Origin of the sequence: Desemzia sp. FAM 23988, assembly GCF_045528365.1 — a bacterium.
Lineage (GTDB): Bacteria > Bacillota > Bacilli > Lactobacillales > Carnobacteriaceae > Desemzia.
On sequence record NZ_JBGQQS010000001.1, the window covers coordinates 230,687 to 275,883 of the forward strand.

Below are 45,197 nucleotides of genomic sequence, written 5' to 3' on the forward strand. Positions count from 1 at the left end.
AGACGAAAAGGATAAGTTATTTTACCCCCGTTAAAAGGCTCGCTTATGGCGAGTCTTTTTTCTTCAATAAATAGGCAAAAAAATAAAGGAACAGGAAAATTGTCCTGTTCCTTTTCTATTTGTTAGATCAATTATAATTTAACAACGTTAGCTGCTTGAGGTCCACGGTTACCTTCAACAATTTCAAATTCAACCGGTTGGCCTTCTTCTAAAGACTTGAAGCCTTCTCCAGTGATTGCGCTGAAATGTACGAATACATCGTCTCCGCCTTCAACTTCGATAAAGCCAAAACCTTTCTCAGCGTTAAACCATTTTACTGTTCCTTTTTCCATACTATCTACCTCCATATATCGTATTGCAATAGATCTTTTTTCGTTAGAGGTTTATTTATGTAACTCAACTATCAAAAAGCATTTATAGTCATATAAACGACGTTGTTAATTAATGATTGATGTGACATAAATTCAACTTTCTCATTTATTAAAAATAAATCCATTACACAACATATTATAACGCAGTCTCTTTTAGTTTGCAAGGGCTGCCAATTGCCTTTTAAAAGTATTTTTTTATTTACAGCTTTTTATCTCTTCATCCATCCCCTTCTCATCTTCCTCTTACCTCTATAGGTTTTCCAGCCTCAAATTTAAGCTGAAATGTTGTTCTACAATATTCGACTTTAGTAAGCGCCGATTGTAAAATTAAGCTAGACAAATAAATAAGCCATTCGTGGTACACTCAAAATGTAATTCCGACTAAAGAAAACATAGGAGTGATCACGAATGACCTACACCCATCTTACCACGGATGAACTGGTGATGATAGAATCTTACTACCACCAAAACATCAAAATAACGAAAATCGCTGAGTACCTGAAACGATCTCGAACACCGATCTATAACGTCATTAATTTCTTGAAAGAAGGCCATACGGCCCTCGAGTACTACCAACAGTACAAAGAAAATAAGAAACGGTGCGGCAGACGAAACATCGTCTTGCCAAAGAAACAACAGTCCTACATCAAAGAAAAAATTGCCCAAGGCTGGACGCCAGACGTTATCATTGGGCGTAAAGAGAAACCAATCAGCTGTTCCGTGCGAACCCTTTACCGCCAGTTCAAGGAAAAGGTGTTCGATGAATCGACTTTGCCCATGAAGGGTAAGCGGAAACCAAATGGACATCAAGAACGCCGAGGAAAACAGGCTTTCAAGCGGAATATCGTTGAAAGAGAAACCGATTATCCGACATTCAAAGAAGAGTTTGGCCATATCGAAGGCGATACCATTGTGGGCGTCCATCACAAGAGTGCTGTCATCACTTTGGTAGAACGTCTATCGAAAATTATTATCACCTTGAAGCCCGATGGGCGGAAGGCAAACGATATTGAGAACACTCTGAACCACTGGTTTGGAACAATTCCCAGACATTTATTTAAATCCATTACCTTTGATTGTGGGAAAGAATTCTCTAATTGGAAAGCTTTAAGTAACCAGCATGACATCGCTATTTATTTCGCTGATCCAGGAACTCCTTCGCAACGAGCACTGAATGAAAATTCCAATGGATTGCTGCGAAAAGATGGTCTGCCAAAAAACATGGATTTTAATCAAGTCGACCAAGCATTTATCTCTTCAGTGGCGAATAAGAGAAACAATATCCCACGAAAGTCCTTGGATTATCAAACACCCGTGGAAGTATTTATGAGTTACATGAATGAAGATATTTTGTCTAGCTTAATTTGACAAATCAATAAGTAAAAAAATATACTTCTTTTTAATGCTGAAACTATTAGAAACACATTTCTAGAAATTTCCAGAGGAATATGTGGCTGCTTATAGCTATGAAAAAGGATGCAAAATAGGAAATACTATGGGCTTAGTTTGTTCTATCCTACACATACCCATATCCCATATCCCCTCTAACGGCTACGAAAATCACTTGTTAGTCTTGACACATGTTTTGGTTCAAGGCGTTTCCATAAGCAACACCATAGGTTTCTTTATCAACGTTAGAAGATAAAGAGCTGACGTGTTAAGAGAATCTGCTCAATAATAAATAGAAAAAAACTCTTATGAGACAGAAGATTCTGTCTCATAAGAGTTTTTGTTTTTATTCTTGATTTTACAACAGTTGACGTTGGTAAATAAAAATAGTTTCCTTTTAAATACTAAACCTTTTAAAAACACATTCTTAGAAATTTTTGGAAGTATATGAGGTTGCTTATAGCCATGAAAAGGATGTAAAAAAAGGAAACACTGTGGGCGTACGCCCAAGTGTACGCTTGTAAGCCTTGAGACGCGCTTTTCGACTCAAGGGCGGTCCCATGGCGTTCCATAAGCAACCCCCCAGGCCGGAAAAAATTTTCTTACCAACGCTAGAAGATGACGATTCTGTATGAAAGGATTTGCTTATTAGTCTTCTTCCTCAGCTGCTAAAGCTTCAGGATAATGTTCTTTTACAATATGGTAACAACGAGCACAAAGTGTTGGAGCATCTTCAAATGATCCTACTTCTTCGCTGATGATACGACATCTTTCACACGTTTCACCATGTGCATGTTCGATCGTAACAGCTACATCTGCAAATTTACGAGCTGACTCAGGTGCAGCTTCATAACTATCTGCTATTTCTAATTCAGAAATAATCAATAACTGACCGATGTTCGCAGATAAGTTGGTCAACAATTCTTTTACTTCTTTTGTTGGGTAAAGCGTAACTTTTGCTTCAAATGATTTCCCAATCACTTTTTCATTACGCGCTTCTTCTAAAGCTTTCAATACATCATCACGAACAGCCATAAATGCTTTCCAGTCACTTAAAACAGCGTCTTGATTCTCGAATGTTTCTACTTCAGGCAACTCTGCCAATTGAACAAACTCTTCTTCTTCTTTCAAGTACTTCCAGATTTCTTCACTTGTGTGTGGAAGAATAGGTGTCAATAAAGCTGTTAATTTAGCAGCAATGTCATAAAATACTGTTTGCATAGCACGACGGTCATGGCCATTTTCTAAATCAATGTACACGACATCTTTAGCAATGTCTAAATAGAATTGTGACAAATCCACTGTACAGAAATTCATCACTGTTTGATAAATTCCTTTGAAATCATATTCTGCATAAGATTTTCTGATTTTTCCTACCACTTGGTTGAAACGAATCAACATATATTGATCTAATGCATTTAAGTCTTCATAAGCTACTGCATCTTCGGTTGGATTAAAGTCAGATGTGTTGGCCAATAAGAAACGCATAGTGTTACGGATTTTACGGTACCCTTCTGATACTTGTTTTAAGATATCGTCCGATACCCTTACATCATATTCATAGTCTACACTAGATACCCATAGACGAATAATATCTGCACCCATTTGTTTGATCACTTTATTTGGAACAATAACATTTCCAAGTGATTTGCTCATTTTACGGCCTACTCCATCCATTACAAATCCTTGAGAAAGAACATTCTTGTATGGAGCTTCTTCGTTAACCGCTATAGACGTTGTTAAACTTGAGTTAAACCAACCGCGGTATTGGTCTGATCCTTCTAAATACATATCAGCTGGGAAGGATAATTCTGGACGAGCTTTTAATACAGCTGCATGCGATGATCCGGAATCAAACCAAACATCCATGATGTCTTTTTCTTTTGTAAATTCATTGTTTGGACTGCTAGGATGTGTAAATCCTTCAGGCAATAAGTCTTTTGCCTCACGCTCAAACCAAACATTAGATCCAAATTCGCCAACTAAACCAGCTACATGATCGATAGTTTCAGGAGTGATAATCGGTTCTCCATTTTCACCGTAGAAAATCGGCAATGGTACTCCCCACACCCGTTGACGTGAGATAACCCAATCTCCACGATCGCGAACCATATTGTAGATGCGTGTTTTTCCAGATGGATGCAACCAAGTGACATCATTCTCAATGGCCTCTAAAATTTGAGCACGGAATTTGTCAATTGACGCGAACCATTGTGGAGTTGCTCTGAAAATAACCGGTTTTTTCGTTCTCCAGTCATGTGGGTAGCTGTGAGTAAAGAAGTCTAATTTCAACAAACTTTCCTTTTCATCTAACCATTCCGCAATTTTTTTATTGGCATCATCGTAGAAAATGCCTTCCAAACCAGGAGCTTCATCAGTGAAACATCCTTTATCATCGATTGGAGAAAGAACACCTAATTTGTATTTTTGACCCACGATGTAGTCATCTTCCCCGTGTCCTGGAGCAGTATGAACTAATCCTGTACCCGCTTCTAAAGTAACGTGATCGCCTAAAATGAGTAAAGAAGTACGGTCATACAGTGGGTGTTGAGCGGTCATGTATTCTAAATCTTTACCTTTGATTTCAGATAAGATTTCTACATTTTCCCAGCCGATTGCAGCAGAAACATCTTTTAACAAGTCTTTTGCTACAACGTATCTTTTACCATCCGCCTTTACCACTGCGTAAACGTAGTCCGCATTCACGGTAATAGCTAAGTTAGATGGAATCGTCCACGGTGTAGTCGTCCAAATAACAAAAGAAGTATCTTCATCTAATAGACCTTTTCCGTCTACCACTTTAAAAGCAACATAAATACTTGGTGATTTTACATCTTGGTACTCGATTTCAGCTTCAGCCAATGAGGATTCACTGGAAGGTGACCAATAGATTGGTTTTAATCCTTTATAAATATAACCTTTTTCAGCCATTTTACCGAATACACGAATTTGTTCTTCTTCGTATTCAGGAAGTAACGTAACATATGGATTTTCCCAATCTCCAGCCACTCCTAGACGTTTAAAGTCTTCTCTTTGTTGGTTGATTTGTTTCCACGCATATTCTTCACAAATTTTACGGAATGCGGCTTCTGACATTTCTTTACGTTTTACACCACTATTGGTAACAGCTTGTTCAATTGGTAATCCGTGAGTATCCCAACCAGGAACATAGGGTGAACGAAAGCCACTCATGCTTTTAGACCGGATGATGATATCTTTGGTAATTTTGTTTAATGCATGTCCCATGTGGATATTTCCGTTTGCATATGGAGGCCCATCATGTAAAATAAACGTTGGTTTTCCAGCGTTTTTTTCTTGTAGTTTTTCATAAACCTCTGCATCTTTCCATTCTTGTTGCCATTCTACTTCACGAACCGGTAAATTTCCGCGCATTTTGAACTTAGTTTGACCTAAATTCAATGTCTCTTTCATTTTCATTATCATGAAATCCTCTCTATTATTGTATTCTTATTGGTTTTGAATGATTCTTCCATAGAACCTAAAAAAGCACAAAAAAAGACCTCTTCCCAAAAGGGACGAAATCTTCGTGGTACCACCCATAGTTCAAGAAAAGAGTGTTCTTTTCTCCTCTAATAATTGTTAACGCCAATCAAACGATTAATTTTACTTAAAGTTCAAATTAATACTCATGGAGGATCTTACAACAATAGGGACTTGTTAGACTCACACTGTTCTCTAACTCGCTGTAAAGTATATTGCTGCTTTCTGTTCCAATCATTGTTCTAAACTATTTTAATAACGCCTTGTTTTATAAAGGTAATTCTACTGCTGGCATATTGCCCTCTTCATACTCTTTTTTCTCTGCTTCATCTGATGCAGCCTGAGAAACATTTTCTGAATCTGCTGATTCAACGTCTGCTGTTTCTTCTTCTGAAGAATCATCATCTGTTATTATAGCTTTTTCAACATCTACTGGCAACTGTTTTTCTTCAGTTTCAGTTTTTTGCAAAAATTCTTTTACAGTAGGAATTTCAATGACTTCTTCTAAATCACTTTTCAGTAATTCATCCCACTCGTTATTTTTCACCATTTCCAATTGTGACTCAATCATCAACTGCAAACGTTGTTTAAAGACACGACTTTGTTTTTTTAATTCTTCCGTTTCAGCCGTAATTTTTCTTGCTTTTTCAACTGAATCATTCAATAAACGATCTGCATTATTTTCAGCTTCTTGTAGAATAATAGCAGCTTCTTTATCCGAATTTACTTTTAATCGGTCTGCGGCTTCTTGCGCCACAAGAATTGATTTGTTTAATGAATCTTGAATATTGTTGTAATGCTCCACTTTTTCTTCAGAAAATTTTAATTTCTTTTCCAATTCTTTTTTGTCTTTTAAAACTGTTTCATAATCTCTGATGATTTGATCCAAAAAGTCGTTTACTTCGTCTTGATCGTAGCCGCGCATTTTTGTCGGAAATTCTTTATTATGTATATCTAATGGTGTTAGTCCCATTATTGACACCTCCAAAAGTAAAATTAGTTGATAAGTAATCATTGCCTATTTGAATAAAACACCTAACACAAGCTTCCACTTGTCTTTCTTGCTTTTTCCTTCGATCTCTTGTATCTGAAAGCGTCCAAATCCGCGTATAGAAACAATATCCAATAGATCCAATACGAAATCTGGTCGTTTCATCTCAGTCCAATTTACTTTAATATGCCCTGATTCTATCATTTGTTTTGCTCGTTGTCTAGAAATCTTGAAGACACTCGAAATCAGTGTGTCGATCCGCATAGACGAGACTGTATCGTGTACAATAGTCCAACTGTCTTTAGGAACAATCAGTTCTGTGTAATTGCGTTCTTCTAATCGAACAGAGACGCGCCCTATTTTATCGATTTGAGAGATAACGTAATTTTTGATGGAGTCATCAATAAAAAATTGCCATCTTTCTCCATCAGAAATAATATCTCCGAAAAATTCTCTTTTGATTCCACTGGAAAGTAAAGTTCCTAAAATTTTCCCATGAGACATGGTAGCGAATTTAGTAGGGTAATTTACTTCATACAGTTTAACGTTAAAGTCTTCTTGTCTTGGTTCAAAATAAGCAGGGCAAATAAAAGCACGGTTTCTTTCAGAGGCTTCATATCCTCCGAAAGAATACAGTTTGATATCCATATTTTTACCGATGATCGATTCTAAAATGTAATATTGTCTAGGATCTAAAAAGTTTGTCAATACGGGTGTGTATTGATCCTCTACTTCTCTGACCCATTCTGCTACAGAATCAATAAACGGTATTTCTTCTTTTCTAAAATGCTGATAGACATTTTCAATCACTGCGACCTACTCCTTGCTTAAAAAAGAATTAATCGATAAATGAATATAAAAATACTGTCCAAGCCCCTACTTACCAAGTTCAGCGCAAGTAAAGCTACAATACCTGATATACTGATCATTCCGATTGGTGGAATGAATCGTCTAAATATATCAAGATACGGTTCACAGACCTGAGCCAATATTTGGCCCAACTTTGATTGATAGGCATTTGGAAACCATGACAATAGTATATAAATGATCAATAACACAGAATAAATTTCTAATGCTGCTGATAAAACTTGATGTAGCGTACCTAATAAATTTAACACTGCTTAAAATTCCTCTCTATTAATAGATCTCAAGATCATCGAAGCTGTTTGATTGGTCTAAGACACCATCAATTTCTACATTTTTAGGTGTGCAAAGAAAAATTTCATTTCCTACTCGCTGCATGTCTCCTTCAATGGCATAAATAGTTCCCATTAAAAAGTCTACAATTTTTTTAGCTTCATTTTTTTCAATTCGATTGAAATTTAAAATCACAGCTTGATTAGCTAGTAACAGATCAGCAATTTCTTTTACTTCCGAATAAACTCTTGGCTCAACAACAATAATTTTCCCTTGCTGTTGAGGTTGATTGATAGAAACTACATTGCTTGGTTTTTTCGTATCTTTGCGTACATTCATGGCAACTGAACTTCCTTGTCTATTGGATACTTGAGGTTGTTGTTTCGTATTTTTTACTTTGGTTTCTTGTTCCATTTCTTCCATGTAAAAGGATTCCTCTTCATCATCTAAACCAAAAAAACTATTCAATCGGTTTATCATTCCCATTTCAAACCCTCCTCAGTTAAAAAAAATTAGGTTTTATCAGCTTCTATTTCGTTAAAAAAAGCCGATCCAATACGAACAAAAGTGGCTCCTTCTTCTATAGCAATGGGATAATCTTGACTCATTCCCATACTTAATTCTGCACATGGAGCATACTCTAAATCAAGTGATACGATTTTTTCTCGCAATTTTTTTAAATCACTAAAGGTTTTTCGAATCACTTGTTCTTCAGCCAATTTGGGTGCCATGGTCATTAAGCCGACGATCCGTATTTTTTCAAACTTGGATAGTGCCTCAATCGTCTCTATTACTTCATCAGATGAAAAACCACTTTTAGATTCTTCACCTGAAACATTTACTTGTAAAAAGCAAGAGACAGGCTTTTCAGCTCTTTTCTCAATCTCTTCAGCTAAAGACATTCGATCCAGCGAATGCAAATAGTCAATCCGATTAATGATCTGTTTTACTTTTCTTGTTTGAAGAGATCCAATGTAATGCCAGACAATTTCCTTTTGCTGTAGAACTTCTTGCTTTTGAATCAATCCTTCTGGTCTGTTTTCTCCCAGATGTGTGTAACCGAGCGATACAACTTTTTCTGCCTCCTCAATAGACACATATTTTGTCACAACTACAACACGAAGATCAACTCTATCACGGTTTGAAATATCCAGTGATTTTTTCAGTTGATCTTCTATATCGTGAACATTTTGTTCTATATGGTTCATTTACTTCCGTCTTCTTCTAAAGAATGGAGGAGTATCTAAACTATCTTGAGGCGTTTCTTTTTTCTCTTCTGTTGCATGGTCTCGGTTTGAAGGTTCAAATTCAGTTTTTTCTTGATCATCAAAAATAGTCGTATCCGAACTTTGTACATTACGGTTGCGTGTATTAGGCTCGCGACGAATATCCCAATCAGCAAATGGATCATTTTGTTGATTGTCCGAAGTACTTTCTGGAGCTTGCTGGCCGCGGTTTGAAGCAGGCTTAGTACGAACTCGGCTGTTTTGAGCTACTCGTTTATCAGCTTCTGTAGTATCGATCCCAGTAGCAATAACCGTTACGATAACTTCATCCCCTAATTCTTCATTGATAGAAGTACCAAAGATGATGTTTACTTCAGTTGTTGAAGCAGAGGATACAATATCAGAAGCATCTTGTGCTTCAAATAATGTTAAGTCTGAACCGCCAGTAATGTTTAACAAGACAGATTCTGCTCCGTCAATAGACACTTCTAGTAAAGGAGAAGAGATCGCTTTTTTAGTGGCTTCAACAGTACGGTTTTCTCCACTTGCTGTACCAATTCCCATTAATGCAGAACCTTGATTTTCCATAACTGTTTTAACGTCGGCAAAATCCAAGTTTACGTAACCAGGTGAAGTAATCAAATCAGAAATACCTTGTACACCTTGGCGTAAAACGTTGTCCGCTTCACGGAATGCTTCCAGCATAGGCGTTTTTTTGTCTACAATTTCCAGCAGACGATTATTTGAGATTGTCACTAATGTATCTACGTATTCTTTCATTTGAGCTAAACCTTCAGCAGCAAAACGGCCACGTTTTGGTCCTTCAAATGAAAATGGGCGAGTGATCACACCAACCGTCAAAGCGCCTTGTTCTTTAGCTATACGAGCCACAATAGGAGCTGCACCAGTTCCGGTACCTCCACCCATTCCCGCAGTAACAAAAATCATGTCTGCTCCTTTTAAGGATTCAGCAATTTGTTCTTCACTTTCTTCAGCAGCTTTATGTCCAATATCAGGATTTGCTCCTGCACCTAGTCCACGAGTCAATTTTGGTCCAAGTTGAATTTTAGTTTCAGCATTTGAATTTGCTAAGGCTTGCAAGTCTGTATTGGCTACAATAAACTCTACACCTTTTACGTTATCGCTAATCATGCGGTTTACTGCGTTGTTTCCCGCTCCACCTACACCAATTACTTTAATAACAGCTCCACTAACTGGTGCTGTGTCGAATTCTAAGTCCATCTTATTTCCCCCTACTATCTAGTTGATTTCTTTTTAGTCTCTTTACCGTTTAATCGAAAAAGTTATTGAACATTTTTTTCATTTTGAATACAAAACTATCTTCTTCATTCTTAGGTTTTTTAACGGGTTTTTGCTTGATTGAGTATTCATTCGCTGCATCCTCACGCTGTATTTCAACAACCGATTGGCGAGGTGCAGAATCCGTCTCAATATTGAATCCTGTTGCTGTTTGATTCGCAATTCTTTGAATATCGTTTAACTTAGCTTGATACTCTATTAAACCAATACTTGTTGTAAAGGATGGATAACGCATCCCCATATGATCAGGGATGTACAGCTTAACATTTACTTCAAATATCTCTTTAGCTAATTCTACCATACCTGGTATAGATGCTGCACCACCAGTTAACACAATTCCGCCCGGTAGTTCTCTGGCTCTTACAGAATCCAATTCTGTTTTGATGGTCTCAAAAATTTGTACTACACGAGCTTCAATGATTTCAGATAAATACAATTCAGTTATTTTCACTGGATCTGTTTTTCCAACAACTTCTACTGGGAAGGATTCTTCTGCTGAAGCTTCAAGAGAAGTTGCATATCCAAAATCACGCTTTATTTTTTCTGCATTCTCTAATGTAGTATTTAGTACAATCGAAATATCTTTTGTAACATATTCTCCACCCTCAGGATCTACAAATGCAAATTTCAATTGATTATCATGGATAACAGAAGCAGCAGTTTGGCCGCCCCCCATATCAATCAAAATAGTCCCAAAGTCTCTTTCACCACTAGACATACTAACTGTACTAGCAGCTAAAGGCTGTAATACAATATTTTCAATTTGCAATCCCGCTTTTTCAACACAACGTTTAATGTTATGTACAATGGTTTTTGGTCCTGTGATCATTGTGGCATGCATTTCCAAGCGAACCCCTATCATTCCACGAGGATCTTTAATACCGTCAAAACCGTCCACAATAAACTCTTCAGGGATAATAGCTAAAATTTCACGTTCTGGAGGAACGGATTTTACCATAGCAGCCCCAATAGTATTGCGTACATCTTCATCCGTAATTTCACGATTTTCACCTGAAACTGCAATCATTCCATGGCATGTCTCAATTTCTGTAGATGTACTTTGAGTTCCAACGATAACGTTATAAATATCAACATTTGCTTTTTTTTCGGCTTGTTTAATCGCTTTCTTGATCGATTCTACCGTTTTATCGATATCAACTATGATACCTCTGCTTAATCCTTCAGATTTTTCATTTCCTACTCCAATAATATTCATTTGTCCATTAACATATTCAGCTACAACAACTTTTATTGAAGTGGTTCCAATATCTAAACTAACATACATCTCAGAATTTCTCATAGATTGAAACCTCCTAGCTTTTAATTTCAATTTAATTATTTGTTCTTGACTTATATAAATACAATTCTACCATACTTGTGACCATTTTTTGAAGATTTTCCTGTAGATTACAGATTATTTTTATTAAATACATCAGTTTGGTTTGCTTGGAAATACTGAATTTCATTATTCCACTATTTCGTCATTATTTTCTGATTCTGTCACAGGCTCTTCTTGAGTATTTCCAGCTTCTCCAGACTCCTCTGAAGAGTCATCAACCTCTTTTTCAAATGGTACAAAATATCCCCCGACTTCTAAATTGATGACTCCTTTTTGGTTGCCGATTTTTTGAACCATATCAGGATAGTAATTCATCTTTTCAGCAAAAGTAGGCAAAGTTGCCACTACTTGATTTCCATCATTCATGTAAACTGTCACCAGATACTGATCAGTGTCGCTTGGAGTATGTTCAATTTCAGAAATGCCGTTTTGTACGGAAGTATTCAAGGAGTTGTATTGTTCAATCAAATGGTTTAAAGGTTTCCCTTCAGAAAAATTTTTAAAAATTGGATTGTTGCCCATTGAAACTTTTCTGCTTTCATCTACAATTTTTCCATTTTCTAAAATGGGAAAATACTCGTTATCCTTATGCGAATAAGCAATAATTTTGTACTCATCAATTTCGATTAAAACATCATTCCAACCTTCTAGATTTAATGCGACTGTTTTTACTTGTGGAAGCTCATCCAAAATAGCTTTTTCAAAGACCTCATCATTCCATAAAGAATCCCACAAGGGTAATCCAGAAGTCAATTGACTGGAATTAATCACTTTTTGATCTGTGACATCATTATTTCCATCAACTGATAAAGTTCCTATTTTACTTAGCGGAGAAACGAAGTAAATAACGATCAAAATTGCACATAAAAACAGTAAAAGAAGCGGAATCAAACGACTATACATCTTTTTTTGCCGCTGCTTTTTTAACTTAGGCAAATGTTGTTCCAATGTCTGAGTTTCTTTTATCGTTTTTAGTCCCTTGCTTGAAGAGGACTCACGTGCATGGTTGTTTTGATCTTTATTTTTTTGATTCATGTGGAATTTACCCATGACATATCATCCTCCTTAACAAGGTTAATGCGAAGTGATTTCGTTGATCACTTCAATCAGTCGATCCGCTGCATCTGGGACACCGATTTTTTTAGCTTGTGACGCCATTTCTTTTCTTTTTTCCGGATGGTCCATCATTTCATCAATGGTTTCAAGTAAGAATGCTGCAGTCAATTCTTTTTCTGTAATCATTTTAGCTGCATCATGTTTGACTAAACTTTTCGCATTACTTGTTTGATGATCATTGGTCACAATAGGACTTGGAATCAAAATACTAGGCAATCCTAGTGCTGTCAGTTCTGCTAATGTGGTTGCCCCGCTTCTGGAGACAACTACAGAAACATTCGCGAATATTTCCGGCATATTGTGGATATAAGGCACTACCGAAACGTTTTCGCTTGTTCGGCCAATGAGTTTAGTGAAAGCCTCATAGTGAACCTCTCCTGTAGCAAATAGAACTTGATAGTCTCTTTTAGCTAGTTCAGGTAAGGATTCTACAAACGCTGTATTGATCGCTTTTGCGCCACGACTTCCTCCAAAAATCAGTACAGTAGGTACAGCAGGTTTTAAATGATATTCGCCTAGCGCATCTGAGGGCAAGATTCCAGCGACTTCTTGAGCTCTTGGGTTGCCAGTATAAACTACTTTGGAAGGGTATTTGCTGAATTCAGCTTCGGCTTCCTCAAAACATGTAGCGATTTTATCCACATAACGAGCCAGAAACTTATTCGTTACCCCAGCAATACTGTTTTGTTCATGTACAATAGTTGGAATGCCTAATTTGGCTGCAGCATACACTACTGGACCGCAGACATATCCCCCTGTACCAATAACCACATCAGGAGCAAACTCTTTCACGATTTTTCGAGCTTTAAAAATACCTTGTAAAAATAATTGAATCGTTTTTAAATTTTTTAACGACAATGATCGTTTGAAACCTTCTACTTTTACCGCCTTAAAAGGAATCCCTGTTTTTGGAACGATTTTACTTTCTAATCCTCTTTCAGTTCCTACATAGAGGAATTCGGTTGTCGGATCAATCGCTTTTAAACGTCTCATTAAAGCTAAGGCAGGATAAATATGCCCACCTGTACCTCCACCTGATAACAATACTTTCATTATAAATGTAAGACCACTAAAAAGGTCTATTCCTCCTCTTCTTCTACGTTTGCAATTAATTGTTCTATAGAGTGAATAAAGGCATCTCCTCGTACTTCAAAGCTGCGGTATTGATCCCAACTTGCACAAGCAGGTGACAATAGAATAACATCTCCAGCTTCACTAATATCGTAGGCAGCAGGAACTGCTGCTTCGACATTTTGTACAGACAAAATCGTTGGTACCCCAGCTGCCTCACCAGCTTCAGTTATTTTGCCAGCCGTTTCTCCGAAGACGATCAATCCTTTTATACCCTTCAGTTGAGGAATCAAGTCATCAAAATCATTCCCTCTATCTAATCCGCCAGCCAACAGAATAACCGGTAGTTTAAAACCGTTCAATGCATTGATCGTAGCTAAAGAATTGGTAGCTTTAGAGTCATTATAAAATTTTCTTTCTTTAAATTCCGTTACAAACTGAGTACGGTGCTTCACTCCAGCAAAATTGGCCAACACTTGTTGGATAACTTCATTGTCCTGTCCCATTAATTTAGCAACTGCAATAGCTGCCATGGCATTTTCCAAATTATGCTCACCTGGAACTAAAATACCTTTTTTATCCATGATGACTTCGTTTAAGTAATAAATGGAATCTCCATCAATATAGACACCCTTTTCAACCTTGCCTAGTCTAGAAAATGGAATGATTGTAGCTTTACTCACTTTTGCCAATTCCCGTAGTTCAGGTTGATCCCAGTTGACGATTAAATAATCTTCAGCCGTTTGATTTTCTGTGATTCGCATTTTAGCTGCTACATATTCATCTCTTGTTCCATGATAGTCAATATGAGCAGAATGGATATTAGTGATTACTGCTATATGAGGTCTAAAAGTAGTGATACCCATCAGTTGGAAACTAGACAATTCCATTACAACAGTATCTTTATCTGTTACATTTTGCGCAACTTGACTTGCTGGAGTTCCAATATTTCCTGCTGCAAAAGCTTTTCCATGTGTACGTTTGCCATTCAGCAAATCTGTGATCATTGTTGTTGTAGTGGTTTTACCATTTGTTCCTGTGATCCCAATAATAGGACTTTCTGCAACTTCATAAGCCAATTGGACTTCCGTTAAGACAGGAATGCCTTTTTCGATTGCTTTAGCCACAATTGGGTTATTGTACATAATCCCTGGATTTTTCACAACAAATTCAAAGTCTTCGTCCAACAATTCAACAGGATGTCCGCCAGTAACGACACGAATTCCATCCTCCAACAATTCTTGTGCTTCTGGATTTTCTTCAAAACTTTTATAATCGTTCACAGTCACTAATGCTCCAAGTTTATGCAGCAGCTTAGCTGCATTTACTCCACTCAAAGCCAGTCCTAAAACCAATACTTTTTTATTTTGATACGTCGTTACATCTTTCACGCGAAATCCCCCAGTTCTCTTTCAATGTTAAAGTACAATCCATAGAGTAAGCAGTGCCATCACTAATCCAACTGACCAAAAAGTCAGCACAATTTTCCATTCACTCCACCCACTCATTTCAAAGTGATGATGGATAGGTGCCATTTTAAAGATTCGTTTGTTTCTAATTTTTACAGATCCCACTTGCAGAATTACCGAAGTAGTTTCCATAATAAAAATCAATCCTACTAAAAGAAGTGTCCATTCTTGCTTCAACAAAATAGAGACAGCGGCAAGCCCACCTCCTAAAGCTAATGAACCAACATCTCCCATAAATATTTTGGCCGGTTTTTTATTAAACAGTAAAAATCCGATTAATCCACCAATAACGGCTAAACAAAAAATCAAGACATCTGTTTGTTGTTGATGGAAGGCAGTAATAGCGTAAGTTCCATAAGCTACAATACTGGTTCCTGTTGCCAATCCATCCAAACCATCTGTTAAATTAACGGCATTTGAAAAACCGACTAGCCAAAAGATAATAAGTAAGCCATAGAACCAGCCTAAATTAACACCGCCTAAACCAGGAAGGGTTAAGTCACTCGGAAATCCCTGTATACGGTAAACAATATAAAATAACAGCCCTCCTGCTACTTGACCAATCAATTTTTGTAATGATGTTAAACCAAGGTTTCTCTTTTTGATCAATTTAATGTAATCATCCAAGAAACCTAGAACTCCATATAAGACAAGAATAAACATCAATAAACCTAAACTAACTGTAAAAACATTTTGCCAAAGACCACTCCAGATCATAGTTACGATTCCTGAGATGATAAAAACGACTCCGCCCATTGTCGGTGTTCCCGTTTTTACTTCATGCCAAGTCGGTCCTTCTTCTCTAGTAGTTTGTCCTAGTTGTTTGACTCTGAAATACCCGATAACAAACGGCATCAAGATAAGTGTGATTGCAAAACTACTAACTGTTGCAAGTAGCATTTCTTCCCATTGCATAATGATTCGCTCCTAATTTTGCTTTTCATCAGATTGCCTGTCCATCTCTTTGGACAAAGCCCAAGATCATTCTCTTGTTCTCCTTCTGACTTAAAAAACGTGTTTTTTTATGGAGATTCTAGTACAATTTCAATTTGACTTTCCTCAGTCAACAAGGTATTCGGTTCTAAACTTTGCTGAGTGACATAACCATCTCCACTAAAAGTAAACTCTATCCCTGTGATTTCAGAAACTTTTAATACGTCATTTTTTGACCATCCTGTCATATCTGGCATAGTCATCGCTCCATTGGTTAACAGAATAATGCGCTGGTCTTCAATAACGGTCTCATCCGCCAAAGGCAATTGCTGTACTATTGTATCACCATTTCCCACTACGGTCACGTTTAATTGCATTTCTTCTAATTTTGTTAACACGTCGCTTTTGGCTTCACTAGTGACTTTTGGCATGACAATTTGATTCTCTAATCCATTTTGAGCTTCGTCGTCTAAATGCAGGTATTCCAAACCTCTTTTCATTACAGGTTTAAATATCGAAGCCATAATATCTGTAGTTGTTACAGTTGGGTCATTAACAGTCGGGCGTTCCATAGTAATGTACATGACTAATTCCGGATCATCTGCCGGAGCCATTCCCACTACTGAATAAAGAAAATTTTTGCCTCCACTATAGTATTTTCCTGTTTCTGCATTGTAAATTTGTGCAGTTCCGGTTTTAGCTGCAATCTCATATCCATCAATCGCATACTTTTGACCTGTTCCATTTTCGTTGTATACAACTTCTTTTAAATATTCCAACGTTTGATCAGCCGTTTCTTTTGAAACAGGAGTGCCTACTACTTCCGGCTCTACAATAGTTTCTGCTCCTGTGTTTGGGTCCACGTATTTATCAATGAATTGTGGTTTCATCATTTGCCCATCATTCGCGATGGCACTAAATGCTTGCAACATTTGTAAAACCGTTACTGTGAGTCCTTGTCCAAATGCCGTATTAGCTTGATCAATGGCTCGTTTGTATTTGTTTGAACCTGCATTTTCATTGTATAGTCCGGATTCAGTCGATTTGCCTATTCCAAATGCATCCATGTATTCTTTCCATGTTTCAGCACCCATTTGTTGAGCAAGTTTTACAAATGCTACGTTACTAGAACGTGCTAAGCCTTCCAAATAAGTGATTGTTCCCCATCCATTGCGGTTAACATCTCGTATAGGTATTCCAGACACTTCAATGGAACCCGATTCAAAATAAGCATTTGGGTTAAAGACTCCTTCGTTTATTGCTGCTGCAAGAGTCAATGTCTTTAAGGTAGATCCTGGCTCATAAGTATACTCAGCCAGCAAATTCATCCATAGTTCATCGATTCCTTCTTTAGTCGTTCCATTAAAAGAGGGACGCTGAGAAGTTGCAATGATTTTACCTGTTTTCGGATTCATCAAAGTAGCCGTCATTGCCACTGGATTGTATTTATCATCTACCTCTGTCATCACACTTTCCAGTAAAACTTGCATTCGTTTATCCAATGTCAAATAAATGTCTACCCCATCTACAGGATCGATCACTTCTGCTTCTTCATTCGGCAAAGCATATCCAAAACTGTCTTTTTGATACTTCAACTTGCCATCTGTTCCGGTCAATAAATCATTGTAGGTCTGCTCGACTCCCATAAGACCGACCATTTCTTTTCCAGTTTCCGCTTCTCCATCCTCTGCAGTAGGCAATTGTGCCACACCAACTAAATGTGAGGAGAATACTCCATTAGGGTATAGACGAGTAGGCGTTTCTGTAAAAAAGATCCCTGGAAGGTCAGCGGCTTCAATATCACTTTTAATATCATAAGTGAGGTTTTTACCTGCTGTTCCAAATTCAACCTGACTTAGGTCCTGATTCAATTTTTGCAAAATTTCTTCTTCACTCATTGATATGTATTGCGACAATGTTTCTGCAGTTTTTTCTTTGTCGACTACATATTGAGGATTTTTTTTGTTGTTTGACCATTCATCGGTTAACACTGCATACAATGAATAAGAAGTAGCATCCATTGCAACCGGATTCCCTCCTACGTCATAGATGGTACCACGGTTAGCTTCAAGGACACTACTTCTTGTATATAAATTATTCACATTCGTCTCTAAGTTTTCCCCGTTGACTTCCCCTTTAACCATAATATAAGAAAAACGGCCAGCAAATATAGCGTAGATCACTATACAGGCAAAAAATAAGAGAATAGAGATCAGCTTTCTATTTTTTAAAGGATTTCTTTTTTTCATTTCGAGACATTCCTTACATTTTCTTCATTCATTTCTAATCCATGTGCTCTAGCAATTTCATATACCCGATCGTAACGAGACAATTCTTGAACTTCTTGTTCTAGATTAGTATTCACAATAGCGATTTCTTCGATTTCTCGATTAGTATCTTGAACTTCTCGGTTCGAGGTTGCCACCATAATTTCTAGTGAAACACAGGCCACACCCAAAGAAAAAATGATTATACTCGCTACTGTAATAAGAAGTTTTTCAACTTTTGAAAGTTTTTGTTTCTTAGGTTCAGGTGTATAAGCAGGTCGTTGCTGCGGTCTTTGAGGGTATACTTGTGGTGCTTGTTCAGGCATCACACTATGTAAGTCTCTAGCTAAATTATTCTCTAATGCCATTAAGATACTTCCTTTCTTCTGAATTCTACAGGGTTATTTTTTGCTTTTCACTTGTTTTTCAGCGATTCTCAATTTTGCGCTTCTCGCTCGATTATTTTGTTCCAGTTCTTCTTCACTAGGCAAAATAGGTTTGCGGGTAATGATTTTTAGTTCAGGTATGTACTCAGTGGGTAATACTGGCAGTCCTGGAGGCAATTCAGGGCCTCTGGCACGATCTTTGTATATTGATTGGACGATTCGGTCCTCTAAAGAATGAAACGTGATCACGCTGATTCTCCCTTTGACAGTTAACAAATCGATAGCTTTTTCCAACGATTCCTCTACCGCTGACAATTCATCATTTACAGCAATCCGTATAGCTTGGAAAGTCCTTTTAGCTGGGTGTCCGCCTTTTCTTCTGGCTGGAGCAGGAATTCCCTCTTTAATCAACTCTACTAATTCTCCAGTTGTTTCAATAGGAGCAATCTCTCGCGCTTTTTCAATTTTTCTGGCGATTTGTTTAGAAAATTTTTCTTCTCCGTAACGATAAAAGATTTTGCCTAATTTTTCATAAGGCCATTCATTGACAACAATACGAGCTGTCAGTAGTGAATCAGTATCCATTCTCATATCTAAGGGTGCATCTTGATGGTAACTAAATCCACGCTCAGCTTGATCTAATTGTGGAGAAGAAACTCCTAGGTCGTATAAAATACCATCTACAGCATCAACATTTCGTTCATTCAACTCTTCTGTGATATTTCGGAAATTCGATTTGATAAAAGTGACCATTCCCTTTTCAATATATCCAGCAAGCTTTTCTTTTGCATTTGCGATAGCTGTTTCATCTTGATCAAATGCATATAAGTGACCATTTTCATTTAATTGGGACAACAAATATTCACTATGTCCCGCTCCTCCAAGTGTGCAATCTACATAAATTCCATCAGGAGAAATAGATAATCCATCTACTGTCTCATGCAGTAAGACTGTTTCGTGTTTAAATTCAGGCATCAATATCTCCCTTTCATCTTCTCGAGTAGTTAAAACCCAAAATCGATCATTTTTTCAGCGATGTCTTCATAAGATTCTTCTGCTTCCAAAGCATATTCAGACCATCTTTCATTGCTCCAAATTTCAATGCGCTCAGAAACTCCAATGACATGACATTCTTTGTCTAATTTTGCATATTGTCGTAAATTTTGAGGAATGTTGATTCTTCCTTGCTTGTCTAGTTCACATTCCGTTGCTGCTGAATAAAAGAAACGTGTAAACTGCCGAGCATCTTTTTTAGCCAACGGCAATTGCTTCAGTTTTTCTTCTAAATCAGACCATTCTTCTTGCGGGTATCCAAATAAACAGCCATCTAAACCACGAGTAATAATAAATTTCTCGCCTAAATCTTCTCTAAATTTAGCGGGCATAATCAAACGGCCTTTTGCGTCGATATTATGCTGGTATTCACCGATAAGCATGTTTACTGTCACCCCTATCATTTTTATTTAAATTCAGTCTACCACAATCCCCCACTTTCCACCACCACAATCCAAAAAAAATATCAACTTTTTCCGAACCTTATATAACGCTTCCATTACTGACATTACATTAAGATCAGAAATATATCACGAGATTTCTTTTGTCTCATTTTAGTTACTTCCGTTGAAATTTTTTATACATTTAAGAAAAAGAGGCTTTTTTTGCAATTAATGGTACGAAGTGGAGATTCTTTATAGATAGTAGTTAAACTATTTCTTCCATACTGTAATAGCTTTATAATAGGCTCTTCAGATAAAAAACGGTTCTACATCATTTGACGTTGGTAAGTGAAAAAAAATTAATTCCAAACCTTTAAAAAACTCATTCCTAGAAATTTTTAGAGGAATATGGGGTTGCTTATAGTCATGAAAGAGGATGCAATGGGAATTCCTTAACGTTAGCCTTTAGCCGTTACGCTAAGTTTGTTCTGCGCTGCGCATACCATATCCGTACGTCGCTAACGCTCTAACGGCTACGGTAACGCTCGCAAGCCTTGAGACCCGGTTTTCGGCTCAAGCGTTCCCATGGCTCTCCATAAGCAACCCCGTAGGCCGGAGAAAATTTCTTTATCAACGCTAGAAGATGAAGACCCAAAAAAAACAGAGCAGTGAGTTTATCTCACTGCTCTGCTTAAATTCTTTTATGAAGTCTGCAACTTTTCCCACACTCATCCCCTGATGCATTACTCTTTTAAAGAGAAATAACGATAGTAGTGGCTGCTAATCCGTAATATGTAATCATTGAACTGATGAAAACAAAACGCCACCAGCTTTTGAAGAATTTATAATACAGAATTTCCCCTTTTTTTACGGCTAAATACAGTAATAGTATAATGGCGAGAGTAAATATAAAAATAAGGAAATATGGGAAAAGCGACATCCCAAATGTTAAAGAACTGATGATATGGATTCCTACAATTAAATAAGGTACCAACAAGTCTGCCATTTTAACGGTTAACTGCTGCTTCATGAAGTGATGGTTAATTTTCTTATTGAAAAGCACAAATAATATTATTGGCAATAACAACAACACTATGTACATTGCAACATTAGAATCCATCCACATTTTCTTGTCCCCCGTCCGTTCTTGATCGTTTCTCTATTAAATTGTACAACATTTTCAACTTAATTACTCTAACAATTTGACAACAAAATAGCAAAAAAAATAACCTTAAGAGATATTCTCAAGGTTATTTTTCATTTATCCATTGAATCGACTATTCAATTCGATTAAGCTTCTTTAGATGCTACCTCTTTTCCATCATAGAAACCGCATGATGCACATACGTGATGGCTTTTTTTCAATTCCCCACAGTTAGGGCAAGCGTTCATACCTGGTACTTCTAATTTAAAGTGAGTACGACGTCTATTTTTCTTAGCTTTTGATGTTCTTCTTGCTGGTACTGCCATTCTATACACCTCCTTAAACAATTGTTTCATTTTCTATTTAACCTAGAAACAAGTTAGTCTTCTTCTTGATTACCGGATTCTTCTTGGTTAAAAAAATCTTTCAGATCTGCAAAACGCGGATCTATTGTTTCTTCAGATTTTTTTTCTTCTGAATAATAGTAATCTTCTTCTGAAATTACCGTCCAATTATTTCCGCTTGGCATATTATGAGCTTTCTCTTCTTCTTCAGTAAAAACTTGTAAAGGAAGATTAAGCAAAATCGTGTCTTCGATACTCTCTGACAAGTCGATCCAGTCATGCTCCAAATAGATCACAACATTCTCTTCATCAACAGGTTTTTCATAAGAATCCGATTTTGGAATATAAACTTCATCTATCACAAAATCCATCGGAAATAATACAGGTTCTAGTGATCTTGCAGAAGGAAGTGTTAATTTCAATGAAACATTCATATGAAGAATTAATTCATCATCATTAACAGTTAAGATTCCATCTAAATGAATGGGTGAAACGTCTAATATTTCTTCTTCTCTTTTTACTAAAGATTCTTTCAAATCTACGTTGTCAGAAAAGACGAATGGCTCATTTAGATATCGTTTTAATTCGTTTAGTGACCACTTCATTTTCATTTTTTTCACTCCTAAAGCAACAAAATTTATTATACTAGTGAAAAAATCCTTTGTCAAGATATTTTACCTTACACCTAAAAGTTATTTTCAGCTTATTTAAAGCATCTTTTCACTTCTTTTTTTGCAACGGTGAACGATTAAAGTCTTGGTCATCTTGATTTTGTTTCACTGCCAATTGATACACTTTACCTGCTAGAATATCCATTTCCCATAAAGAGTTGTTTTTTTGATTCAAACGACTAATGATCGGTAAAGGAACTTCTTTTTTCACTTCACTTAAATAGCGTTGCCCTTTTTCTGTAAATCCTAACACACGAATAGCCTTCGGACTTCGTAAAGCTTCTTGCATGTCTGTTTTTTTCAATTGCAGCAACACATAGATAAACAATCGTTGCAGGCGCACCCACGGGTATCGTTTTGTCTTTACCAATTCAATAAAGTGTTCAAAGGAATCGGCTTCAATTGCTTTTTGTTTCAATCGATGCTCAATACCTTCGTTCATTTGGTAAATTTCTCTTAGTTGCTCTTCTGACTGAAGGATCAGTTGATAATTTAAAAAGGGCCAAAATTTTTCCCAATTAGCAAAATCACTTTGTTGAAGGCTATCTAACGTTGCCGGCGGGACAGCTGTTTGAATAGCTGCTAATTTCTCAGAACCTTCAGCAGCTTTCAACAATACTTTTCGCAATGCCGTAGCACTTTGAAAGGGTGTATCCCCCAATTTTTCATCATGATATCCAGATCCAACACGTTTGACTGGATATAGGGTCATGGGCTTAGGATAGCGACTGTTTTCTTTCGCGTAAGCTAATCCTAAGATAGTATTCGGGGCTCCAACATTGAGTTCGTTACCTGGTATAACAGCTCTCACTGCTTGCTGCATTTGAGCCGCATAAGTCTCGCCATTATTCTTCAGCTGCCTGAACTTAGCTTCGATCTCTTTTTCATGGCGATCCCAGTTTTCAGTAAATAGCTGAAATTTCTCTCCGGTACCACTTTCAGTACCAAACGAGAGAGAATCACACTGCAGCGCTTGAAGAAGAGAAACACCGCCTTTAGCGAAATAATCAGCTGGTTGGACACTAAATGCTACCGGCAACTCAATGACCAGATCTGCTCCGGAAGACAACGCCATGTCTGCACGGTGCCATTTATCTACTATTGCGGGTTCTCCACGCTGTAAAAAATTTCCACTCATGACAACGATGATCACTTCAGCCGAAGTCTGTTTTTTAGCCTCTTGTATTTGATACCGATGTCCATTATGGAAAGGATTGTATTCGGCGATAATTCCGCAACTTTTCATAGTTGGTCCACCCTTCTCATTTCATTCAGCAAAAATGAAACCCTATTTTGTTTCTTTGCGGCAAACGAAAAACCAGCGTGTTGAATCATTAAGTATCTTTCCTTTTCCATAATCTGCAGAGACTTCAACTGAAGTAAAACCGGCCTTTTTCAACATTGAAAGATACTGTTTGATTGGATAAGTTCGTTCTTTATGGGTCTCATCAAAACGCTCGTATAAGTCGATCTCCTCTTGGTAAACAAAAAATGTTAAATCGTGTTCAATGGAATGCGGAAATTCTCCTACATAACTTTTCCATAAAAAACTGATTTCTTCGGTTTGATCGTTAAACGTATAGCCGGGAAAAATTTCATCGATCTGATGAATAGAATGTACGTCAAACAGGAACACGCCATCTTCTGTCAAATGTTGGGAGATTTCTTCAAATGTTTTTTGAACAGCTTCTGCATCTGGCAGATAGCAGAGCGAATCGCAATAACATGTCACAGCATCAAACTGTTCTACCACGCTTAAATCCAACATATTGCCAATGATAAAAGGAATCGCCATGTCTACTTCTTCAGCTCGCTCTTTTGCAAGAGCGATCATTTCAGAAGACAGATCCAATCCAGTAACCTGATAGCCTTCTTGTTTCATTTTAATGGCTAAATGACCTGCTCCGCAAGCCAGATCCAATACATTTTCGTGTGTATCAGATAGGTTTTTTTTCGTGAAATCAATCCATAAATCGTATAGCTCTTCATCCATTAAATCATCATAGACTTGAGCGAAAATATTGTAACTCATTCCGTGATCATACCGGAAATATCCACTAAAGGAGCATCGCTCCATAATTTTTCCAAGTTGTAGAATGAACGTTCTGTGTAGTGGAATACATGGACCACAACGTCTCCTAAATCGACTAAGATCCATTTAGCTGAATCTTTTCCTTCGATTTGTTTGACAGAATATCCAGCTTCTTCAACGCTGTCAACGATTGCTTCCGCAATTGCGACAACTTGTCGATCATTATTTCCATGCATGACTACAAAATGATCGGCTAAAAGAGAAATATTTCGTACATCCATTACCATAATATCTTCCGCTCTTTTATCGTCCGCCGCTTTCACTACAAGTTCAAGCAATTCTTTATTTAATTCACTCATGTCTTTCCTCCTATTTGTTTGCTACCCATTTATTGAAAGTAGCCACTGCTTTTGGGTAAATCTTTTTTTTCGTTTGAATCAAATGCATCAATGTCTGTTGCGTTTCATATGTCACAGCTGCTTCTAAATCGTTGGATGCAAGACTTCTTGCTTCGTCTACTCCAGAAAATTTTCTTCCCGGTTCAATAAAATCTGCCACATAAATCACTCGTTCTAATAAAGACATTTCGCTTCTACCAATGGTATGGTAGCGAATCGCATTTAAGATGTCTTCATCCAAGAGGTGAAACTCTTTTTTGGCTATCTCTGCAGCGCATGGTCCATGCCATATATTGCTTCCATAGTCTAACAACTCTTCTTCCAAATGTTCATCAACAATAATCAGTTCTTTCATTTCATGATCAGGTCGCTCTTTAGCGTAATCATGACAAAGAGCTGCAATACTAGCTGCTTCTACTGAGGCGCCGTATTTATCTGCTAATTGTATAGCAGTCTCTTCCACACCTAATACATGCTTGAACCGTTTGGAACTCATCTGTGTCTCCACTTGAGCTGCCAGTTTATCTCTTGACAGCGAGATGAATCGACCTGAATAAACAAGCTGTTCTGGTTTAAGTTTCATAACTATACAACCCTTCTTGATAAATGTACTCAAGAACTTTTTGAGGAATTAAATAATTCACTGTACAGCCGGTGGCAATTTTTTTTCTTAAAGAAGTTGAACTAACGGCTATTTCAGGAACATCTACCCAAATCAAAGGATATTGACTCTCAATCACATATCCCGGTCTTTTGACCCCTACAAATTGAATCAATTGAGCCAATTCATCGATCTTATGCCATTTGGGCAGATAGTTCACCATGTCTGCACCAATAATAAAATAGTATTCTGTATCTGGATTCTGCTGAGTTAACTGCAGCATTGTCTCATAGGTATAGCTTTTTCCGCCACGTTCAATTTCAATCGTTTCAAGATCAAACTTAGGATTGTCTTGAATAGCTCTTTCCACCATTTTTAACCGATGCTCAGCCGCAATTGTTTTCTTAGTATCCACATGCGGCGGAGCAGCGGTAGGCATAAAATAGACTTTGTCTAATCCCAATTGTTGACATACTTGATCGGCAATCATTAAGTGTGCAACATGTGGAGGATTAAAAGTTCCTCCAAGAATACCAACTCTTTTCTTTGTTGTGGTTTCAGCAACTGGTTCACTTAAAACCTGTGTCCGTTTCCCAGAAAAAAACGATTCTTTCACACGACTTCCACTCCTTCTTACCTGTGTGCTCTTAGACGCGTTGCGAAAGGCAGCTCACACTACCGTTTCACAACCACAACTGTTTGGAAAGAACCCTAAACTGTTGTGGTCGTGAAACGTCCGGTGAGCTAAACGCCTTTCTTCACGCTCTTGGTATTTCTAATGATACTTTACGGTATTTTTCTTGCGTCGAAGGTTTGTACAGCACAATTACTCGGCCAATTTTTTGAACGGCTTGACATCCTACTGCCTGTTCAATTTCTTCAGCCACTTCTGGAACTTCTTCATCTGAGTTTTGCAGAATGGATACTTTGATCAATTCTCTTTTTTCTAATGCTTCCCCGATTTGTTTTAACATATCCGGATTCATTCCGTTTTTCCCAATTTGAAAAATAGGATTTAAATGATGTGCTTTACTACGCAAAAAACTTTTTTGTTTTCCTGTTAAGGCCATGCTGATTCTCCATTTCTGTATACGAACTTTTTTATATAATTGACTTTCTGATTAAAACATCGATTCCTTTAGGAGCCCATCCAGCTACTACAACTCCTGGTTCAGGGACTGTTACCCAGCCTAAACCAGCAAATACGATATCTGTCTTTTCTTTGATTAAAAATTCAAAGCGAACAAGTTCTGGGAAAGTATCTTTTTCTTCATTACGAGGCGGTTGCAATAATTCGCCTTTTTGTTTTTGATACAATTCATCTGCTTTTTCTAATTTAGTTCGATGAATATTCAAATCGTTTGAAACGTAACAAGTAAAGGAACTTCTATCCCCTTTGATAAAGTCAAATCGAGCCACTCCACCAAAAAATAAGGTTTGGCCTTCATTCAATTGGTAAACTTTAGGTTTGATCTCTTTTTTAGGAGCAATCAGTTTTAAGTCTTTTGCACCTAAAACATGCGCCATTTGATGACGATGAATAATTCCCGGTGTGTCAATCAATGAATTACCATCTTCTAAAGGAATTTCTATTTGATCCAACGTTGTACCTGGGAATTGAGACGTTGTAATCAAATCTTTTACTCCAGCAGAAGTATTGATGATTTGATTGATCAAGCTGGATTTCCCAACATTCGTGACACCGACTACGTAAACATCTTTTCCGTTACGATATTGTTCGATCATCTCTTTTAAGTGTTCTACTTCATCGGCTTTCATTGCACTAGTCAAAACAACATCTGTCGGTCGCAGACCAGCTTCATGAGCTCTTTCGCGTAACCATTGAGTCAAGCGTCCTCTTTTTTGTGATTTTGGCAATAAGTCTACCTTATTTCCAACCAGCAATACTGGATTTTTCCCAACAAAACGGTGCAATCCAGGAATCAAACTACCATTAAAATCGAACACATCTACTACGTTGACAATCAAGGCATCTTTAGAGCCTATTTCATTCAATAATTTTAGAAAATCATCATCTGTCAAATGAACATCTTGAATTTCATTGTAGTGACGCAATCTAAAACAACGTTGGCAATAAACTTCGCCCGTTTCTAAGCCTTTTTCTAAAGCTGTTTTTGGAGTATAACCCGCTTTAGTTTTATCAGTGGTTTGCAGCAGAGCACCGCATCCAATGCACCGAATTTCTTCTTCAGTCTTTAACTCTGTCTTTGTCATGTATCGATGTCCTCCATCTCATGTTTGGATCTTTTTTAATCAGGTGATTCATAATGTGCAACTCAAAGAGACGATTGATCTTGGTGTTCCAGGCATCTGAATTGAGAATCGGCTTCACTAAGACATTTTGGATTCCGGCAAGATTGGCGCCCCAAATATCTGTCATGATCTGATCTCCCACCATTAAAATCTCTTCTTTCGACAATTCTAATCCTCTAGTCGCTTCATTAAAACCTTTAGACAGCGGCTTCAATGCTCTGGCAACGTAACGCACACCTAATACATCTGCTACACGTTTCACTCGTTCATCGTTGTTGTTTGAAAGGATAACGATTGGTATATCAGCTGTTTTCATGGCTGAAATCCAAGCGATCAATTCTTCGGTACCATTTGGATTATTCCAGGCAATCAGTGTATTGTCTAAATCTGTCAACACCGCTTTTATGCCGTGCTCATTTAATTGTTCCGGTGTAATTTGGTAGATTGCTTCTACCATCCATGTTGGCTTAAATAAATTTAACATAACATCTCCCTACCCATTAAAATAGGAGCACTTCGTTCAGTACTCCCATAGTCTTCTATATTTTTATTATACGCAAAAAAGAAGGAATTTCAATTTTTGCTTTAATTCTTATGCTTCCTCTGGTGGATGTTGTTTAAACTTCTTAAAGAAGTTTAGTTTTGCCGATTCAATATACATTCGACGTTTTAAAGTAACCCCATCATTGCAGTCCAGCGGGTTAGATACTTTTCCAGTTTTGTAAAATCCTTTGATTTTATCTTTTAGGATTGGGTCTTTAATGTATTTCAACAGCAGCCTTTTAGGGACTACGTTAAAGAGTGCTTCATTTTTGACGATAGTCGGTTCGATCGGTTCCTTAGTCAACCAGTCTTTAATATAGTAGGCAGCTACGTTTTCTCCAGCAGCACAGACATAATAATGACTAACCCCTAATCGGCCATTCAATTCAAAAAACTTGTATTGTCCATCACGAGCATCGTATTTCAAGTCATAATTTGAAAAGGCATCAAAGCCGAACTCTTCGACTAATTTACGTACATTCTCATACACGCTTTCTTCTTCACGCGATAAAATGGCTAAATGATTTCCGATTCCTGATGGCGTGTGGTCTTCTAGTAGAATTTGTCCAAAGGAAATCAATTTCACTTCTCCATCTTGGATAGAACGGTATGCGGTAACCACAGCTTGTGTGCTGTCATCTCCGGGAATGTACTCCTGAAGAGCTACTTCGCCTTGATAGCCGCCTTTGCGCATAGCTTCAAAACTTTGTCTGTATTCTTCCTGGTTCTCTAAGATGTACACTTTTTTCTTTCCTTCAAAATGTAAATCTTGATAATTTTGAGAAGTAATAGGTTTCATGACAATCGGAAATTCAAATGGCAGATCTGCTTCAAATTCAGCACTGATTTTTGTCTTTGGATAAGGCACATTTAGCTTTTCACACGCTTCATAAAAATACTGCTTATCTGTAGCTCGTTTAAATACATTTTCGTCCACATAAGGAACTATCCAATTTTTAGGAAATCGTTCCTTATTGACGATCACAAATTCAGCATACAGATCGTCGCTTCCAAAAATAATTTTAAGGATATCCGGCGTTTCATTTTCCAACTTATTGACTTCATCAAATAGCACTTTTTCTTCTTTGATATCTGGCAAAACGTGGTATTCAAAAAAAGGCACGTCAGCAACAGGACCAATAATTCGCGAACAAAAGACATGGACTTTTATTTTATACTCTTCGTACAAAGAACGTCCAATCCCATAAGCTCCACGACTACCTCCAAGTACTACCGGTATAAATGTTTGTTTCATTACTATCATAGCCTTTCTTGATTATATATGATGCTTATTGTAAGTTTCTAGGTTCTTGATGACATGGAATGCATCACCTTCGTATTCAACATAGCCGTTTCCCACTCGTTGATTTATTTCTGCACCTTTCCCAACCACAGCAACGACAGTCGGCATCTCGATATGGCTCATTGCTTTACGGATAGCTTCTGCACGATCTTCAATAATTTCATAAGATCCGTTTTCAGCTATTACAGCTTCCGCTACTTGTTCAGAAATTGAGCGGACAGATTCATTGGCTGGATCATCCTCTGTAATATACACCATATCTGCAATGCGGCCCGCTACTTCCCCCATCTCTTTACGGCGGTTAAAAGCTTTGCCTCCTGGACAACCAAACACAGCGATCATTTGATGATTTGGATACTCTTTTTTCAACGAATTGAATAATACTTCAAAGCTTAATCGATTGTGAGCATAGTCTACGATTCCTACTAAATTAGTATCATGGCTCGTATACAATTCCATGCGTCCTTTTGCTCGAGCTTTCAACAAGCCTGACTTGATATACTCTACCGGGATCTCCAATACATACATTGCAGCAATTGCAGCTAGAGCATTTTCAACATTGAATAATCCAGCAATTCCTAAAGTCATTTTTTCTGTATACTGAGGAGTACGAACATCAAAAGTAATGTGGTGATCCTCTTTTTGAACGTTGTATCCATAAACATCAGCTTTTTCATTGTGTTGGCTAAACGTAACAACTTTATTGGCTTGTTTAGCGGCATTCTCTATTCTTGCAAGATAATCCGTATCCAAGTTCAAACAAATGGTTTTTGATTGCTTAAACAATAAGAGTTTTGAATTTAAATAATCGTCCATGTCACTGTGTTCTAAAGGACTTAGATGATCTTCCGATATATTCAGAAAAATTCCTATCTCAAAATCCAGGCCTTTTGTCCGATCGTATTTTAATGCTTGGCTGGAAACTTCCATTTCAAAAAATTCTACTCCAGAATCCACTGCCGTTCTAAAATTTTGTTTTAATACCATAGCTTCAGGTGTGGTCATACGAGAAGGAGCTTTCGTTACCCCATCATAGTTTTCTACTGAAGAGAAATAAGCAGAATTTTTTTTCTGATTGGCTACCAGATAGTCATCTAAGATAGAACGAATAAAGTTCGTAGTCGTTGTTTTTCCTTTTGTACCTGTCACACCCACTAAGGTCAAATCTTTTTCTGGAAAATCAAAGAATAAAGAACTTAACAAAGCCATAGCTTCGCGTATATCCGTTACTAAGATCACTGGTGCATCTACATCATATTCCACTTCGCTCACATAAGCTACAGCACCATATGAAACTGCTTGTCTCAAATACTCTTCTTTAAAATTTGCTCCTTTACAAATAAACAAAGAAGGGTCACTGACTTCTCTTGAGTCATAAGTCATCTGTAAAATGACATTCTCAGTAATCATCGAGTTTTGGTCAATGGTTGTTTTGATCAGAATATCATTTGCAACTAATTGATCGATGTATTCTTGTACTTTTAAAGCTTTCATGTATCCATAACTCCCTTTGCTTAAACTAATGGTTGAGTCCGTCGTGCCAGTTCCACTGTTTTCCGAACCAAAACATCATCAGCATCTACTACATTACTCTTCTTTTTGTGGTCGTAACTATTGAAGATAGATAATTCAGTGCATCCCAGCACTACATAATCACACTGTTCCGCTTCGAAACAGGACACCATCTTATTGTAACGAGGCATATTGATATTGGAATTTTGCTTGATATCTACATAGATTAAGTCGTTAACGATTTTTTGCAACTCTTTGTTCGGTACGTAAGAAGCAAATCCAGCTTCATTGAGTTTATCTTCATAGATTTTCGATTCGATCGTACCTTCAGTGGCAGCAATCCCGATTTTCATCCCTGGTTTTGCTCCCCGTACCATCAGTTCTTTAACTGTTTCATCAATCATGTTTAAAAAAGGAACATTGATCAATTGGGCTAATTCATCGTAAAAGAAATGTGCCGTATTGCAGGGCATCACAATAAAATCAGGCTCCATCGCTGCCAGTTTTTGCAAACCAGAAGCTAGCGCAGGAACTGGGTTTGGCGCGCTTTTGTCTAAAATATATTCCGTACGATCCGGAATACTAGCTTTATTGTATACAACATAGTTTAAATAATCTTGGTCTTTATTAGCAGCAGATAACCGGTTTAGTTCCTGAATAAAATTTTCAGTTGCTAAAGTTCCCATACCACCTAAGACAGCAAATAAATGTTCACTCATCCGCTTCTACTCCTTAAGTTAACTTAAGTTTAACAAACTTCTATTCATTATAACAAAATATTCTACTGATTTCATAAATATGAGAGGGCAAACAGATAAAAACACCCATTTACTCTAAAAAACTGTAGCAGTTTCTAAAACTTGACGTGCCAAACAGGCCCTTTATCAAATACAGCGAACGAATACGAAAGGGATTTTATCATTATGGACAAAATAAAACAACCGATGCAGAAATACGACTATTTCTGCATCGGTTGATTGCTTAATCTTGAAGTAGTTCAAATATTTCTATGGCTACGATGTCGATATCATCAAATTGATATACTTGACCGGTTGCTCTTTCTTCTAGTTCATAGATTCCTGCTTTTCCATCATAAGTAATCAAACAGCGCTCAGCGCCCTCTTTTTCAAAACGACGAACTTGTACTTCTCCGTCTGTGCCTTCTTGCATAGCTTCTAATCTTCGTATAATGGCTGTTAATTGTGAAGACTTCATGATTCGTGCCCCTTTCAAACTTGACTCAGTACCATTTTAACAGATTTTATTGCAAATAACACTATACTCACTTGTCTTTTATGAAAAAAAATATCCATCGTCTCTATATCCCTGTTAAATAAGGCTTTCCTCATCATCCAGTACTCACATTTGCCCCACAATTATGATAATTAAATGATAGGCACATCCTTAGAATAATCAATTATTATTCCATTAACTGATATCTAATAAAAAAAGAGCTGCAATCATTTCGTCGCAGCTCCTGATAAAATGAACCTAATCAATTTTCCCACCATAGTTTGATCAAAGCTTGAGTTCCATCATTGCCATTCCCTTTGCCTTCTAATTCTTCATAAAGTTTTTCAGCAAGAGCAGTAGCGGGTAAATTAAGATTCATTCTTTTGGCTTCATCTAGAACGATCTTCAAATCTTTCACAAAATGTTTGATGAAAAAACCTGCAGAATAATCTTCTTTTAAGATACGAGGTCCATAATTAGAAAGCGACCAATTTTGAGCGCTCCCTCCTCCAACGGTGTCCAAGACTTTTTCTATGTCTAACCCTGCTGCTTTTGCGTAAACCAACAGCTCTGTCATTCCAGTCATTGTACCTGCAACCATGATTTGATTTGCCATCTTGGTGTGTTGCCCGCTGCCAGCAGACCCTTGCAGATTTAATTTCCCAGAAAACTCTTCAAGAATCGGCTTCACACTATCAAAAACTGGTTCATCTCCACCTACCATAATCGTTAACGTTCCATTTTTCGCGCCTAAATCTCCTCCTGACACAGGAGCATCTAAAACAGCGATTCCTTTTTCTATACCGGTTTGATAAATTCTATTTGCTAGTGTTGGGGTGCTGGTCGTCATATCAATTAAGATATGTCGTTTTGTAGCTGTTTTAAATATTCCGTTTTCGCCATAATACACTTCTTCTACGTCCGACGGGTAACCTACGATGGTGAAGATCACTTCTGCATTTTCAGTTACTCCAGCAGGCGTATTTTGCCATTTAGCCCCCAACTCTATCAACTCACTAGCTTTGCTTTTAGTACGGCTATAAATTTGCACCTCATATCCTGCTGACAATAAATGTTTCACAATTGACGTACCCATTACGCCAGTCCCAATAAACCCTATTTTTTTCTTCGTCATTGATCTATCTCCCCCAATTTATTCTTATAGTGCATCAATTATACCATTTAATGTTGCCCAATAGTCATTACCCAGACATCAAAAGAAGCTTCTACTTCTTGTCGTGAAGGAACTCGCTTTCTAGTTGCTGTTGTTGATAGAACTCTAGCCATAATGCTGCTAACCGTTCTTCAGAATAATAGTGGTTCCCTTCTACAGCTTGCTGTTTCAGTTCAACATACGCATCAGGTTCATTTTTCAAGCGGGATATAGCTTCTTTCATACTCGATCTATCAGCACTAGGAAGATAATAGCCTTTCAAAACTGGTTCATAAAGCGGTAAATCTCTTAACATCACTGGAGTATTACTAGCGAAAGATTCTAATATACACATTGGAAACAGCTCTTCATAAGAAGGCAACAAGAATAAATCAGCCAGGTTGTAGTAGTCCCGCATTTCATCACGCTGAATAATCCCGGTAAAGGACAAGTTTTTTGGCGGTTGCTCCATTATTTTTTTAAACTTCTCATAACCATCCGTGATTTTCCCAAATGAAAATCCGCCAGCCCAAATAAATTGCACATCCGGCATCTCTTCTGCTAATTTCACAAAATCATAGACTCCTTTACGTTCTTGCACTTGACCGGCACCAAAAACAACAAATTTCTCTGCAGAAATTCCTTTAGCTTCTCTGAGTTGTTTTTTTTGTTCTGGCAAGTAAGCAAAAAAATCCTTTTTCGCTACAAAATTAGGAATATATGTAATTTTATTTTCAGCAATTCCGTATTTCTTTAATTCTTCAATAAAAATAGGATTTACCACAACTAAATGGTCCATCCTTTTATAAAAAGATATGACGTATTTGTAAAAAGTATTTTCTATGATACGCGGTAAATGAATACTGCCTTTAAGAGTAGACGGTAAAAAATGCACATACCCTATCTTTCTTCCAAATCGCTTTCTAAAAAAAGTGCTGAGATAAAAAGGCAGGTCAATAGTGTGGTAGTGACTGATAGCCGTTTTAGAATATTTATTGATCGATAATTCGATAGAATGAGGATGGTACTTCCTTAACAGTTGAATCAGCTCTAAATAAGCGCTCCCCACTCCTTGTCCTTGTACTTTATCAGCAGAAGAAAACATATTTACTTGAAGCATTTTTTACCCTCTCCTTACTGATTTTCGATAAACTTTTGAATCCACTTGTTTTTCTTGATTGTGGATGTGTATCGCCTCTTCGTAATACTGCAATACCTCTTCCCCAAAAACGGTCGCTGAGATAGAGTTTAACAAGTTTTTTCTTTCTTTTGTAGTTGTTTCTTGTTTCTTATCATTGGTTAAATACTCAATGATCGTTTGTCCCAGTTCTTCATCTTTTTGATAAGTTTTACCCAATTTACCACTGTAGATCAACATATCGGTATACGAACTGGATCTTGCGACAATATCTGTTCCTGCCGCGATAGCTTCAATATAAGTAAGACCTTGAGATTCAGAAGTTGACGCATTCACGTATAGATCTGACGCTTGATAATAAGCATTTACTTCATCGACGCTTACTTCTCCAGCAAATCGAATCGAATAATCGATTCCCAATTCATGGCTCAATTGTTCCAACGCACCTCGAATAGGCCCATCTCCGACAACGATTAATTTGGCGGTCGGAAACTCAGCCAATACTGTTGGAAAGGCACGCAAGATAGCTTGGATATTTTTTTCTTGCGCTAACCTGCTTAATGACAACAATACCAGCTCATCTTCTGAAATAGCTAATTCCTGGCGGATATCACGTGTAGATTTGGCACTTAATTTCTTCAAATTAACCCCAGTTGGAATCACTTTAATGCTTCTGGTAACGCCATAAGAAATCAATTTATTTTTTGCTTTTTCACTCGGGGCAATAACCCCAGCAGTTTGATTGCAAAAATACTTCGAAACCAATTTTACATGTGAGGGTCTGAGGACTTTCCCTTTTGCCACGTAATGCAAATAATCTTCATACATCGTATGGTACGTATGAACACAAGGAATGTTCAGTTGGCGCGCTACATACTTACCTGTCATTCCCAAACTGAATTCCGTATGAGTATGCACTAAATCAAGTTTCAATTCCTTTGAAGTTTTTAGCGCACTAAGCATTCCGCGAAATGCTACACGTCGATCTTTGAATGAGAAAAAAGGGATGCTCGAAAAGCGGACAATGTTGGGCTCAGATTTCTGCGCCATGGGATCTGTCGTAGTAAAAATAATCACTTCATGTCCATGTTCTTCCAACTCTTCTTTAAGCGTTTGGATTGAAGTAGCAACACCACTAACTTGCGGGAAATACGAATCAGTGAAAATTCCAATTCTCATTTATTTTCACTCCTTTAATAAGATTATACGTTTTTTTTATAAAAAAAACAGTTTATATACTGTAAAAATTCTATGTAAACTTATTTCTATTTATCACCATCTTACCTTATCATATAAAAATTAAAAACTTATCCAACTTTAGCATGAAAAAAGATAGTATTTTTAGTCTATACACAAAAAGGTTCATTAGGCTTATCTCCTAATGAACCTTTTCTATTTGTTTCAATTAGCGTTATTTCACGTATTCTTCAACCAATGCAACAACTTCATCAGCAGTATCACAATCATTGATTGCTTTTTCTGCAAGTTCAGTCATCTTAGTAGAATCTAATTTTTTCATTAAGCTGCGTGTTTTTAACACACTTGAAGCACTCATTGAAAATTCGTCTAATCCTAATCCTAACAATAACGGAACAGCCGTTTGATCTCCAGCCATCTCTCCACACATACCAGCCCATTTGCCTTCTTTATGCGCTGAATCAATAACATTCTTGATTAAGCGTAAAATTGAAGGATTGTAAGGTTGGTACAAGTAAGAAACGCGCTCATTCATACGGTCAGCAGCCATCGTATATTGAATCAAGTCATTCGTTCCAATACTAAAGAAATCTACTTCTTTAGCAAATTTGTCTGCAATTACAGCTGCAGCAGGAATTTCAATCATGATACCAACTTGGATAGAATCAGAAACTTCAATACCTTCATTGATCAAGTTTTCTTTTTCTTCCATCAAAATAGCTTTCGCTTCACGGAATTCAGCTAAAGTAGCGATCATAGGGAACATGATACGTAAGTTACCATGAACTGAAGCACGTAATAGCGCACGCAATTGTGTTCTAAACATATCAGATTCATTTAAACTAATACGAATCGCCCGATATCCTAAGAACGGGTTCATTTCATGAGGCAAGTCTAAGTATGAAAGTTCTTTATCCCCGCCGATGTCCATTGTACGGACAACAACTGGTTTGCCTTCCATACTTTCTAATACTGTTTTGTAAGCTGTGTATTGATCATCTTCTGTAGGGAAATCTGTAGAATCCATGTATAAGAATTCTGTACGGTATAAACCAACAGCTTCAGCACCGTTATTGTGAACTCCGTCTAAATCTTTAGGCGTTCCAATATTAGCAGCTAATTCAATGTGTTTTCCGTCAGAAGTAACCGTAGCTTCTTCTTTTAATTTATCCCATTCAGCTTTTTGAGCTTCAAAAGCTTCAGCTTTTTTAGCATACACTTCAATAGTATCAGTATCTGGTTTAATGTAAACTTCGCCTTCTAAACCGTCTACAATAATTTCGTCTCCATCTACTACACGTTGAGTGATTTCTTTAGAACCAACAATTGCAGGGATTTCAAGAGAACGCGCCATAATCGCAGAATGTGAAGTACGACCTCCAACATCTGTAACAAAAGCTTTTACGTATTTACGGTTTAATTGAGCTGTATCACTTGGCGTCAAATCATGCGCCACAACAATCACTTCTTCATCAATTGTTGAAGGACTTGGCAATTTAACTCCTAATAGATGTGCTAGAACACGTTTACGGACATCTTTGATATCTGCAGCACGTTCTTGCATGTAAGGATTGTCTTCCATGCCTTCGAATATAGCGATGAATGTATCTGTTGCTTCTTGCAAAGCACTTTCTGCATTGATTTTGTTGTCTTTAATGTTGCTTTCAATCGTTCCAATTAAATCAGGATCAGAAAGCACCATTAAATGAGCATCGAATACTTGCGCTTCTTCTTCTCCTAGGCTTTTTGCAGCATTTTCACGGATCTGTTCAAGTTCCCCTTTAGCTTTCGCTACAGCGTCGCTTACACGTTGAATTTCCTTTTCAGAATCTTCAACTGTTTTTTTGGTGAAAGTTAGATCAGGTTCAATGAGCATATAGGTTTTTGCTGTGGCAATACCATCACTTGCTGCAATCCCTTTCAACACTTCTACCATTATTCAGATAAGCCTTCTTTCTTCATTGTTTCCTCAATACCGTTGATTGCTTCAGCTTCGTCTGCACCTTCCGCAGTGATGGCAACGTCAGCACCTTGTCCAACACCTAAAGACATTACGCCCATGATTGATTTTAAGTTTACTGATTTACCTTTGTATTCAAGGTTGATATCTGAGTTGTATTTACTTGCTGATTGTACTAATAGTGTAGCTGGACGTGCGTGGATTCCTGTTTCAGCTACGATATGAAATTCGCGTTTTTCCATAATTGGTTATTCCCCTTTATTTCGAGTATTTTTTTATGAGAGTCAGATTCAGCTGTTTTTTTACTGAAACCAGTAATTTCAACGACCAAAAATAACCCTTTCACAAGATAGATTACCATTTTTTTATTCTTTTCACAACTATTTTTACATTCAATTCATTATTTAATCAGAAATTTAATTATTTTAGTCTTTTTCGTAATGATAAATGACATTCCCACCTAATTCTGCTTTCCCTACAATACGGCTTTTTTCTGGATGCTTATTCCATACCTCAAGAAATACCATGAAATTTTCTTTAGAAACAGCCAATTCACTTTGTTCCTCAGAAACTAATGCATTTAATTGAGCATTCATTTCTTCCATTGTCATGTAATCACCTCACAAAAATTTAGTTCTCTCTATAGTGTATCACTTTATTAAAATAGAAAATAGATGTATCCTGTCGGTAGAATGTAGATTGCCTATGGTTAGAGAAATCTTTTTAATAGAAAATACTTGAAAGTCAGTATTGGTCAGTGTATAATAAATCCATAAAGGTCAGATATAGTCAAATTCTAATTTGACCTATAAATCAATCTTTGAAAGGTTGTGTAACGATATGTTATGTCAAAATTGTAATCAAAACGAAGCAACGATTCATTTGTATACAAGCATGAATGGTCAAAAAGGTCAACTAGATCTTTGTCAAAATTGTTATCAAGAATTAAAAAATGCACAAGCTAGAGGAATGGGAAACAATAGGCCCCCACAAAATCCTTTTGGTTTTGGAAACCTAGATGATTTATTCCGTTCTATGCAAGGCGGAACAAAAAATTATTCAAATTCAAATGTCCCTCCTACTCAGAATGGTTCTGGTGGCGGCAATCAACCTCCTACTAGAAGAAAATCTGGAATTTTAGGTGAATACGGTACTAATTTAACTGATCTCGCAAAATCCGGTGCAATCGACCCCGTTATTGGCAGAGATCAAGAAATTGAACGTGTTCTGGAAATTTTAAATCGCCGTACAAAGAACAACCCAGTTTTAATCGGTGACCCAGGTGTAGGTAAAACTGCCGTGGTAGAAGGTTTGGCTCAAAAAATCGTGGATGGAGACGTACCGCAAAAATTAATGAATAAAGAAGTGATCCGCTTAGATGTAGCTTCCTTAGTACAAGGTACGGGTATCCGTGGTCAATTTGAAGAACGTATGCAACAATTAATGAATGAATTGAAACAAAATAATCAAGTCATTCTATTTATTGACGAGATTCATGAGATTGTTGGTGCTGGAAGTGCTGACGGCAGCATGGACGCAGGGAACATCTTAAAACCTGCTCTTGCTCGTGGCGAACTGCAATTAGTTGGTGCTACTACCTTGCGAGAATATCGTTCTATTGAAAAAGATGGTGCTCTTGAACGTCGTTTACAACCTGTACGGGTAGATGAGCCTACTGTAGAAGAAACCTTCAGTATTTTAAAAGGAATTCAAAAGAAATACGAAGATTATCATCAAGTAAACTATTCAGATGAGTCTATTCGTACTGCTGTTAATTTATCTGATCGTTACATTCAAGATCGTTTCTTGCCGGACAAAGCTATCGACCTTCTTGATGAAGCAGGTTCAAAGAAAAACTTAACGATTCAAACAGTTGACCCGCACATTATTGAAGATAAAATCGCTGAAGCTGCTCAAGAAAAACAAGCGGCTTTGCAAAACGAAGATTATGAAAAAGCAGCTTTTTATCGCGATCAAGCAGCTAAATACGCGGCTATGAGAGATCAACAACAACCCGATTCCGATAAACCAGTGATCACAGAACAAGATATGATCAATATCATTGAAATGAAAACCAACATTCCTGTTGGCGATTTAAAAGAAAAAGAGCAGACTCAATTGCGTAATTTAGATAAAGATTTGAAGAAACACGTTATTGGACAAGATGCTGCGATTGAAAAAATTGCTAAAGCTATTCGCAGAAATCGTGTTGGATTTAATAAAAAAGGACGCCCGATCGGTTCATTCCTTTTCGTTGGACCTACGGGTGTGGGTAAAACAGAATTGGCTAAGCAACTAGCTTTTGAATTGTTTGGAAATAAAGAGGCCTATGTGCGTTTTGACATGAGTGAATACATGGAAAAACATAGTGTGTCTAAATTGATCGGTTCTCCTCCAGGTTATGTCGGTTATGACGAAGCTGGACAACTGACGGAAAAAGTTCGTCGCAACCCGTACAGTATTTTACTATTAGACGAAATTGAAAAAGCTCATCCTGATGTATTGCATATGTTCTTGCAAATTCTAGATGATGGACGCCTAACAGATGCTCAAGGGAGAACTGTCAGTTTTAAAGATACGATCATTATTATGACAAGTAATGTAGGACAAGGGGAGATTGAAGCTAGTGTAGGATTTTCTGCAACCAACCAATCTAACCGCAGTTCTGTCTTAAACCACTTGACCGACTACTTTAAACCAGAATTCATCAACCGTTTTGACGGTATTATCGAATTCAATTCTTTAACTAAAGAAAATCTGCTGCAAATCGTAGACATTATGATCAATGACGTCAACAATATGCTTCAAGACCAACACATTACACTTGATGTGGATCAACAAGTCAAAGAAAAACTCGTTGATTTAGGTTATGATGCTAAACTAGGCGCTCGTCCTTTACGCAGAGTAATCCAAGAACAAATTGAAGACCGTATCGCTGATTTTTATCTAGATCATCCAAACGTCAAAGAATTAATCAGTACCACAACTGATGATGGAGAAATCACTATACAAGCTAAAGATAACCACACAGCTGTAGAAGCAGTGAAGGATTCATCTTCTGAAGAAGCAGAAGACTAATTTAAGCCCCTCTTTTCATGTGTAACCTTCAAAAGGTAGCGCGTAACGCCTAGCTTTTGAAGGTTTTTTCTTTTTTTAGGCAATAATCTTTTGTAAAACGCTTTTCTGAGGTTTATAATAAAATTATATAAATTTAAATTCTTTAAAAATTGAGGTGGAGAACGTGAAATTAATCGATGTAACCAATAGTCATTCTCATTTAGTGAATAATCAGCTGGAAAATACAGATGCCGTTTTTATAAAAGTTTTTTCATTAGGTTCCACCACGGTCATTTTTTCTGGAGCACCAACACATCAAGATGTGATTCTTCAAAATAAAAACCGGAATATAAAAAATTCCGAGATTCATTTTGCAATTGAGAATATTTTAGAAGTGAATCCCGAGGACGTTGAAATCTTTCCTGCTTCTCATCTTGTTGAACTATCTATTAAAGTTTAAACTGATTCATAATAAGCAGCCTGGAAAACTTATTCGGTTTCCGGGTTGTTTTATATGCCGATTCAGCAAGCCCCTCTTGTTGATCTTTACTACTGATGTAATACTTAAGACAACCATTAAGCAAAAAACTACTCTAGAGGTATTTCCAATCAGCTTTTCAAAAAACTGGAAGTTCAATAACATTTTGATACAGGACCCTCCAACATGCAGTTTAAAACAGTCAGAGAGAAAAAAAGTTTATTCTGCTGTTTCAAACTGCATGAAAATTCTATTGCTTACGTATCAAATTGAAACGACTTCATTGATTTTGTCGAATTTATTCCTCACCAAACAAAAACGTCTCTTTCAATCCTGATACAGGAATGAAATGAGACGTTTTTTTATACTAAGCAAGGATAATTCATTGCTTTTTACAGTAAGCTTTTTAATTCCACGTCTGGATATTTGTCTGCAAACCAGCGCATAGCAAATTCATTTTCAAATAAGAACAACGGATTGTCGAAACGGTCTTTCGCTAAGATATTCCGACTAGAAGACATATTTTCATCTAAGTCTTTTTCATCGATCCAACGTGCAATCTTAGTTCCCATTGGCGTCATAATGATTTCTGAATTGTATTCGTGTAACATTCTGTGTTGGAATACTTCAAATTGCAACTGACCTACAGCGCCAATAATGTAGTCTTCTGTATGATACGTTTTGTACAACTGGATGGCTCCTTCTTGAACCAATTGTTGCACACCTTTGTGGAAAGATTTTTGTTTCATGACATTTTTAGCGGAAACTTTCATAAACAACTCAGGCGTAAATTGTGGAAGATTTTCAAATTCCACATTTAAGTTGTTTTCATAAATGGTATCTCCAATTTGGAAGTTACCGGTATCGTATAGACCAATAATGTCTCCAGCAACTGCATGTTCCACTGTCTCACGTGTTTCAGCCATAAATTGAGTGGAATTGGACAATCTCATTTTCTTAGCCGTTCTAGCAAGCGTTACGTCCATTCCCCGTTCAAATTTCCCTGAACAAATACGCACAAACGCGATTCGGTCACGGTGAGCAGGATTCATGTTCGCTTGAATCTTGAAAATAAAACCTGAAAATTTTTCATAAGCTGGGTCAACTTTTTCATCTTCTTTTGTTTCATGAGCAGATGGTCCTGGAGCGAATTCTAAATAAGTATCTAAGAACGTTTGAACTCCAAAGTTTGTTAAAGCAGAACCAAAAAATACAGGTGTCAATTCTCCAGCTTGTATTTTTTCTCTTGAAAATACATTTCCTGCTTCACTTAATAATTGCGCATCTTCTAACGCTTGATTGTATAAAGAATATTGCTTCAATGGATGTTCTCCAATGATTTCGCCATCTTCGTCCAATGGAGCGTATGCTTCGCCGTTCATTCCATTTACTTCAGGACGATGAACTTCTACACGATTATTGTATAAATCATATAAACCAAGCAGCCCTTTACCCATACCAATCGGCCAGTTCATAGGGTAAGCATCGATCTCTAACACTTCTTCCAACTCATCAATCAGATCCAATGGCTCTCTTCCATCACGGTCTAATTTATTTATAAAGGTGAAAATTGGAATCCCTCGCATACGACAAACTTTGAATAATTTCTTCGTTTGCGGCTCGATCCCTTTGGCACTATCGATCACCATAACTGCACTATCTACAGCCATCAACGTTCGATACGTGTCTTCTGAGAAATCCTCATGTCCTGGTGTGTCCAAGATATTGATGCGTTTGTCTTGGTAATCAAACTGCATAACTGAACTAGTAACAGAGATTCCACGTTGCTTTTCAATTTCCATCCAGTCAGATTTTGCAAATTTTCCGGTTTTTTTCCCTTTTACTGTCCCAGCTTGACGAATCGCTCCCCCAAAAAGCAACAATTGTTCCGTAATGGTTGTTTTACCAGCATCCGGATGGGAAATAATGGCAAAAGTTCTCCGGGATGACACTTCCTCTTTTAACGTTTGTTTCATTTTTAAATCCCTCTTTTTTTAGTATAATCTATATTTTTTATATGAATAAACGAACACGGTTGCTCGTGATAAGTTCAACTTACCAATGATATTTATACATCTTATCATCAATAACCTATCATTTGCTGCGTGCTTTTTAGTTAAATTTCAACTACAACTAATGTATTATATCATAACTTGAAACTAAGGGCGAGACAAATGTCGTTTTATGCGCAACGGATCTCTTTTAATCAAACAAATACAAAAAAGGCTGGGAAAAATCCCAGCCTTTTTCATCTTGGTCTATTTTTATACGGTTGCTTCTACTTTGATTTTTCTTTCTTGTTCTACTGCAGCTTGTGCAAGTAAGTTCAAGTAGTTCCAAGGACGATCGAATACTGGTTGAAAGAAGAAATCAACGTAAGCCAAGTCTTCAATAGTCATTTTGTTTTGAATAGCTAAAGACAATGTATTAGCAGATTGAGTGATATCGTATTTAGACATTACTTGTCCACCCACGATACGGTTTGTTCCTACTTCGTACACTAATTTCATCAATAGTTTTTCGTTTGTCGGCATAAATTCAGGACGATAGAAATCTTCCACTACGACTGAACGTACGTCTAATCCAAAGTGAGAAGCACTGTTCACGTTCACACCTGTAGAACCAATATTGAAACCAAACAAGTACAATCCAGAAGTGGATTGAGTCCCACGGTATTTAACAGTTGGTTCAATAATGTTTTTACCAACTAACGTACCCATACGAACAGCATTTGTAGCTAACGGAATGTAAGCAGATCCGCCGTTTGGATTGTAGTGTACTGCACAACTGTCTCCAGCAGCGTAAACATCTTCGTTGCTTGTTCTCATGTATTCGTCAACTAAGATAGCGCCATTTGGCAACATGTCTACTTGACCTTTCAATAGTTCATTGTTTGGACGGAATCCAACACACATGATAACCATTTCAGTATCAAATGAACCGCCAGAAGTAACCACTTTACTTACTTCACCATTCTCGTTAGCTTCGAAACCATTTACTGTTTGGTTTAGAGCTAATTTAATGCCACGCTCTTGCAAGTCGTGTTCTAATACATCTGTAAGTTCTGCATCTAAATATTTATTTAAGATTCTGTCTAATCCATCAATCAAAGTAACATCTTTACCAGATTCAGCAAATGCTTCAACTAATTCAATACCAATATATCCTCCACCAACAATAACAACTTTTTGTTTGTCTTTAGCTTGGCGAATGATTTCGTTGGCTTGATTGTAGTTTTTGCACAATAAGATATTTTTAGAATCGATTCCAGAGATTGGAGGAACGATTGGCCATGAACCTGTCGTATTAACTAGTTTGTCGTAAGATTCTTCAAAAACTTCTCCAGTTTTGATGTTTTCTACAACTACTTTTTTAGCTGCAGTATCAATTTTTGTAACATTATGCTCCATGTGTACTGATGCGCCCATTGAAGCTAATTCTTCAGGATTTGAGTAAAACAACCCTGCTGGATCTTTCACAACCCCACCTACATAAAGGGCAATTCCACAAGATAAGAATGACACATTGTCATTACGTTCAAAAACAGTTACTTCTACATTTGGGTTGTCATTTAGAATTGTTTTTACAGCTGATGTTCCAGCATGCGTACAACCTACTACTATTACTTTCATTGTGAATCCTCCTGATGGACCTCATCTTGGTCTAATTTCGGTATTTGATGAATAAAAGTTGTTCTTATTCACAGGTCACAGAATACTACATCTTTCACAAACTTGTCAATACTTTATTCAGAAGTGTTAGTGTCAATATTTTCTCGGTAAAAATTTTTTTTAAAAGTTCAAAGAGAAATTATTCCATTTTTCCAAACAATTATACGTTGATTTGCCTTTTTTGTTCTGTTTTTGTGCTATATAAGATGAAAAAACGTTTTTTTGGGCTTTTTAACCCGCAGGCCGAATACACTTCGCTTTCCGGGGGCGGCGGTGAGCCTCCTCGTGCTAGCGCACTGTGGGGTCTCACCATTGCCTTTTAGATCCCCCAGGAGTCTACGTGTATTCGGCCTACTCATCTAAGCATGCATCTATGCGACTGGCGCCATCATCCAATCTGCTTTTAAAACAGTGCTCAATTCTTTCATTCAACTCACGTAGTTCATTTTTTATGAGGGTTGTACTTTAAACTGTACTCAACACTTTATTTAACCGACCAATACTGCTGCTAGAGGAACTGATATGAAAAATAGAAC

The 45,197-nt window shown here is 37.2% G+C and carries 44 protein-coding genes and 1 other annotated feature (1 of these 45 cut by a window edge); of the genes, 4 read left to right on the plus strand and 40 right to left on the minus strand.

The window, feature by feature from the left end; all coding sequences use genetic code 11:
• Positions 1-15: the end of a GlsB/YeaQ/YmgE family stress response membrane protein gene (locus ACEN4L_RS01190; RefSeq protein WP_407095519.1), read on the plus strand. The gene continues 234 nt to the left of window position 1, outside the view; the window shows 15 of its 249 coding nt (coding positions 235-249); its start codon lies off the left edge, out of view; its stop codon occupies positions 13-15.
• A gap of 116 nt (positions 16-131) precedes the next feature.
• Here the strand turns inward: ACEN4L_RS01190 and cspD are convergent, their stop codons facing one another.
• The gene (cspD, locus tag ACEN4L_RS01195) at positions 132-332 is read right to left on the minus strand and encodes a cold-shock protein CspD (RefSeq protein ID WP_407095520.1); all 201 of its coding nucleotides are present in this window, start codon (positions 330-332) and stop codon (positions 132-134) included.
• Positions 333-779: 447 nt separating this feature from the next.
• Between cspD and ACEN4L_RS01200 the strand changes: the two genes are divergently transcribed.
• Entirely contained in the window at positions 780-1,739 is a 960-nt protein-coding gene (locus tag ACEN4L_RS01200; protein ID WP_407123573.1) for an IS30 family transposase, read from the plus strand.
• A 669-nt stretch (positions 1,740-2,408) separates the two neighbouring features.
• On the opposite strand, the gene ileS is transcribed toward ACEN4L_RS01200, so the two are convergent.
• The 37 genes from ileS to ACEN4L_RS01385 all read right to left on the minus strand — a co-directional run bounded on the left by ileS (position 2,409) and on the right by ACEN4L_RS01385 (position 38,066).
• Entirely contained in the window at positions 2,409-5,198 is a 2,790-nt protein-coding gene (ileS, locus tag ACEN4L_RS01205) for an isoleucine--tRNA ligase (RefSeq protein WP_407095521.1), read from the minus strand.
• A gap of 91 nt (positions 5,199-5,289) precedes the next feature.
• Positions 5,290-5,508 (minus strand) — a binding site (T-box leader).
• A 21-nt stretch (positions 5,509-5,529) separates the two neighbouring features.
• Positions 5,530-6,234, minus strand: a complete 705-nt coding sequence (locus tag ACEN4L_RS01210) for a DivIVA domain-containing protein (protein ID WP_407095522.1) — start codon at positions 6,232-6,234, stop codon at positions 5,530-5,532.
• A gap of 45 nt (positions 6,235-6,279) precedes the next feature.
• A complete protein-coding gene (locus tag ACEN4L_RS01215) occupies positions 6,280-7,062 on the minus strand; it encodes an RNA-binding protein (RefSeq protein ID WP_407095523.1) in 783 nt (260 codons plus the stop codon).
• 17 nt (positions 7,063-7,079) lie between these two features.
• Entirely contained in the window at positions 7,080-7,370 is a 291-nt protein-coding gene (locus ACEN4L_RS01220) for a YggT family protein (RefSeq protein WP_407095524.1), read from the minus strand.
• 19 nt (positions 7,371-7,389) lie between these two features.
• Positions 7,390-7,875, minus strand: coding sequence for a cell division protein SepF (locus tag ACEN4L_RS01225; RefSeq protein ID WP_407095525.1), 486 nt, complete (start codon positions 7,873-7,875; stop codon positions 7,390-7,392).
• Positions 7,876-7,901: 26 nt separating this feature from the next.
• A complete protein-coding gene (locus ACEN4L_RS01230; protein ID WP_407095527.1) occupies positions 7,902-8,597 on the minus strand; it encodes a YggS family pyridoxal phosphate-dependent enzyme in 696 nt (231 codons plus the stop codon).
• A complete protein-coding gene (gene ftsZ, locus ACEN4L_RS01235; RefSeq protein ID WP_407095528.1) occupies positions 8,598-9,857 on the minus strand; it encodes a cell division protein FtsZ in 1,260 nt (419 codons plus the stop codon).
• 49 nt (positions 9,858-9,906) lie between these two features.
• Positions 9,907-11,235, minus strand: coding sequence for a cell division protein FtsA (ftsA, locus tag ACEN4L_RS01240; RefSeq protein ID WP_407095529.1), 1,329 nt, complete (start codon positions 11,233-11,235; stop codon positions 9,907-9,909).
• 165 nt (positions 11,236-11,400) lie between these two features.
• On the minus strand, positions 11,401-12,324 hold the full coding sequence (locus ACEN4L_RS01245; protein ID WP_407095530.1) for a cell division protein FtsQ/DivIB: 924 nt from the start codon (positions 12,322-12,324) through the stop codon (positions 11,401-11,403).
• Positions 12,325-12,348: 24 nt separating this feature from the next.
• Positions 12,349-13,443 (minus strand): undecaprenyldiphospho-muramoylpentapeptide beta-N-acetylglucosaminyltransferase, encoded by a 1,095-nt coding sequence (gene murG, locus ACEN4L_RS01250; protein WP_407095531.1) that lies wholly within the window; start codon positions 13,441-13,443, stop codon positions 12,349-12,351.
• A gap of 26 nt (positions 13,444-13,469) precedes the next feature.
• On the minus strand, positions 13,470-14,852 hold the full coding sequence (gene murD, locus ACEN4L_RS01255; protein ID WP_407095532.1) for a UDP-N-acetylmuramoyl-L-alanine--D-glutamate ligase: 1,383 nt from the start codon (positions 14,850-14,852) through the stop codon (positions 13,470-13,472).
• Between the two features lie 27 nt (positions 14,853-14,879).
• Complete coding sequence (gene mraY, locus ACEN4L_RS01260; protein WP_407095533.1) at positions 14,880-15,845, minus strand: phospho-N-acetylmuramoyl-pentapeptide-transferase; 966 nt, start codon at positions 15,843-15,845, stop codon at positions 14,880-14,882.
• 107 nt (positions 15,846-15,952) lie between these two features.
• Positions 15,953-18,112, minus strand: coding sequence for a penicillin-binding transpeptidase domain-containing protein (locus ACEN4L_RS01265; protein ID WP_407095534.1), 2,160 nt, complete (start codon positions 18,110-18,112; stop codon positions 15,953-15,955).
• A complete protein-coding gene (gene ftsL / locus ACEN4L_RS01270; protein WP_407095535.1) occupies positions 18,109-18,498 on the minus strand; it encodes a cell division protein FtsL in 390 nt (129 codons plus the stop codon). The genes ACEN4L_RS01265 and ftsL overlap by 4 nt, the downstream gene beginning before the upstream one ends.
• A gap of 33 nt (positions 18,499-18,531) precedes the next feature.
• Positions 18,532-19,491 carry a 16S rRNA (cytosine(1402)-N(4))-methyltransferase RsmH gene (rsmH, locus tag ACEN4L_RS01275; RefSeq protein ID WP_407095536.1) on the minus strand — a complete coding sequence of 320 codons (960 nt, stop codon included), beginning with the start codon at positions 19,489-19,491 and terminating at the stop codon, positions 18,532-18,534.
• Between the two features lie 29 nt (positions 19,492-19,520).
• On the minus strand, positions 19,521-19,952 hold the full coding sequence (gene mraZ, locus ACEN4L_RS01280; RefSeq protein ID WP_407095537.1) for a division/cell wall cluster transcriptional repressor MraZ: 432 nt from the start codon (positions 19,950-19,952) through the stop codon (positions 19,521-19,523).
• 751 nt (positions 19,953-20,703) lie between these two features.
• Positions 20,704-21,078 carry a DUF3397 family protein gene (locus tag ACEN4L_RS01285; protein ID WP_407095539.1) on the minus strand — a complete coding sequence of 125 codons (375 nt, stop codon included), beginning with the start codon at positions 21,076-21,078 and terminating at the stop codon, positions 20,704-20,706.
• Between the two features lie 164 nt (positions 21,079-21,242).
• Positions 21,243-21,422, minus strand: coding sequence for a 50S ribosomal protein L32 (gene rpmF, locus ACEN4L_RS01290; RefSeq protein ID WP_407095540.1), 180 nt, complete (start codon positions 21,420-21,422; stop codon positions 21,243-21,245).
• Positions 21,423-21,475: 53 nt separating this feature from the next.
• Positions 21,476-22,051 (minus strand): YceD family protein, encoded by a 576-nt coding sequence (locus tag ACEN4L_RS01295; protein ID WP_407095541.1) that lies wholly within the window; start codon positions 22,049-22,051, stop codon positions 21,476-21,478.
• A 109-nt stretch (positions 22,052-22,160) separates the two neighbouring features.
• Positions 22,161-23,357 carry a nucleotidyltransferase gene (locus ACEN4L_RS01300; RefSeq protein WP_407095542.1) on the minus strand — a complete coding sequence of 399 codons (1,197 nt, stop codon included), beginning with the start codon at positions 23,355-23,357 and terminating at the stop codon, positions 22,161-22,163.
• A 42-nt stretch (positions 23,358-23,399) separates the two neighbouring features.
• Positions 23,400-24,143: a class I SAM-dependent DNA methyltransferase gene (locus ACEN4L_RS01305; protein ID WP_407095543.1), complete on the minus strand. Its 744-nt coding sequence runs from the start codon at positions 24,141-24,143 to the stop codon at positions 23,400-23,402.
• A complete protein-coding gene (gene rsfS / locus ACEN4L_RS01310; RefSeq protein ID WP_407095544.1) occupies positions 24,140-24,502 on the minus strand; it encodes a ribosome silencing factor in 363 nt (120 codons plus the stop codon). Before rsfS ends, ACEN4L_RS01305 begins: the two co-directional genes overlap by 4 nt.
• A gap of 10 nt (positions 24,503-24,512) precedes the next feature.
• Positions 24,513-25,124 (minus strand): bis(5'-nucleosyl)-tetraphosphatase (symmetrical) YqeK, encoded by a 612-nt coding sequence (gene yqeK, locus ACEN4L_RS01315; protein ID WP_407095545.1) that lies wholly within the window; start codon positions 25,122-25,124, stop codon positions 24,513-24,515.
• The gene (locus ACEN4L_RS01320) at positions 25,114-25,758 is read right to left on the minus strand and encodes a nicotinate-nucleotide adenylyltransferase (RefSeq protein ID WP_407095546.1); all 645 of its coding nucleotides are present in this window, start codon (positions 25,756-25,758) and stop codon (positions 25,114-25,116) included. The genes yqeK and ACEN4L_RS01320 overlap by 11 nt, the downstream gene beginning before the upstream one ends.
• 142 nt (positions 25,759-25,900) lie before the next feature.
• The gene (gene yhbY / locus ACEN4L_RS01325; protein WP_407095547.1) at positions 25,901-26,212 is read right to left on the minus strand and encodes a ribosome assembly RNA-binding protein YhbY; all 312 of its coding nucleotides are present in this window, start codon (positions 26,210-26,212) and stop codon (positions 25,901-25,903) included.
• 31 nt (positions 26,213-26,243) lie between these two features.
• The gene (yqeH, locus tag ACEN4L_RS01330; RefSeq protein ID WP_407095548.1) at positions 26,244-27,377 is read right to left on the minus strand and encodes a ribosome biogenesis GTPase YqeH; all 1,134 of its coding nucleotides are present in this window, start codon (positions 27,375-27,377) and stop codon (positions 26,244-26,246) included.
• Positions 27,352-27,900, minus strand: coding sequence for a YqeG family HAD IIIA-type phosphatase (locus ACEN4L_RS01335; protein ID WP_407095549.1), 549 nt, complete (start codon positions 27,898-27,900; stop codon positions 27,352-27,354). Before ACEN4L_RS01335 ends, yqeH begins: the two co-directional genes overlap by 26 nt.
• Before the next feature lie 108 nt (positions 27,901-28,008).
• A complete protein-coding gene (locus tag ACEN4L_RS01340) occupies positions 28,009-29,214 on the minus strand; it encodes a carbamoyl phosphate synthase-like protein (RefSeq protein WP_407095550.1) in 1,206 nt (401 codons plus the stop codon).
• Positions 29,215-29,235: 21 nt separating this feature from the next.
• Positions 29,236-30,756: a Mur ligase family protein gene (locus ACEN4L_RS01345; protein WP_407095551.1), complete on the minus strand. Its 1,521-nt coding sequence runs from the start codon at positions 30,754-30,756 to the stop codon at positions 29,236-29,238.
• Between the two features lie 20 nt (positions 30,757-30,776).
• Entirely contained in the window at positions 30,777-31,493 is a 717-nt protein-coding gene (locus ACEN4L_RS01350; protein ID WP_407095552.1) for an aspartate/glutamate racemase family protein, read from the minus strand.
• Between the two features lie 262 nt (positions 31,494-31,755).
• The gene (locus tag ACEN4L_RS01355; protein ID WP_204210536.1) at positions 31,756-31,989 is read right to left on the minus strand and encodes a YkuJ family protein; all 234 of its coding nucleotides are present in this window, start codon (positions 31,987-31,989) and stop codon (positions 31,756-31,758) included.
• A 280-nt stretch (positions 31,990-32,269) separates the two neighbouring features.
• On the minus strand, positions 32,270-33,142 hold the full coding sequence (locus ACEN4L_RS01360; protein WP_407095553.1) for an NAD(P)-dependent oxidoreductase: 873 nt from the start codon (positions 33,140-33,142) through the stop codon (positions 32,270-32,272).
• A gap of 91 nt (positions 33,143-33,233) precedes the next feature.
• Positions 33,234-34,280: a glycosyltransferase family 4 protein gene (locus tag ACEN4L_RS01365; protein WP_407095554.1), complete on the minus strand. Its 1,047-nt coding sequence runs from the start codon at positions 34,278-34,280 to the stop codon at positions 33,234-33,236.
• Positions 34,281-34,283: 3 nt separating this feature from the next.
• On the minus strand, positions 34,284-35,477 hold the full coding sequence (locus ACEN4L_RS01370) for a glycosyltransferase family 4 protein (RefSeq protein ID WP_407095555.1): 1,194 nt from the start codon (positions 35,475-35,477) through the stop codon (positions 34,284-34,286).
• Between the two features lie 232 nt (positions 35,478-35,709).
• Positions 35,710-37,431, minus strand: a complete 1,722-nt coding sequence (gene ptsP, locus ACEN4L_RS01375) for a phosphoenolpyruvate--protein phosphotransferase (protein ID WP_407095556.1) — start codon at positions 37,429-37,431, stop codon at positions 35,710-35,712.
• Positions 37,431-37,697: a phosphocarrier protein HPr gene (locus ACEN4L_RS01380; RefSeq protein ID WP_204210516.1), complete on the minus strand. Its 267-nt coding sequence runs from the start codon at positions 37,695-37,697 to the stop codon at positions 37,431-37,433. Before ACEN4L_RS01380 ends, ptsP begins: the two co-directional genes overlap by 1 nt.
• Positions 37,698-37,880: 183 nt before the next feature.
• The gene (locus ACEN4L_RS01385) at positions 37,881-38,066 is read right to left on the minus strand and encodes a hypothetical protein (protein ID WP_407095557.1); all 186 of its coding nucleotides are present in this window, start codon (positions 38,064-38,066) and stop codon (positions 37,881-37,883) included.
• Between the two features lie 229 nt (positions 38,067-38,295).
• Between ACEN4L_RS01385 and ACEN4L_RS01390 the strand changes: the two genes are divergently transcribed.
• Both ACEN4L_RS01390 and ACEN4L_RS01395 read left to right on the plus strand, forming a co-directional pair.
• Entirely contained in the window at positions 38,296-40,533 is a 2,238-nt protein-coding gene (locus ACEN4L_RS01390) for an AAA family ATPase (RefSeq protein ID WP_407095558.1), read from the plus strand.
• Positions 40,534-40,696: 163 nt separating this feature from the next.
• Positions 40,697-40,972, plus strand: coding sequence for a DUF1827 family protein (locus tag ACEN4L_RS01395; RefSeq protein WP_407095559.1), 276 nt, complete (start codon positions 40,697-40,699; stop codon positions 40,970-40,972).
• Positions 40,973-41,382: 410 nt separating this feature from the next.
• Here the strand turns inward: ACEN4L_RS01395 and ACEN4L_RS01400 are convergent, their stop codons facing one another.
• Both ACEN4L_RS01400 and ACEN4L_RS01405 read right to left on the minus strand, forming a co-directional pair.
• Complete coding sequence (locus tag ACEN4L_RS01400) at positions 41,383-42,966, minus strand: peptide chain release factor 3 (RefSeq protein ID WP_407095560.1); 1,584 nt, start codon at positions 42,964-42,966, stop codon at positions 41,383-41,385.
• 288 nt (positions 42,967-43,254) lie between these two features.
• Positions 43,255-44,622 (minus strand): FAD-dependent oxidoreductase, encoded by a 1,368-nt coding sequence (locus ACEN4L_RS01405; protein WP_407095561.1) that lies wholly within the window; start codon positions 44,620-44,622, stop codon positions 43,255-43,257.
• Positions 44,623-45,197: the final 575 nt, after the last annotated feature.

What these genes read in the sequence shown, in the direction of transcription:
- ACEN4L_RS01370 (WP_407095555.1), bottom strand. Translation starts at nt 35,477, where the DNA reads ATGAGAATTGGAATTTTCACTGATTCGTATTTCCCGCAAGTTAGTGGT.
- ACEN4L_RS01365 (WP_407095554.1), bottom strand. Translation starts at nt 34,280, where the DNA reads ATGCTTCAAGTAAATATGTTTTCTTCTGCTGATAAAGTACAAGGACAA.
- ileS (WP_407095521.1), bottom strand. Translation starts at nt 5,198, where the DNA reads ATGAAAATGAAAGAGACATTGAATTTAGGTCAAACTAAGTTCAAAATG.
- ACEN4L_RS01390 (WP_407095558.1), top strand. Translation starts at nt 38,296, where the DNA reads ATGTTATGTCAAAATTGTAATCAAAACGAAGCAACGATTCATTTGTAT.
- ACEN4L_RS01210 (WP_407095522.1), bottom strand. Translation starts at nt 6,234, where the DNA reads ATGGGACTAACACCATTAGATATACATAATAAAGAATTTCCGACAAAA.
- ACEN4L_RS01345 (WP_407095551.1), bottom strand. Translation starts at nt 30,756, where the DNA reads ATGAAAGCTTTAAAAGTACAAGAATACATCGATCAATTAGTTGCAAAT.
- ACEN4L_RS01400 (WP_407095560.1), bottom strand. Translation starts at nt 42,966, where the DNA reads ATGAAACAAACGTTAAAAGAGGAAGTGTCATCCCGGAGAACTTTTGCC.
- ACEN4L_RS01355 (WP_204210536.1), bottom strand. Translation starts at nt 31,989, where the DNA reads ATGAAGTCTTCACAATTAACAGCCATTATACGAAGATTAGAAGCTATG.
- ACEN4L_RS01200 (WP_407123573.1), top strand. Translation starts at nt 780, where the DNA reads ATGACCTACACCCATCTTACCACGGATGAACTGGTGATGATAGAATCT.
- ACEN4L_RS01245 (WP_407095530.1), bottom strand. Translation starts at nt 12,324, where the DNA reads ATGGGTAAATTCCACATGAATCAAAAAAATAAAGATCAAAACAACCAT.
- yqeK (WP_407095545.1), bottom strand. Translation starts at nt 25,124, where the DNA reads ATGAAACTTAAACCAGAACAGCTTGTTTATTCAGGTCGATTCATCTCG.
- mraY (WP_407095533.1), bottom strand. Translation starts at nt 15,845, where the DNA reads ATGCAATGGGAAGAAATGCTACTTGCAACAGTTAGTAGTTTTGCAATC.
- ACEN4L_RS01405 (WP_407095561.1), bottom strand. Translation starts at nt 44,622, where the DNA reads ATGAAAGTAATAGTAGTAGGTTGTACGCATGCTGGAACATCAGCTGTA.
- ACEN4L_RS01295 (WP_407095541.1), bottom strand. Translation starts at nt 22,051, where the DNA reads ATGAAAATGAAGTGGTCACTAAACGAATTAAAACGATATCTAAATGAG.
- rsfS (WP_407095544.1), bottom strand. Translation starts at nt 24,502, where the DNA reads ATGAGTGAATTAAATAAAGAATTGCTTGAACTTGTAGTGAAAGCGGCG.
- rsmH (WP_407095536.1), bottom strand. Translation starts at nt 19,491, where the DNA reads ATGCCTGAATTTAAACACGAAACAGTCTTACTGCATGAGACAGTAGAT.
- ACEN4L_RS01300 (WP_407095542.1), bottom strand. Translation starts at nt 23,357, where the DNA reads ATGAAAAGTTGCGGAATTATCGCCGAATACAATCCTTTCCATAATGGA.
- yhbY (WP_407095547.1), bottom strand. Translation starts at nt 26,212, where the DNA reads ATGGCCTTAACAGGAAAACAAAAAAGTTTTTTGCGTAGTAAAGCACAT.
- ftsL (WP_407095535.1), bottom strand. Translation starts at nt 18,498, where the DNA reads ATGGCATTAGAGAATAATTTAGCTAGAGACTTACATAGTGTGATGCCT.
- ACEN4L_RS01335 (WP_407095549.1), bottom strand. Translation starts at nt 27,900, where the DNA reads ATGTTAAATTTATTTAAGCCAACATGGATGGTAGAAGCAATCTACCAA.
- ftsA (WP_407095529.1), bottom strand. Translation starts at nt 11,235, where the DNA reads ATGAGAAATTCTGAGATGTATGTTAGTTTAGATATTGGAACCACTTCA.
- ACEN4L_RS01340 (WP_407095550.1), bottom strand. Translation starts at nt 29,214, where the DNA reads ATGAAACAAACATTTATACCGGTAGTACTTGGAGGTAGTCGTGGAGCT.
- ACEN4L_RS01285 (WP_407095539.1), bottom strand. Translation starts at nt 21,078, where the DNA reads ATGTGGATGGATTCTAATGTTGCAATGTACATAGTGTTGTTGTTATTG.
- ACEN4L_RS01305 (WP_407095543.1), bottom strand. Translation starts at nt 24,143, where the DNA reads ATGAGTTACAATATTTTCGCTCAAGTCTATGATGATTTAATGGATGAA.
- ACEN4L_RS01225 (WP_407095525.1), bottom strand. Translation starts at nt 7,875, where the DNA reads ATGGGAATGATAAACCGATTGAATAGTTTTTTTGGTTTAGATGATGAA.
- murG (WP_407095531.1), bottom strand. Translation starts at nt 13,443, where the DNA reads ATGAAAGTATTGTTATCAGGTGGAGGTACAGGTGGGCATATTTATCCT.
- ACEN4L_RS01385 (WP_407095557.1), bottom strand. Translation starts at nt 38,066, where the DNA reads ATGACAATGGAAGAAATGAATGCTCAATTAAATGCATTAGTTTCTGAG.
- yqeH (WP_407095548.1), bottom strand. Translation starts at nt 27,377, where the DNA reads ATGACAAAGACAGAGTTAAAGACTGAAGAAGAAATTCGGTGCATTGGA.
- ptsP (WP_407095556.1), bottom strand. Translation starts at nt 37,431, where the DNA reads ATGGTAGAAGTGTTGAAAGGGATTGCAGCAAGTGATGGTATTGCCACA.
- ftsZ (WP_407095528.1), bottom strand. Translation starts at nt 9,857, where the DNA reads ATGGACTTAGAATTCGACACAGCACCAGTTAGTGGAGCTGTTATTAAA.
- cspD (WP_407095520.1), bottom strand. Translation starts at nt 332, where the DNA reads ATGGAAAAAGGAACAGTAAAATGGTTTAACGCTGAGAAAGGTTTTGGC.
- ACEN4L_RS01360 (WP_407095553.1), bottom strand. Translation starts at nt 33,142, where the DNA reads ATGACGAAGAAAAAAATAGGGTTTATTGGGACTGGCGTAATGGGTACG.
- ACEN4L_RS01380 (WP_204210516.1), bottom strand. Translation starts at nt 37,697, where the DNA reads ATGGAAAAACGCGAATTTCATATCGTAGCTGAAACAGGAATCCACGCA.
- ACEN4L_RS01265 (WP_407095534.1), bottom strand. Translation starts at nt 18,112, where the DNA reads ATGAAAAAAAGAAATCCTTTAAAAAATAGAAAGCTGATCTCTATTCTC.
- rpmF (WP_407095540.1), bottom strand. Translation starts at nt 21,422, where the DNA reads ATGGCAGTACCAGCAAGAAGAACATCAAAAGCTAAGAAAAATAGACGT.
- mraZ (WP_407095537.1), bottom strand. Translation starts at nt 19,952, where the DNA reads ATGCTTATCGGTGAATACCAGCATAATATCGACGCAAAAGGCCGTTTG.
- ACEN4L_RS01230 (WP_407095527.1), bottom strand. Translation starts at nt 8,597, where the DNA reads ATGAACCATATAGAACAAAATGTTCACGATATAGAAGATCAACTGAAA.
- ACEN4L_RS01350 (WP_407095552.1), bottom strand. Translation starts at nt 31,493, where the DNA reads ATGAGTGAACATTTATTTGCTGTCTTAGGTGGTATGGGAACTTTAGCA.